57 protein-coding genes (2 of these 57 running past the window's edge) are annotated in these 55,615 nt (G+C 60.6%); 22 read left to right on the top strand and 35 right to left on the bottom strand.

All coding sequences use genetic code 11. The features are described from left to right. Positions 1-1,163: the 5' portion of a ribonucleotide-diphosphate reductase subunit beta gene (locus HU759_RS14200; protein ID WP_005788524.1), read on the bottom strand. 88 nt of this gene lie to the left of the window's left edge; 1,163 of the gene's 1,251 nt are visible here — the first part of the coding sequence; its start codon is at positions 1,161-1,163; its stop codon lies beyond the left edge, outside the window. 248 nt (positions 1,164-1,411) lie between these two features. On the opposite strand from HU759_RS14200, the gene HU759_RS14205 reads away from it, so the two are divergent. Then, a complete protein-coding gene (locus tag HU759_RS14205; protein WP_017138438.1) occupies positions 1,412-1,879 on the top strand; it encodes a GNAT family N-acetyltransferase in 468 nt (155 codons plus the stop codon). Positions 1,880-1,886: 7 nt separating this feature from the next. Here HU759_RS14205 and HU759_RS14210 read toward each other — a convergent pair whose 3' ends face one another. Continuing rightward, on the bottom strand, positions 1,887-2,990 hold the full coding sequence (locus tag HU759_RS14210) for a DSD1 family PLP-dependent enzyme (protein WP_186616980.1): 1,104 nt from the start codon (positions 2,988-2,990) through the stop codon (positions 1,887-1,889). Between the two features lie 70 nt (positions 2,991-3,060). On the opposite strand from HU759_RS14210, the gene HU759_RS14215 reads away from it, so the two are divergent. Further along, positions 3,061-3,687 carry a PAS domain-containing protein gene (locus HU759_RS14215; protein ID WP_017135455.1) on the top strand — a complete coding sequence of 209 codons (627 nt, stop codon included), beginning with the start codon at positions 3,061-3,063 and terminating at the stop codon, positions 3,685-3,687. Here the strand turns inward: HU759_RS14215 and HU759_RS14220 are convergent. Both HU759_RS14220 and HU759_RS14225 read right to left on the bottom strand, forming a co-directional pair. Beyond that, entirely contained in the window at positions 3,675-4,055 is a 381-nt protein-coding gene (locus tag HU759_RS14220; RefSeq protein WP_017135456.1) for a RidA family protein, read from the bottom strand. The two genes, HU759_RS14215 and HU759_RS14220, sit on opposite strands and share 13 nt — an antisense overlap. Next, a complete protein-coding gene (locus HU759_RS14225) occupies positions 4,052-5,017 on the bottom strand; it encodes a threo-3-hydroxy-L-aspartate ammonia-lyase (protein WP_017135457.1) in 966 nt (321 codons plus the stop codon). Before HU759_RS14225 ends, HU759_RS14220 begins: the two co-directional genes overlap by 4 nt. Before the next feature lie 173 nt (positions 5,018-5,190). Here HU759_RS14225 and HU759_RS14230 point away from each other — a divergent pair, with 173 nt between their 5' ends. Next, positions 5,191-5,709 (top strand): sigma-70 family RNA polymerase sigma factor, encoded by a 519-nt coding sequence (locus tag HU759_RS14230; RefSeq protein ID WP_017135458.1) that lies wholly within the window; start codon positions 5,191-5,193, stop codon positions 5,707-5,709. Then, positions 5,706-6,626, top strand: coding sequence for a FecR domain-containing protein (locus tag HU759_RS14235; RefSeq protein WP_099549891.1), 921 nt, complete (start codon positions 5,706-5,708; stop codon positions 6,624-6,626). The genes HU759_RS14230 and HU759_RS14235 overlap by 4 nt, the downstream gene beginning before the upstream one ends. A gap of 106 nt (positions 6,627-6,732) precedes the next feature. Here HU759_RS14235 and HU759_RS14240 read toward each other — a convergent pair whose 3' ends face one another. Genes HU759_RS14240 through HU759_RS14250 form a run of 3 tightly spaced genes read right to left on the bottom strand, consistent with a single transcriptional unit; the run spans position 6,733 to position 9,249 of the window. Next, a complete protein-coding gene (locus tag HU759_RS14240) occupies positions 6,733-7,449 on the bottom strand; it encodes an ABC transporter ATP-binding protein (RefSeq protein WP_169985873.1) in 717 nt (238 codons plus the stop codon). Further along, positions 7,446-8,273, bottom strand: a complete 828-nt coding sequence (locus tag HU759_RS14245; protein ID WP_017135461.1) for an ABC transporter permease — start codon at positions 8,271-8,273, stop codon at positions 7,446-7,448. Before HU759_RS14245 ends, HU759_RS14240 begins: the two co-directional genes overlap by 4 nt. A gap of 10 nt (positions 8,274-8,283) precedes the next feature. Continuing rightward, positions 8,284-9,249, bottom strand: a complete 966-nt coding sequence (locus HU759_RS14250) for an aliphatic sulfonate ABC transporter substrate-binding protein (protein ID WP_186616978.1) — start codon at positions 9,247-9,249, stop codon at positions 8,284-8,286. A gap of 318 nt (positions 9,250-9,567) precedes the next feature. Between HU759_RS14250 and HU759_RS14255 the strand changes: the two genes are divergently transcribed. Beyond that, positions 9,568-9,783, top strand: a complete 216-nt coding sequence (locus HU759_RS14255) for a TOBE domain-containing protein (protein WP_003173733.1) — start codon at positions 9,568-9,570, stop codon at positions 9,781-9,783. A gap of 474 nt (positions 9,784-10,257) precedes the next feature. On the opposite strand, the gene HU759_RS14260 is transcribed toward HU759_RS14255, so the two are convergent. The 5 genes from HU759_RS14260 to HU759_RS14280 all read right to left on the bottom strand — a co-directional run bounded on the left by HU759_RS14260 (position 10,258) and on the right by HU759_RS14280 (position 16,407). Further along, positions 10,258-13,608, bottom strand: a complete 3,351-nt coding sequence (locus HU759_RS14260; RefSeq protein ID WP_186616976.1) for a hypothetical protein — start codon at positions 13,606-13,608, stop codon at positions 10,258-10,260. A gap of 94 nt (positions 13,609-13,702) precedes the next feature. Continuing rightward, positions 13,703-14,848 (bottom strand): PatB family C-S lyase, encoded by a 1,146-nt coding sequence (locus tag HU759_RS14265; protein ID WP_169985881.1) that lies wholly within the window; start codon positions 14,846-14,848, stop codon positions 13,703-13,705. Positions 14,849-14,907: 59 nt separating this feature from the next. Then, positions 14,908-15,501: an NAD(P)H-dependent oxidoreductase gene (locus HU759_RS14270; RefSeq protein WP_017135465.1), complete on the bottom strand. Its 594-nt coding sequence runs from the start codon at positions 15,499-15,501 to the stop codon at positions 14,908-14,910. Next, positions 15,498-15,941, bottom strand: a complete 444-nt coding sequence (locus tag HU759_RS14275) for a GNAT family N-acetyltransferase (protein ID WP_017135466.1) — start codon at positions 15,939-15,941, stop codon at positions 15,498-15,500. The genes HU759_RS14270 and HU759_RS14275 overlap by 4 nt, the downstream gene beginning before the upstream one ends. Further along, complete coding sequence (locus HU759_RS14280; protein ID WP_017135467.1) at positions 15,931-16,407, bottom strand: carboxymuconolactone decarboxylase family protein; 477 nt, start codon at positions 16,405-16,407, stop codon at positions 15,931-15,933. Before HU759_RS14280 ends, HU759_RS14275 begins: the two co-directional genes overlap by 11 nt. 133 nt (positions 16,408-16,540) lie before the next feature. Between HU759_RS14280 and HU759_RS14285 the strand changes: the two genes are divergently transcribed. Further along, complete coding sequence (locus HU759_RS14285; protein ID WP_026013563.1) at positions 16,541-17,917, top strand: PLP-dependent aminotransferase family protein; 1,377 nt, start codon at positions 16,541-16,543, stop codon at positions 17,915-17,917. 163 nt (positions 17,918-18,080) lie between these two features. Here HU759_RS14285 and HU759_RS14290 read toward each other — a convergent pair whose 3' ends face one another. The 6 genes from HU759_RS14290 to HU759_RS14315 all read right to left on the bottom strand — a co-directional run bounded on the left by HU759_RS14290 (position 18,081) and on the right by HU759_RS14315 (position 24,284). Continuing rightward, complete coding sequence (locus HU759_RS14290; RefSeq protein WP_099549883.1) at positions 18,081-19,169, bottom strand: nucleoside hydrolase; 1,089 nt, start codon at positions 19,167-19,169, stop codon at positions 18,081-18,083. 28 nt (positions 19,170-19,197) lie between these two features. Beyond that, the gene (locus tag HU759_RS14295; protein WP_017135470.1) at positions 19,198-20,508 is read right to left on the bottom strand and encodes an MFS transporter; all 1,311 of its coding nucleotides are present in this window, start codon (positions 20,506-20,508) and stop codon (positions 19,198-19,200) included. Between the two features lie 278 nt (positions 20,509-20,786). Further along, a complete protein-coding gene (locus tag HU759_RS14300) occupies positions 20,787-21,419 on the bottom strand; it encodes an N-carbamoylsarcosine amidohydrolase (RefSeq protein WP_138454287.1) in 633 nt (210 codons plus the stop codon). Positions 21,420-21,590: 171 nt separating this feature from the next. Continuing rightward, complete coding sequence (locus tag HU759_RS14305; protein WP_017135472.1) at positions 21,591-22,343, bottom strand: Asp/Glu racemase; 753 nt, start codon at positions 22,341-22,343, stop codon at positions 21,591-21,593. 10 nt (positions 22,344-22,353) lie between these two features. Beyond that, the gene (locus HU759_RS14310) at positions 22,354-23,154 is read right to left on the bottom strand and encodes an alpha/beta hydrolase (protein WP_186616974.1); all 801 of its coding nucleotides are present in this window, start codon (positions 23,152-23,154) and stop codon (positions 22,354-22,356) included. Then, positions 23,151-24,284 carry an FAD-dependent monooxygenase gene (locus tag HU759_RS14315; protein WP_017135474.1) on the bottom strand — a complete coding sequence of 378 codons (1,134 nt, stop codon included), beginning with the start codon at positions 24,282-24,284 and terminating at the stop codon, positions 23,151-23,153. The genes HU759_RS14310 and HU759_RS14315 overlap by 4 nt, the downstream gene beginning before the upstream one ends. 307 nt (positions 24,285-24,591) lie before the next feature. Here HU759_RS14315 and HU759_RS14320 point away from each other — a divergent pair, with 307 nt between their 5' ends. The 5 genes from HU759_RS14320 to HU759_RS14340 all read left to right on the top strand — a co-directional run bounded on the left by HU759_RS14320 (position 24,592) and on the right by HU759_RS14340 (position 31,089). Then, positions 24,592-25,644, top strand: a complete 1,053-nt coding sequence (locus HU759_RS14320) for a 2,5-dihydroxypyridine 5,6-dioxygenase (RefSeq protein WP_186616972.1) — start codon at positions 24,592-24,594, stop codon at positions 25,642-25,644. 189 nt (positions 25,645-25,833) lie between these two features. Then, positions 25,834-26,268 carry a MarR family winged helix-turn-helix transcriptional regulator gene (locus tag HU759_RS14325; RefSeq protein ID WP_026013564.1) on the top strand — a complete coding sequence of 145 codons (435 nt, stop codon included), beginning with the start codon at positions 25,834-25,836 and terminating at the stop codon, positions 26,266-26,268. A 143-nt stretch (positions 26,269-26,411) separates the two neighbouring features. After that, positions 26,412-26,903, top strand: coding sequence for a (2Fe-2S)-binding protein (locus HU759_RS14330; RefSeq protein WP_186616970.1), 492 nt, complete (start codon positions 26,412-26,414; stop codon positions 26,901-26,903). Continuing rightward, entirely contained in the window at positions 26,900-30,421 is a 3,522-nt protein-coding gene (locus tag HU759_RS14335) for a molybdopterin cofactor-binding domain-containing protein (RefSeq protein ID WP_186616968.1), read from the top strand. Before HU759_RS14330 ends, HU759_RS14335 begins: the two co-directional genes overlap by 4 nt. Before the next feature lie 314 nt (positions 30,422-30,735). Continuing rightward, positions 30,736-31,089: a hypothetical protein gene (locus HU759_RS14340; RefSeq protein WP_017135479.1), complete on the top strand. Its 354-nt coding sequence runs from the start codon at positions 30,736-30,738 to the stop codon at positions 31,087-31,089. A 145-nt stretch (positions 31,090-31,234) separates the two neighbouring features. On the opposite strand, the gene HU759_RS14345 is transcribed toward HU759_RS14340, so the two are convergent. The 11 genes from HU759_RS14345 to HU759_RS14395 all read right to left on the bottom strand — a co-directional run bounded on the left by HU759_RS14345 (position 31,235) and on the right by HU759_RS14395 (position 41,176). Further along, positions 31,235-31,939, bottom strand: a complete 705-nt coding sequence (locus HU759_RS14345) for a YoaK family protein (protein ID WP_186616966.1) — start codon at positions 31,937-31,939, stop codon at positions 31,235-31,237. Positions 31,940-32,008: 69 nt separating this feature from the next. Further along, the gene (locus HU759_RS14350; protein ID WP_017135481.1) at positions 32,009-33,643 is read right to left on the bottom strand and encodes an ABC-F family ATP-binding cassette domain-containing protein; all 1,635 of its coding nucleotides are present in this window, start codon (positions 33,641-33,643) and stop codon (positions 32,009-32,011) included. A 133-nt stretch (positions 33,644-33,776) separates the two neighbouring features. Beyond that, positions 33,777-34,817, bottom strand: a complete 1,041-nt coding sequence (locus tag HU759_RS14355; RefSeq protein WP_099549872.1) for a DNA topoisomerase IB — start codon at positions 34,815-34,817, stop codon at positions 33,777-33,779. 74 nt (positions 34,818-34,891) lie between these two features. Then, the gene (gene modC / locus HU759_RS14360) at positions 34,892-35,971 is read right to left on the bottom strand and encodes a molybdenum ABC transporter ATP-binding protein (protein ID WP_169985895.1); all 1,080 of its coding nucleotides are present in this window, start codon (positions 35,969-35,971) and stop codon (positions 34,892-34,894) included. Positions 35,972-35,976: 5 nt separating this feature from the next. Beyond that, a complete protein-coding gene (gene modB, locus HU759_RS14365; RefSeq protein WP_186616988.1) occupies positions 35,977-36,663 on the bottom strand; it encodes a molybdate ABC transporter permease subunit in 687 nt (228 codons plus the stop codon). After that, entirely contained in the window at positions 36,660-37,433 is a 774-nt protein-coding gene (gene modA / locus HU759_RS14370) for a molybdate ABC transporter substrate-binding protein (protein ID WP_186616965.1), read from the bottom strand. The genes modB and modA overlap by 4 nt, the downstream gene beginning before the upstream one ends. A 113-nt stretch (positions 37,434-37,546) precedes the next feature. After that, positions 37,547-38,611 (bottom strand): nitronate monooxygenase, encoded by a 1,065-nt coding sequence (locus HU759_RS14375; RefSeq protein ID WP_017135486.1) that lies wholly within the window; start codon positions 38,609-38,611, stop codon positions 37,547-37,549. 280 nt (positions 38,612-38,891) lie between these two features. Beyond that, positions 38,892-39,944, bottom strand: coding sequence for a bifunctional DNA-binding transcriptional regulator/O6-methylguanine-DNA methyltransferase Ada (gene ada, locus HU759_RS14380; protein ID WP_186616964.1), 1,053 nt, complete (start codon positions 39,942-39,944; stop codon positions 38,892-38,894). A gap of 75 nt (positions 39,945-40,019) precedes the next feature. Next, the gene (gene alkB, locus HU759_RS14385) at positions 40,020-40,685 is read right to left on the bottom strand and encodes a DNA oxidative demethylase AlkB (RefSeq protein ID WP_169985899.1); all 666 of its coding nucleotides are present in this window, start codon (positions 40,683-40,685) and stop codon (positions 40,020-40,022) included. Positions 40,686-40,688: 3 nt separating this feature from the next. Further along, entirely contained in the window at positions 40,689-40,847 is a 159-nt protein-coding gene (locus HU759_RS14390) for a hypothetical protein (RefSeq protein ID WP_017135489.1), read from the bottom strand. A gap of 26 nt (positions 40,848-40,873) precedes the next feature. Next, the gene (locus HU759_RS14395; RefSeq protein ID WP_003173824.1) at positions 40,874-41,176 is read right to left on the bottom strand and encodes a DUF1883 domain-containing protein; all 303 of its coding nucleotides are present in this window, start codon (positions 41,174-41,176) and stop codon (positions 40,874-40,876) included. A 213-nt stretch (positions 41,177-41,389) separates the two neighbouring features. Here HU759_RS14395 and HU759_RS14400 point away from each other — a divergent pair, with 213 nt between their 5' ends. Continuing rightward, entirely contained in the window at positions 41,390-41,740 is a 351-nt protein-coding gene (locus HU759_RS14400; RefSeq protein ID WP_065929976.1) for a hypothetical protein, read from the top strand. Between the two features lie 210 nt (positions 41,741-41,950). Beyond that, positions 41,951-42,181, top strand: a complete 231-nt coding sequence (locus HU759_RS14405; protein ID WP_017135491.1) for a hypothetical protein — start codon at positions 41,951-41,953, stop codon at positions 42,179-42,181. 9 nt (positions 42,182-42,190) lie between these two features. On the opposite strand, the gene HU759_RS14410 is transcribed toward HU759_RS14405, so the two are convergent. Continuing rightward, on the bottom strand, positions 42,191-42,475 hold the full coding sequence (locus HU759_RS14410) for a hypothetical protein (RefSeq protein ID WP_017135492.1): 285 nt from the start codon (positions 42,473-42,475) through the stop codon (positions 42,191-42,193). Between the two features lie 144 nt (positions 42,476-42,619). Further along, positions 42,620-42,808 (bottom strand): hypothetical protein, encoded by a 189-nt coding sequence (locus HU759_RS14415; RefSeq protein WP_017135493.1) that lies wholly within the window; start codon positions 42,806-42,808, stop codon positions 42,620-42,622. Positions 42,809-43,116: 308 nt separating this feature from the next. On the opposite strand from HU759_RS14415, the gene galU reads away from it, so the two are divergent. Both galU and gorA read left to right on the top strand, forming a co-directional pair. Then, on the top strand, positions 43,117-43,956 hold the full coding sequence (galU, locus tag HU759_RS14420; protein ID WP_003212579.1) for a UTP--glucose-1-phosphate uridylyltransferase GalU: 840 nt from the start codon (positions 43,117-43,119) through the stop codon (positions 43,954-43,956). Positions 43,957-44,053: 97 nt separating this feature from the next. Continuing rightward, on the top strand, positions 44,054-45,412 hold the full coding sequence (gorA, locus tag HU759_RS14425) for a glutathione-disulfide reductase (protein WP_186616963.1): 1,359 nt from the start codon (positions 44,054-44,056) through the stop codon (positions 45,410-45,412). Here gorA and HU759_RS14430 read toward each other — a convergent pair whose 3' ends face one another. Further along, on the bottom strand, positions 45,413-46,420 hold the full coding sequence (locus HU759_RS14430) for a DNA-binding protein (protein ID WP_099549864.1): 1,008 nt from the start codon (positions 46,418-46,420) through the stop codon (positions 45,413-45,415). A gap of 170 nt (positions 46,421-46,590) precedes the next feature. On the opposite strand from HU759_RS14430, the gene HU759_RS14435 reads away from it, so the two are divergent. The 3 genes from HU759_RS14435 to ahpF all read left to right on the top strand — a co-directional run bounded on the left by HU759_RS14435 (position 46,591) and on the right by ahpF (position 49,913). Continuing rightward, positions 46,591-47,523 (top strand): site-specific integrase, encoded by a 933-nt coding sequence (locus HU759_RS14435; protein ID WP_186616962.1) that lies wholly within the window; start codon positions 46,591-46,593, stop codon positions 47,521-47,523. A 133-nt stretch (positions 47,524-47,656) separates the two neighbouring features. Continuing rightward, a complete protein-coding gene (gene ahpC / locus HU759_RS14440; protein ID WP_010210361.1) occupies positions 47,657-48,220 on the top strand; it encodes an alkyl hydroperoxide reductase subunit C in 564 nt (187 codons plus the stop codon). A gap of 127 nt (positions 48,221-48,347) precedes the next feature. Continuing rightward, positions 48,348-49,913, top strand: a complete 1,566-nt coding sequence (ahpF, locus tag HU759_RS14445; RefSeq protein ID WP_186616961.1) for an alkyl hydroperoxide reductase subunit F — start codon at positions 48,348-48,350, stop codon at positions 49,911-49,913. Positions 49,914-50,018: 105 nt separating this feature from the next. On the opposite strand, the gene gloA is transcribed toward ahpF, so the two are convergent. Further along, on the bottom strand, positions 50,019-50,540 hold the full coding sequence (gene gloA, locus HU759_RS14450) for a lactoylglutathione lyase (protein WP_017135498.1): 522 nt from the start codon (positions 50,538-50,540) through the stop codon (positions 50,019-50,021). Between the two features lie 194 nt (positions 50,541-50,734). Here gloA and HU759_RS14455 point away from each other — a divergent pair, with 194 nt between their 5' ends. Next, positions 50,735-51,271: a DUF4946 domain-containing protein gene (locus HU759_RS14455; RefSeq protein WP_017135499.1), complete on the top strand. Its 537-nt coding sequence runs from the start codon at positions 50,735-50,737 to the stop codon at positions 51,269-51,271. A 104-nt stretch (positions 51,272-51,375) separates the two neighbouring features. Here HU759_RS14455 and HU759_RS14460 read toward each other — a convergent pair whose 3' ends face one another. Beyond that, positions 51,376-51,738 carry a histone-like nucleoid-structuring protein, MvaT/MvaU family gene (locus HU759_RS14460; RefSeq protein ID WP_017135500.1) on the bottom strand — a complete coding sequence of 121 codons (363 nt, stop codon included), beginning with the start codon at positions 51,736-51,738 and terminating at the stop codon, positions 51,376-51,378. Between the two features lie 199 nt (positions 51,739-51,937). Further along, positions 51,938-53,479, bottom strand: coding sequence for an EAL domain-containing protein (locus HU759_RS14465; RefSeq protein ID WP_186616960.1), 1,542 nt, complete (start codon positions 53,477-53,479; stop codon positions 51,938-51,940). A gap of 297 nt (positions 53,480-53,776) precedes the next feature. Between HU759_RS14465 and HU759_RS14470 the strand changes: the two genes are divergently transcribed. The 3 genes in view from HU759_RS14470 to HU759_RS14480 are tightly spaced (at most 59 nt apart) and all read left to right on the top strand, a layout consistent with a single transcriptional unit that may run on beyond the window. Then, positions 53,777-54,337 carry a fimbrial protein gene (locus tag HU759_RS14470; protein WP_017135502.1) on the top strand — a complete coding sequence of 187 codons (561 nt, stop codon included), beginning with the start codon at positions 53,777-53,779 and terminating at the stop codon, positions 54,335-54,337. A 59-nt stretch (positions 54,338-54,396) separates the two neighbouring features. Next, on the top strand, positions 54,397-55,176 hold the full coding sequence (locus HU759_RS14475; protein ID WP_138452453.1) for a fimbria/pilus periplasmic chaperone: 780 nt from the start codon (positions 54,397-54,399) through the stop codon (positions 55,174-55,176). Positions 55,177-55,178: 2 nt separating this feature from the next. Further along, positions 55,179-55,615, top strand: partial view of a fimbria/pilus outer membrane usher protein gene (locus HU759_RS14480; protein WP_186616959.1) — the 5' end (the start) only. Its footprint extends 2,170 nt past the window's final position; the window shows 437 of its 2,607 coding nt (coding positions 1-437); its start codon is at positions 55,179-55,181; its stop codon lies off the right edge, out of view.

A 55,615-nucleotide genomic window follows, 5' to 3' on the forward strand; every position in this document is an offset into this window, starting at 1 on the left:
CTCATCCACGGGAACGGGTTAGTCGTCCCTGGGTACTCTTCTTTCAGGCCGATCTGCGACAGGCGACGGTTAGCGATGAACTTAAGGTAATCCTCCATCATCGCCGCATTCATGCCCAACACCCCACGCGGCATGGTATCCCGCGCATATTCAATCTCCAGTTGCGTCCCCTGCAGAATCATCTGGGTCGCTTCTTCTTTCATCTCGGCATCCCACAAATGCGGGTTTTCGATTTTGATCTGGTTGATCACATCGATACCGAAGTTCAGGTGCATCGACTCGTCACGCAGGATGTACTGGAACTGTTCTGCCACGCCGGTCATTTTGTTGCGGCGGCCCATGGACAGGATCTGGGTGAAGCCGCAGTAGAAGAAGATGCCTTCCAGGACGCAGTAGTAGGCGACCAGGTTGCGCAGCAGTTCTTTGTCGGTTTCGACGGTGCCGGTTTCGAACTTCGGATCGGAGATCGAACGGGTGTATTTGAGGCCCCAGGCGGCTTTTTTAGCCACCGATGGGATCTCGTGGTACATGTTGAAGATCTCGCCTTCATCCATGGCCAGGGATTCGATGCAGTACTGGTAGGCGTGGGTGTGGATCGCTTCTTCGAAGGCCTGGCGCAGGATGTACTGGCGGCACTCCGGGTTGGTGATCAGGCGGTACACGGCCAGTACCAGGTTGTTCGCGACCAACGAATCAGCAGTGGAGAAGAAGCCGAGGTTGCGCATGACGATGCGGCGTTCGTCGTCGGTGAGGCCTTCGGGGTTTTTCCACAGGGCGATGTCGGCGGTCATGTTGACCTCTTGCGGCATCCAGTGGTTGGCGCAGCCGTCGAGGTACTTTTGCCAGGCCCAGTCGTACTTGAAGGGCACGAGTTGGTTGAGGTCGGCGCGGCAGTTGATCATGCGCTTTTCGTCAACGGCGACGCGGGCGGCGGAGCCTTCCAGCTCGGCGAGGCCTTCGGCGACGTCGAGTTTGTCCAGGGCGGCCTTGGCGCGGATGATCGCGGCCGAGTCGTTGGCGGTCACGTTGCGCGCTTCCAGAGCAGCAGCGGCGCCGGCACCGTCAAGGCGGTCCATGTTGGCTTCGCTGGCGTGGCCGGCGTTGGCGCCTTTGATCACCGCTGCACCGGTGTCTTCGTTGTCGACTTCATCCCAACTCAACATTGAAATTCTCCTTCCTGGTACTCGAAAAATAGGTTTTTGCAGGCTTCAAGGCATTGAAATACTGCGCAGAGTGTGGTCGGTAAATACCGATACTGCACACTATGTAGTGGTGATTTGTGTTTGTGGGCACACTATATGGTGTGTAACAAAACAGGTCAACGCACAAGATGTGCGGTCTTGGGTCGCGGCACATCGCCGGTTGAGCTATAAAACCTGGGTTCATTGGCTGCCGGTGGAATTTCAAGGGAATGAAAAACGTACTGATCCGATCCGCCCTGCTGGACGACGCGCAAAGCATCTTCGAGGTGCATAAGCATTCCGTCGAAAACCTCTGCACGGGCGACTACGGCCCCGAGCAGATCGCCATGTGGCTCAACGGCCGCTCACCCGCGACCTACCGCGAGGCCATTGCTGCCGGCAACCTGTGGCTGGCACACACCGACAGGCTGCAGGGTTTTATCGAAATCGACGGCCATGAAATCAGCAAACTGTTTGTGCGCGGCGATGCCGCCGGGCAGGGCATTGGTGCGCGCCTGCTCAATGAGGCCTTGCAGCGCATCAAGAACGCCGGCCATGCCAAGGCCTGCCTGGAAGCGACCCTCAACGCCGAAAACTTCTATGCCGCCTTCGGGTTTCGCAAGGTCGGCGAGGGCACCTTCAGTCGGGGCAACAGCCCGGTGTCCATCGAGATTATCAAGATGGAGCTCGCGCTGTAGCGGGGGGCTACCAACCACGCAGCCGCTCCCAGACCTGCACGTCACCGTTGTGCAACACTGCGTTGTAACTGCCGAACTGCGCCCCCGTGGCGCAGGCATGATTGGGCAGAATACGCAGGCGCGTACCGAGCGGAAATTGCGTCACCACATCCACGCCGCCCGCTTCGAACCGCGCCACGCCATGTTCTTGGTTGGCACTGCTCAACAGCAAGCCGTCGATCAACTCCCCGTGCTCATTGCACACCTGGCCATAACCAAAGTCGCGTTTTTGCGCTTGCGTGCCGCGATCCCGGCTCATGGCCATCCAGCCGGCATCGGTGATGATCCAGCCTTTTTCCGCTTGATGGCCGATCACTGTGGTCAGCACGCTCAAGGCCAGTTCCTCGGTGCGGCATACGCCGATGTTGTGCATCACCAGGTCAAAAAACGCATACACACCCGCGCGCAGTTCGGTCACGCCTTCAAGGCTCACGGCTGACAATGCGGTAGGCGTGGAGCCGACACTGACCTGATCGCAGGCCATCCCGGCGGCACGGATACGTTGCGCCGCTTCAACGCAGCGTGCGCGTTCCTGTTCGGCGATGGCCTGCAACGCTTCAGGCGTATCCAGGCCGTAGCTTTCCCCTGCGTGGGTCAATACGCCGACGAGGCTGTCTCCGAGCAATCGGGCGATGTCGAGCAATAACGCGTCCTGCGGCTTGACCCCGGAACGGTGGCCGTCGCAATCAATCTCGATCATCACGGCAAAGGTTTCACCCTGCGCGGCGCCGAAATCGACGATGGCCCGGGCGCCGGCGAGGCTGTCGGTGATCAGCGTCAGCGCGCAACCCCGGCGGCGCAGCGCCAGGGCCTGGGGCAGTTTGTGCGGGGCCATGGCGACGGCGTAGAGGATGTCCTGGATGCCCAGCTCAAAGAAATATTCGGCTTCCTTGAGCGTCGATACGGTGATGCCACGGGCACCGGCCGCTATCTGCGCGGCCACCACTTCGGCGCACTTGTGGGTTTTGACATGGGGGCGCAAATGCACACCCAGGCTGTCGGCACGCTGTTGCATGCGCTGGATGTTGCGCTGCATTTTCACGCTGTCTAGCAATGCTGCTGGGGTGTCCATGGTTAACGCTCCACAAGGGCGGACAGCGGCCAAATTGACGGCCTGTCCAGGACTGGATATGTTGTCTTGCATGAAAAAGACCTCTCCCGAAGAAACCACCCTGATCAGCCAGCTCGAACAGATTGCCGAAGGCTTGAGCAAAACCTTCAGCCCGTTCTGTGAGGTCGTGCTGCACGATTTGCGCGACCCGCAGCAGGCGATCCTGGCGATCCATAACAACCTCTCCGGGCGCTCGCCGGGCGACCCGACCACCGAGTTGGGCCTGGCGCGGATTGCCGACCCCGACTACCCGCAGATCATTGCCAACTACCGCAACCAATTCAGCGATGGGCGCCAGGTCAAAAGCACCTCGATCGGCATCAAGGACACCAGTGGCAAGTACGTCGCGGCCTTGTGCATGAACGTCGATCTCTCATTGTTTCGTGGCCTGCAGGGCATGCTTGAGCAATTTGGCTCGGTCACTGGCGACACCCTTATTGAATCCCTGGAGCCGTCCGGCGCCGATGTGATTCGCACCCGCATCGACCAGTTCGCCGCACGCCTGGCCACCACCCCGCGCGCGCTCAAGGCGGCGGATCGACGGCTGTTGCTGCAAGAGCTCAAGGACTCGGGCTGCATGGACATTCGCCGGGCCATGGAGACCGTGGCCGCGCACCTGGGCGTGTCACGGGCGGCGGTCTACACCTACGCCAAGTAGCGCGCCACAGCTTCAATCTCCACCAGATAACCGTGGTGCAACTCGGGCACCGGCACCACCGCGCGGGCAGGGCGGTGCTCGCCCAGCGCGGCGGCGTAAATGCGGTCGAATTGCGGCCAATGCTGAACCCCGGCCACATACACCGTGACCTTCACCAGATCCTGGGGCGAGCCGCCGGCGGCTTTCAAGATGGCCAGCAGGTTAGCCAGCGCCAACTGGGCCTGTTCGGCAAACGATGCTTCAAGGTTGTGGCGCCCCTGCGGGCTCACCGGTAATTGCCCGGAGATATACAGCGTGTCGCCGTGGCTGACGGCCTGGGAGTAATGCCCGGCGGGCGCCGAGGCGGCCTCGGTGTGGATGATGTTCATGACGCCTCGCTGAGCAACGCGGCGTAGCGCGCGATGTCGACATTGCCACCAGTGACGATAATGCCCACGCGCTGGCCCTTGAACCGCTCGCCCAGCTGGCGCAACGCCGCCAGGCCCAGGCAGCCGGTGGGTTCGACCACCATTTTCATGCGTTGCATAAAGAACTTCATCGAGGCCACCAATTGCGCGTCGGAGACGGTGAGGATGTCGGTGACCTTGTCGCGGATGATCGGGAAGGTGTAGTTGCCCAGGTGTTGGGTTTGCGCACCGTCGGCGATGGTCGCCGGGGTGTCGATGTGCACGATGCTGCCGGTCTGGAATGAACGCTGGCCGTCATTGCCTGCTTCGGGTTCAACGCCAAACAGCTGGCAATCGGGTGCCAGCGCACGGGTCGACAACGCGGTGCCCGAGAGCATGCCGCCACCGCCCAGGCCGACGAACAGGGCGTCCAGAGGGCCGGTGAATTCCAGCAGTTCCTTGGCGGCCGTGCCTTGGCCGGCAAGGATATGTGGATGGTCATACGGTGGGATCAATGTCATGCCGTGTTCAACTGCCAGGGTGCGGCCTATCTGCTCACGGTCTTCGGTGAAGCGGTCATACAGCACCACGCTGGCGCCATATTCCCGGGTCGCGGCCACTTTGGCGGCCGGCGCGTCGGTGGGCATCACGATGGTCGCCGGCATGCCGAGCAATTGGGCGGCCAACGCAATGCCCTGGGCATGGTTGCCGGAGGAGAACGCCACCACCCCGGCCTTGCGCTGGTGTGCGTCAAACTGCGACAGGGCATTAAACGCACCGCGAAACTTGAACGAGCCAGCGCGTTGCAGGTTTTCACACTTGATGAATACCTGGGCACCGGTTTCAGCGTCGAGGGTGCGTGAGGTAAACACCGGCGTTTGATGGGCAAAGCCTTGCAGGCGTTGGGCGGCGGCGACGACATCTGAATAGTCAGGCAATTGCATGGGCGGACCTCGTGGGCGGATATGGATAAAATATCCATATCAAGACAAATAGTAAAGGATGGCTTGGCACCCAGTGCATAAACGCAATGTTGAAAAGAGCGTGGTGATCAGCAGCGATATTAAATAGAATGAATCTCATTTGAGACTCACTCGCGCTGCGCAGGTTGCTTTTCATGACTGATGCTGTTGCCCCGACCCATACTGGCGAAATGACCCTGTCGCGTTTGTACCGCGACCATCGCAGCTGGCTCGAAAGCTGGTTGCGGCGGCGCCTGGGCAATGCCTGGGATGCGGCGGACCTGAGCCAGGACACCTTTGTGCGGGTGCTGGCCAGTGCCCAGCCGATTGCGCAGATGCAGGAGCCACGGGCGTATCTGGTGACGGTCGGCAAGCGTTTGCTGGCCAACTTTCATCAGCGCCGCAGCCTTGAGCAAGCCTATCTGAAGGCGCTGGCGAATTTGCCCGAAACCTGCGTGCCGTCGCCCGAGCAACGCTGGCTGGTGCTGGAGACCTTGCACGCTCTGGATGAGTTGCTCGACGGTTTGCCGCGGGGGGTGCGGCGCGCGTTTCTGTGGAGCCAGTTGGAAGGCCTGGGTTATCGCGAAATTGCCGAGCGGCTCGACGTCTCTGAGCGCACGGTCAAGCGCTACATGGCCCAGGCCTATGAACATTGCCTGTTGGTGGCCCTATGAGTCACGAGGTTGCGCGTGCTGCGGCGCAGTGGTTGGCGTTGTTGGAGTCCGGAGCGGCCACCGAGCGTGACCACGCCAATTTGCAGGCTTGGCGCGACAGCCACCCTCAGCACGAACAGACCTGGCAGAAAGCCCAATCGCTGCGCCAGCGCTTGCGTGACTTGCCCCAGGCCGTGGCGATGGCCAGCCTCGACCGCCCGCAACCGGGGCGACGTGCATTGCTCAAGCGGGCCTTGGGCGTAGCGGCGCTGGTGCCGACCGCCTGGCTGATCAGCCGTCAGTTGCCCATCGAGGCATGGCGGGCTGATTTGCACACCGCCACCGGCGAGCGCAAACGCCTGCCGTTGGCCGATGGCAGCAGCCTGCAACTCAACACGGCGACGGCGGTGGATGTTGACCTGGCACAGCGGCGCATCACGCTGGTGGACGGCGAGTTGGCGCTGACGGTGCCAGGCGCGGCAGCGATCAGTGTGCACACGCGCTACGGCCAGGTAGAGGTGAGCCAGGCTGAAGTGTGCGTACGGCAATTGGCGTCCGGCTGCCGCGTGTCGGTGTTCAAGGGCGCGGTGCAGGTGCGTGATCTGGCCGGGCAATTGACGACGTTGGACAGCGGTCAGCAAGCCTCGTTAAAGCCTCGCGGGCTAAGTGCCAGGGCGGCGTTTGATGTGCAGCAACTGGGCTGGCGTGACGGTGTATTGACCGCACAGAACCAACCCTTTGGGGATTTCCTGCGTGAGCTGGAACGTTACCGCCCTGGCGTGTTGCGCTGGGACCCGAGCCTGGAAACGCTGCGGGTCACCGGCAGCTTTCGCCTGGATGACACCGACCGCATCCTCACACTGCTGGCCCAGACCCTGGGGTTTGAGGTGCGAGCGCGCACGCGGTATTGGGTGACACTCAGCCGAACCCTGGCTTGACGCTTCACGCTGGCCATCAGGCTCCTAGTGGCAGAGGCTTGCCACAACAGGTGGGCTTGGCATAACAGTCCTGCTTGCCACAGGAAGTTAATCCATTTCCAGGGACCTAAATCACATGCGCGCGCTGCAATTCGGTCAAAGACTGTGCCTTGAGTTGCGCCAGCGCCGGGTCACGCCGGTCCCTTGGGTGTGGCAGGTCGACTGCCAGTTCCCGGCGAATACTGCTCGGCCGGTTGTCCATTACCAGCACCCGGTCACTCAAGTACAGCGCCTCGTCGACATCGTGGGTCACCAGCAGCAAGGCAATCCCATGGTGCTCGGCCAGTTGCAGCAGCAAGTCCTGCAGTTTCATGCGGGTAAAGGCATCCACTGCGCTGAACGGCTCATCAAGCAATAACACCTGCGGGCGTGAATACAGCCCGCGTGCAATGGCCACGCGTTGCGCCATGCCGCCGGACAAGGCTTTGGGCAGCGCCTGGGCGAAGCCGGTGAGGCCGACTTCTGCGATCAACTGGGTAACCCAGGCCTTGTCATAGTGGTTGTCATCGCGCAAACCGATGTTCTGTTCCACCGTCAGCCAGGGCATCAGCCGTGGTTCCTGGAACACAAAGGCAACTTCGCCTTCGGGGCTGCGCAGTTCGCCCTGGAAGTCGGTCTCCAGGCCGGCGACGATGCGCAACAACGTGCTTTTGCCACAACCGCTGGGCCCGAGCAGGCTGACGGTTTCGCGCGGTTGCAGCGCCAACTGCACGTTGTTCAGCACCGTAATGCCGGCAAAGCTTTTGCGCGCCACGCGAAGCTCCAATAACGCTTGCATACTCATTGCTCCGCGCCTTCGCCTGTGAAGGTGTCGCGCCAGGCCAGGCAGCGTTTCTCCAAGGCTGCGAGCAGGCCATCGCTGAGCTTGCCCAGCAGTGCCAACACGGTAATGGCGGCCAGCACGATGTCTGGCCGTGAGGTTTCCCGACCATCGCTGAGCAAGTAACCGAGACCCTTGGTGGCCGCGATCAGTTCGGCCGCCACCAGGAACATCCACGCCAGGCTCAAGCCGCTGCGCAGCCCCGTGAACAGGCCGGGCAGGGCGGCGGGCAGCAGAATCCGGCGCACCAGGCGTGCTCGGCTGAAACCGTACATTTGCCCGACTTCCACCAGCTTGCGATCAATATCGCGAATCGCCGCGACACCGTTGAGGTACACCGGAAAGAACGCGCCAATCGCGATCAGCACGACCTTGGAGGTTTCATCGATACCCAGCCACAGCAGCAACAGCGGCACCCAGGCCAGGCTCGGAATCGAGCGCAGCCCGGCGAAGGTCGGCTCCAGATACGCTTCGGCTTCACGGCTCAACCCCACCCAGGCGGCAAACACCAGCGCCAGGCTGGCACCGATGGCAAACCCCGCCAGTACCCGCAGCAGGCTGGCGCTGATGTGTTTCCACAACGCGCCTTCGGCCAGGTCGGTGAGGGTCACTGCGATGTCGCTGGGGGCCGGCATCTGGTAGGACGGCAGCCAGCCGATGCGTACCACGCCCTCCAGTACCAGCAGGATCAGTACCGGCAGCACCAGGCCCTTGAGCCGTTTTGGCCAGGCGCTTCGGTTGATCACCACGGGTGCCGGTAGCGGCAGTGCTTGGCTTTTATCGGTCATCACGCCTCCCTTAAGGCTTGGGCAGGGTTTGGCCAAACGAAGTGTCGATCAACTGATCGATCACGGGGTCGACATCCACGCCACGACGGACTAATTCCTCGGACACCAGGATCGGCGCGGCGGCCTTGGATGACGCCACGTCCCTGGCGCTCAGCAGCGGGTTGCTCAAGTCGGTGCGCGACAATTGCAGCTTGGCCACTTCCAGCGGCAAGCCGGCTTCGTCTGCGAGCAATTTGACGAATTCATCCGGGTGCTTCACGGCCCAATCACGCGCCTTCTCATAGGCCCCGAGGACCTTGGTGATGGTTTGTGGGTGCTGTTTGGCGTATTGCTCGGTGACGCTGATTACGCCGTAGCTGTTGAAGTCTTTATTGCGATACAGCAAGCGCGAACCGGCCTGGATTTCACTCGCGGCCATGTGTGGATCAAGGCCGGCCCAGGCGTCTACGTCGCCTTTCTCCAAGGCAGTGCGGCCGTCGGGATGTTGCAAATGCACCAGCTCCACATCATCCTTTTTCAGCCCGGCCAGTTGCAGGCTGCGCAGGGTGAACAGGTACGGGTCGGTGCCTTTGGTGGCGGCGATTTTTTTGCCTTTGAGGTCTGTGACGGTGTTGAGCGGCGAGTCTTTGCGCACCACCAGTGCGGTCCATTCAGCACGACTGTAGACGTACACCGATTTGATCGGGCTGCCATTGGCGCGGCTCAACACCGCCGACAAGCTGGCAGACGAGGCAAAGTCGACGCCGCCACTGTTGAGGTATTCCAGCGAGCGGTTGCTGCCCTGGCTCAGCACCCAGCCGACCTTGGTGTGGGGAAGCGCCTGTTCGAGCCAGCCAAAATGCTTGAGCACCAGGCTCACGGGCGAATAGTAGGCGTAATCGAGGTTGACCTGGGCGGGGTCGGTTTCGGCGGCAAAGGCCTGGGGTTGCAGGCACAGGGCGAGGGCGCAGGCACTCAATAAAGCAAAGGGTTTCATGGAACAGCTCCAGACAAGGCGTTGAGAGAAGGCTTTTCTTATATTCAGAAAATTGAAACGGCATGTTCCATCATGCTTTAAAGGAATATGCAGTCTCTGTGCCACCTTGTGCGCAGCGTCTTTACGCGGGTTTCTATGGGGGCGGCTGTGGCGGGAGAGGGCAAAGTGTTGAATGGCTGTTGGCAGGCGAACACCTCATATATATCTGTATCGTATAAATAAAGACTTATATATTCCTTTTAATGTTGGTGCCGATAACGCATTTTGAGGGCCTGCGCATTCGTGCGGATTGACCCAACAGCCAAAAGGAAAGCCGACATGACCATTAAAGCGATCAACGTGCGCAACCAGTTCAAGGGCGTGATCAAGGAAATTTTGCTGGGGGAAGTGGTGTCCGAAATTGATGTGCAAACCGCGTCCGGCATCGTCACATCAGTGATCACCACCCGCTCGGTGCGTGACCTGGAATTGAAAGTGGGCAGTGAAGTGATTGCCTTTGTGAAGTCGACTGAAGTGTCGATTGCCAAGCTGTAAATGTGTTCGCAAGTGTGAGAGCTGGGATGCCTGTGATGGGGGGCTTTTGGCGGGGTACATATCCGTTGTTGCGGTAACGGCTGCCTATGGTTCAGCTCTTACAGCGGGTCACTTTTGCAAGGACCGGAATGCCGGCCCAGTCAAAAGTAACCAAAAAGTCCTCGCCCCAACACTCGGTGCCTCGCTATGGCTCGGCATGCCCGCAATCCGCCAGTGATTTGGGGGGGCGATTTCAGATCAAGATCAAAAGCACAGATCAAAAGACCGCTGACTTCGTCATCGAAAAGGATGTAAGGGCCACTGCAACAGCAAAGCCATACTCGGACTAATGTGGGAGCTGGCTTGTCGAATCGTCGCACCGCTGCGATGCCATCAACTCTGTGTACCTGACACACCGAGGTGTCTGCATCGCAGGCAAGCCAGCTCCCACATTAACCAGCTCCCACATTGATGTGTGGGAGCCTGCTCAATGCATCAGTTGATGCGCGGCCCACCACCGCCCGGCGGGTGCGGCTGCGGTTTGTCCGGTGGCGCATCGCTGGGCAGGTTCTTTGGCGGTGTGTTTGGGTCTTCGTAGTGCTTGTGCAAATCCCCATCCAGCCGATTGCTCGAGGAGCCACCTTTGCTCGGCGTCTCCTCAAAGTGCTGCCATTCCGATTGCTGGAAGCGAAAGATGCTGTCATCGGTCGGCGTGTCGCGGCCGTGATAGTGGTGGATTTCGTAGTGGGCGTACTCGACCTTTTCCGCCCAGTCGTTTTGCAATAAACCGTCGTTGGCCAAGCCGCGATACCAATCGTTTTCCGCGTTGGTGGCCTTCTGCTTTTTGTTGTGGTCGACAAAGTAGCCGATGATCCCGCCCACCACCGCCAGCACCACGCCGACCAGAAACAGCGGCCCGGTCAATGCCGCTGCGGTGCCTGCGCCAAACAGTGCCGCCGCCCCGAGGACCCCGGCCGAGGCACCGAACGCGCCCCCGGCTACTTGCAGGCCACCGGCGGCCTGAGCCAGCGGGTCTTTGCTGTCGACGCCGCTCTTGATCGCCAAGGCGCCGAGCACGATATCGGCAAACCCTCCGACGATGTCCGTGGCCGGGCCGAGCACCTTGATCACGGAACCGGCGATTTTCGCAGACTTGGACGCGCCCAACTTGGCCGCACCGGCGGCAGCCAGGCCGTCATCCAGGTGCGTGGCCAGGCCATCGGTGGCTTGCTTGACCGCCGTATCGCCTTCGCCAAACAACTTGCCGATGCCGTCGTACTGACTGTCAGGCACCGCATCCAGCGCCGCGGAGATTTCCTTGCTGACCTTGGCGTCGATCTCGCCGCCGGGGCCAAAATCCAGCATTTTGCCGGTCACGCCTTCCTTGCCCCAGATTTCCGGCAAGGTTTTGTCCAGGCCCAGGAAGTCCACCAGGCCGCCCTTGCCCAGGGTCTCGCCGATCTTGTCACCCAGGCGCACGAAGTGGCTGGAGCCACCGGCAAAACTCAGGAAGTCCTTGGCGATGCTCATGCGCTGCGCCGGGGTTTCGCCGAGTTTGCCGCCTTTGCCCACCAGTTGGTAAATCGCCGAAAACAGCGTCACACCCGCGCCAAGGGAGCCCAGGATGCCTTTGCTGTTAAGGGTGTTGAACACCTCACCGAGCATGCCGCGATCCGCTACCGCAATATAGGGTTTGCTCAGGGCCTTTTTGACGTCGGCTTCGCTGATGGTGCCGCTGTTCTTGTAGACCTCGCCGAGTTCTTCCAGGGCCTTGGTGACACCGGCCGATTTCTCCTTGCCTTGCAGCCCCTCGTTGAGGAACTTCTCCAGGGTTTCCTGGGTGCGGCGCGGCAGGTCGAGCAGGTTGCCCTTGAGCACGCCCTTGAGCAGGCCGAACAAGTCTTTGGTCGCCAGCTCCTTGTTGTCGTCGGAGATTTTGCTCGGGTCCGAGAGGATCGCATTAAGGTCGGTGGTCAAGCCGTCGGCCTGGATATTTTGCGCGGCCTTGCTGGCGGCTTCGGGGTCGAACAGCGACAGCGAGGTGAGGGTGTCACTCAAGTCCTTTTGTGCGTCGCTGGCCTTGCCCTGGTTTTGCAGGTCTTTGAGGTACAGCACGTAGTCGGGGTTGGCGGTGAGATCGAGCAGCTTCTGCTTGACCTCATCCTTGTTGGGCAACTTGTTGAGCGCGTCGTCCATTTTCGACTTGTAGTCAGCCTGGATGGTCGGGTCGTTGAACAGCTCGCCGATCTGCTTTTGCACGGCCTTGCCGTCGATGATGTCGTGCATGTCGGCCGCGCTCAGCTCGGTTTGCTTGTCATCCGACTCGCGCCAAGTAGTGTTGAACGGGCGTTTGGCTTCTTCATAGCCGGTGATGCCATGGCCGTTCTGGTAGGCAGCCTGGGCTTCGAGGGCGCGCACCAGCTTGGCCCGTGGGTCATCCTTGGGGATCGAGCCGTCCTTGACGCCGGCGCGGTAGGTGTCGATCAGTTGGGTGGTGGCCAACTCACTGACGCTCATGGTCGGCGACTTGTCGTCCTTGGGGTCCGAATGCACGCCGGTGTCCATGTTCAACACATCCAGGTCACCGGCCTTGGGCAGGTTGTGCTTGGCGCGGGTGTCGTCGATGGAGCTGGCGCTGAAGGCTTCCCATTTGGCCAGCACGTCATCATAGAGCTGTGGGCTCAGTTCCTTGGAGACGATGACCTTGCCTTCGCTGGTTTCATAGCGGATCAGGCCGTCGCCCAGCTCATCGGGAGAGCCGAAAGTGATGTCGGTGTTTTTCAGGAAGTCATTCGGCCCGGCCAGTTTGTACCCGGCGTCTTCACTGGTGTGGATCTTGGCCCAGGTATCGTTCGCCGTGGCCACGCTTTTGAACAGCTCGGGGCTGACGTCGGCAGACACCACCACCTTGGTGCCATCCTGCAGTTCGTAGGTGAGGACGCTGTCTTTCTGGTCGTTGTTCCAGCTGAAGTTCTTGTAGTCGTTGAGCCCGGGCACGGGCGTGTTGGCGTCGGCCAGGGCTGCACCGTTGTTCAGTTCGCCTTCAATCACGGCTTTTTTGCCGGGGTCGGAGTACACCGTGTTAAGGCCTGCCAGGTAGTCGAACAACTTGGGGTTGTCTTCACGGGCGACGACGACTTTTTCGCCGTTGCTTTCGTAGCGGATCAGCCCGGGACCCACTTCGTCCACCGGGCCTACCGCAGTGCCGCCGTAGGGTGGCCATACTTCGTTGTCGGTGGCGCGACGGTAACCGGCATCTTCACTGCTGGAGAGGCCGGAGAAACTTTCATAAGCTTCCTTGGCCTTTTGGAAAGCCTCGGGGTTGTCACGCTGGCTGATCACGAACTTGCTGCCGTCCTGGGTCTCGTAGCGGATCACGCCAGGGCCGGTTTCATCGGGCGGGCCGAGGGCTTTGTAATCGGCCAATGCACCCGGCGCAGTGCCTTCGGCGCCCAGGCTCTGATAACCGGCGTTCTGGCTGGCGACCACGCCAGAGAGCGACTTGAAGTCCTGGCTGACCTGCTTGAACAGCTCCGGGCTGTCGTGCTCGCTGACGATGATCTTCTTGCCGTCCTGGGTTTCATAACGAATCAGCCCAGGACCCACTTCATCGGGCGGGCCGATGGCCTTGTAGTCGGCCAGGGCAGCAGGCGGCGTGGCGTCTTTGGCCGCGAGTTCATAACCGTCTTTTTTGCTCGCATCGAGCCCCGATGGCGACTTGTCATGGGGTTCGACTTTTTTATGGGCGCTGTTCTTGAGCAGCACAGCAAATGCTTCGCCCGATGTTGATAGAGTGCGCGGAAGGCTTTTGGGCTCGGACGAGCGATCAAGCGGCTGGGTCGACATGCCATGGAACTCCTGCTGTTGCCGGTGGGACGGGTCGGCAAAAACAGTAACAGCAGGGGTTCGGCACTCGTTGCGAAACGTTGTGAAATGCGTTTTAGCGGTGACGCAGTGCACGTTCCATGCGCTGCAAACCCTCTTCGAGCATCGATCGTGGGCAACCGAAGTTCAGGCGCACGAATTGCTGGCTGTCATCGCCGAATTCGATGCCTGCGCTCAGGCCGACCCTGGCCTGCTCCAGGAAGAACTGCTGCGGGTCGGCAAGGCCCAGGGCGCTGCAATCCAGCCAGGCCAGGTAGGTGCCTTGTGGCGCGTGCATCACCACGCCGGGCAAACGGGTTTGTACGGCGTGCAGCAGGTAGTCGCGGTTGGCTTGCAGGTACTGCACCAGCGCATCCAGCCATTCGCTGCACTGGCTGTAGGCGGCGCGGGTGGCTTCCAGGCCCAACGGGCTGACGCTGTCGACCATGCCGCAGCGGGCATTGTTGAAGCGCTCGCGCACCTCGGCATTTTGCACCACGGCAAAGCAAGTCTTCAGGCCGGCGACGTTATAGGCCTTGCTCGCCGACATCAGGGTGATGGTGCGTTGGGCGATCTCGGGGCTGAGGCTGGCGGTGGGAATATGGCGACGGCCGTCAAAGCACAGCTCGGCGTGGATTTCGTCACTGATGATCAGTGCACCGTTCTCCACGCAGGCGTTGGCCACGGCCAACAGTTCTTCACGCGCAAAGACCTTGCCCACTGGGTTGTGCGGGTTGCTCAGCAGCAGCGCACCGGCACCCTTCAGCGCCTGGCGCATGGCGGGCATGGGCGTCATGTACTCGCCGTTGATCAACTCGAACGGCACTTCGATACGCGGCAGGTTCCAGTGGCCCGGTGCCAGGCGAATCGGCCGGTAGTTGGGGGTTTGCAGCACCACGGGCTGGCCCGGCTGTACGAACGCATGCAGGGCCATATTGAAACCAGGCTCGACACCGGGCAGGAACAGCAACTCTTCAGGCTGTACGCGCCAGGCGTACTTGGCCCACAGGTCCGCGATGATGGCTTCGCGCACATCCGCGCCAGCCACGCTGTAGCCGAGCACCTGCTGGTCGAGGCGTGCGTGCAGGGCTTGCAGGACGGCGGGTGGCGCGGCGATATCCATGTCGGCGATCCACATCGGCAGAACGTCTTGCGGGTAACGGTTCCACTTGGTGCTGCCGGTGCCTTGGCGGGGGTGGATCGTGTCGAAATCAAAGCTCATGGGTGGCTCGTATCAGGGAGGCAGGTGCAGGAATGGCGCTGATTCTAGCGCCATTAATTTTATAGGCCAGTGCTGATTGCCGCCGATAGCTGCAGGTGTGCCTGTTCCACGGCCCGAGCGACCGCTTCTTCACCGCGCACCATGGCGCCCAGGTAGACGAAATCCACCGAGTGGATGCCCACCGTAGACAGGATGGTGGTCATGTAAGGCGTGAGAAAGTCCGGTTCATGCCCCTTGCGCGCATTGCCGCTGCTGACCAGCACGAAGGTGCGGCGGTCCTTGAGCAGGCCGACTTTTTCGAACTGCGCATTGATGGTAAAGCTGCGATGGATGCGCACCACATGGTCGATCCAGACCTTGAGCGCCGCCGGTACGGTGAAGTTGTGCACCGGCGTGCAGACGATTAACAGGTCGCAGGCTTCCAGTTCGACGATCAGCTGTTCCGACAACGCCGTGGCGCTGCCACTCAAGCCGCCAGGCGTAGTGAGTGCATTCGCGTATTCACGGGTCAGCGGCGCCAGTGCCTGGCTGCCGTAGTCGCGTTCGATGACCTCTGCGCCAGGCACCAGGTCGTTGAGCAGGGCGCGGGCCAGCTTGAAGGTCTGCGCGGCCTTGCCGTGGGGGCTGAAGCTAAGGAGCAGGGCGCGGGTCATTGGCTCAGGTCCTGGGAAAAGTGCATGCCTCGCGGCAGCAGGCCTTGGCGAAAATAGAAGCGCTGGGCCAGGGCCATATGCAGGCCGGTGTCCAGCACCAGGTAACGATAACCGCGTGCGCGGGTTTCTTCGCGGACGCGGTCGAGCAACTGCTCGCCCAGGCGTCGGCGCTGCAAAGTGGCGTCTACCACCAGGTCATCGACGTAGATGAACTTGCCGTACAGGGTGTTTTCCGTCAGGCGGTAGCCGGCCAGGCCAATGACCTTGCCGTGTTCGCGTGCGGCCAGCAGATGATAGCCGTTCTGGCGCTGGCGTTGAACCTGCGCGGCGAAACTGGCGGCGTCGGTCAGGTGCGGGCGCAGTTGCTGCATCACGGCAAAGCTTGCGAGGCAGTCGGTCTCGGTTTCCATCAGGGCGAACTCAATGGGTTCATTGGTCATCAAGGTTCTCCAGATGGGCCTTGATCGCCTCCGGTACTTTACGAAAACTGATGGCCACGCGGTTCAAGGCGTTCATCAAGGAAATGGCCAGGGTCAGGTCGGCGACTGCCTTCTCGTTGAACACCGCTGCCACGGCGGCGTAGTCGGCATCCGGCACGTGGGTTTGCGCCACCTGGGTGACCACTTCGGCCCAGGCCAGGGCGGCTTGTTCACGCACAGTGAACAACGGCAAGGCTTCACGCCAGGCGGCCAGCAGCATGATCTTTTCCAGGCTTGCGCCTTGCTTGAGCAGGCCGCGGGAATGGGAGTCCAGGCAATAGGCGCAGCCGTTGAGCTGCGAAACCCGCAGGTACACCAGTTCAATCAGTTCTTTCTCCAGGCCACAGCCATGCACATAGCTGTGCACGGTGCCCAGGGCCTTGTAACCAGCGGGGGCGGCGTTGCCGTAATCGAGACGGTGTTTCATGGGTGATCCTTGGGTTGCGTTAAGAGATGCGCCATTTTCGGTGGTGGCCGGGTTGCTCGACAGGGGCATGATTGGACAAGTGGGTTGGGACATGATCAGACTCCACCTTGTCGTCCTGCCGAGCCCCCTTGTGATGTCGTCATTGCCCAAATATCAGGAAATCTACCGCCGCTTCCGGCTGGCCATCGACCAGGGCCAACTCGGCCCCGGTGATCGGGTGCCGTCGGTGCGCAGCCTGGCGCTGGAACTCAAGATCGCCCGCGGGACCGTGGAGGCGGCTTACCAGTTGCTGGTCAGTGAGGGGTTTTTTGAGGCGCGTGGGCAGGCGGGCACCGTGATTGCGCGGACATTGCCGCAGGTGGCGATGAAGCCCCAGCCCGTCGCACCACCGCCGACATCGGCGCCGCCAGCCTTGCAAATGGGCCAGCCGGCGCTGGATGCCTTCCCGCGCAAGCTATGGGCACGGCTGGTCACCCAGCAAGTGCGCCGCACCGACGCCGACAGCCTGGCCATGGGCGATGTGCGCGGCGCCCAGGCGTTACGCGTGGCGATTGCCAGCTATCTCGCGTTGTACCGAGGCGTGGAGTGTACGCCCCAGCAGGTATTTATCTGTTCGGGGTATGCCGGCTCCCTGACGCTGTTGTGCGATGCACTGCAAATGGCCGGGCAACGTTGCTGGTACGAAGACCCGGGCTATGTGCATGCGCGGCAGTTATTGAGGCATCAAGGGGTTGAGCTGGTGCCGGTACCGGTCGACCGTGAAGGGCTGGATGTTGAGCAGGGCATCCAGCGTGATCGGCAAGCACGGCTGGCGATTGTGACGCCGGCCCACCAGAGCCCGCTGGGTGTGGCGTTGAGCCTGACGCGCCGCCAGGCCTTGCTGGCCTGGGCGCAGAAGCAGGGCAGTTGGGTGCTGGAGGATGATTACGACAGTGAGTTTCGCTACCAGGGCCAGCCATTGGCGGCGCTCAAGAGCCAGGATGTGCACGACCGAGTGATCCATGCCGGGAGCTTCAGCAAAATGCTGTTTCCGGGCTTGCGCCTGGGCTATCTGGTGGTGCCGGCAGCCTTGGTGGAGGTGTTTGGGCGCAGCGCCGAGGCCTTGCAGCAGCGCGGTGCGCAGTTGTTGCAACTGACCGCGGCGGATTTTCTCGAGCAGGGCCATTTCACCCGGCACTTGAAAAAGATGCGTCAGTTGTATGCGCTGCGAAGGGGTTTTTTGGTCGCCGCGTTACAGGCCCATTGCGCGGATTTTTTACGCGTGGATGAACAGGCCGGGGGGATTAACCTGTTGGCGCGGTTGCGGGTGCCTGTTCCGGATCAGGTAGTTGCCATGGCAGCCAATGAGGCGGGGTTGGCGGTTAACGCATTGTCAGCGTGGACCCTTGAGCCGGGAGGTGGGCAGGGGTTGTTGATGGGCTTTACCAATGTGGCGACGGCCGCACAGGCCAATGAACTGGCATTGAGGCTGCTGCAGATACTGCGGGCATGTCACAAACCAAATAGGTGAGCGGGCTTTCTGTGGCGAGCAAGCTTGCTTGCGTTGGGGTGCGAAGCGCCCCCAAAAAGCTGGCTCCAGCTTCGCTGTCGAGCGGGACGGTTCGTCGATTCGACAAGCTCCCTCGCCACGGCAAGCCCGCCCACACATTTAGATCGTGTTCAGCTTTAAAACGTCAGGGTTTTACGGGGGTTGGCAAGGTTACAAGGTTGACGTAGCCATCCCAGAACTTCTGCTGATCGACACCAAACACCACCTTGGCTTTTTGCGTGCCCACCGGCGCGCCTTTTTTGTAGCCCAGCGCCCGGCCGTAGTCGGCGCCAAACGTGGCGTCCACATCCACCCACAGGTCGCGAGACTCAGTGACAATCTCCGGGCTCACCAGAAACAGCGCCGGCAAGCTGTCCCAGGTAAAGCTGTGGTAGCTCGGGTCTTTGTCGAACAGCGGCCCGAACTCGTGCTTGTAGAGATCGGCAATCGCACCTTTGTGGGCTATCACGCGCTGGTACACCGACTTGTCGAAGGTGACTTTCTCACACACATCGTTGGGGAAAATCACGTGTTCGATGGGTGAGCGCAACACAATCTTCGCGGCCTCCGGGTCGAACCACCAGTTGAATTCCGCCGCCGGCGTGGTGTTGCCCGGAATCTCCAGGGCACCGCCCATGTACACGATGCGCTTGATCAGCGGCACGATGTCCGGCGCCGAGCGAATCGCCAGGGCGATGTTGGTCAGCGGGCCGACGGCCAGAATGGTCACCTGGTGCGGGTTGGCCCGCACGCTTTGCACAATGAACTGCGCGGCGGTTTCACTGCGCAACTGGGTGTGGGTGGCCAGGCCATCCGGTGGCGCGACCAGCTGCGCGGGTGAAGTCGGGCGCGGGTTTTTGAACGCGCCCGGCCAGCCCGAACCAAACAGGGCTTTTTCTGCCTCGTAGGTGGCGTAGTCATGCAGCAACGGGTAGGCGGCGCCGGAGTAGACGCCGACCTGTTTTTCTACACCCATACGCTCTACGGCCTTGAGGGCATCGACCTGTTCCTGGTCGACCCAGGCATTGCCGCTGACCAGGGTCATGCCCAGCAGGTCGATGCGTTTTTGCGCGTGCAACTGCGCGAGCATGATAAAGGCCTGGCCGTCATCGTTGAGCACGTTGAAGTCGGTGTCGAAGATGACTTTTTCAGGCGCGGTTTGCGCTGCCTGTGCCGTGCCGGCACACAGGCCGACGGCGACAAGCAACGCGCAGCTTTTAAGAAAACCTTGCATGGTGATTCATCCGCAAAAATTGTTGTTATTAACGGTTCACCAGTTTCGCCGGCAAGGCGATGACCAGGAAGCTGCTGAGGATCAGGCAGCCGGCGAAAAACCACAAGGCACCCGCACTGCTGCCGGTGACGTCGATGGCAACTCCCATCAACGAGTTGCTCACTAAGCCTGCGATATTCGCCACCGAACAGGCCAGGGCAAAGCCGGTCGCCGCTGCGGTGCCTTTGAGGAAGGTTGCCGGCAAGCTGAAAAACACCGGCACGGCGCCGATGATCGCGGCTGAGGCAATGGCGAACAGCAACACGGTGGCGACCACGCTGTGGGTAAAGAACGTGCTGGTGGCCATGGCCGCCGCACCGATGAAGAACGGCACGATGATGTGCCAGCGGCGTTCGCGGTGTTTGTCGGAGCTGGCGCCGATCAGCAGCATGCCCAGCAGCGCCGCAACGCTGGGCAATGCAGTCAGCACGCCGATATGGAAGGTGTCGGTCACCCCGGCATTGCGGATGAAGGTCGGCATCCAGAACCCCATGGCATAGGCGCTGAGCAGGATCGAGAAGTCGATACCGCCGAGCATCCACACTTTGAGGTTGAAGAAGCCGTCACGGAAGCTGTGCTTGCTGCCGGTGGCGCCGGCTTCGTCCTTGCGCAGTTCGCTTTCCAGCAGGGCCTTTTCTTCGTCCGATAGCCATTTGGCCTGTTGGAAGGTGTTGGGCAGCGCCCAGAAAGTCAGCACGCCGAGCAAGACGCTGGGCACCGCTTCGATCAGGAACAGCCACTGCCAGCCACGCAGGCCGCCCATGTTGTCGAAGTGGCCCATGATCCAGCCTGACAGCGGGCCGCCGATGACGCTCGACAGCGGCAGGCCGATCATGAACAGCGCGATGATGCGCCCGCGTCGGTGCGTCGGGAACCAAGTGGTCAGGTAATACAAAACCCCCGGCAAAAACCCGGCTTCGGCGGCGCCGAGCAGAAAGCGCAGGATGTAGAACTGGGTGGTGGAGGTGACCAGCATGGTGCAGGCCGAGAGCAGGCCCCAGGTGATCATGATGCGCGCGATCCAGATCTTCGCGCCCACTCGTTCGAGTACCAGGTTACTGGGGACTTCGAAGATGATGTAGCCAACGAAAAACAAGCCGGCACCGAGGCCGAACGCGGTTTCGCTGAAGTGTAACTGGTCGAGCATCTGCAACTTGGCGAAGCCGATGTTGATGCGGTCCAGGTAGGCGGCCAGGTAGCAGAAACACAGGAACGGAATCAGCTTCCAGGTGATCTTGTGGTAGAGCGTGGTAACGGGGTCGGCGACCGTGGTCGCGGGCGCTGCATTCGCAATGGGCATTGGGGTGTCTCCTGGCGGTGACTTATGGTTTTTATACAGCCGCTTTTTTCCAGCACTTCGGAGTGCTGTAAAAGCGACATCCAAAGGCAGTGTCAGAAGACTGAAAGCTGCACCGGCTTTTTAATGTGGGAGCTGGCTTGCCTGCGATAGCGGTGGATCAGCAACAATTATGTTGCCTGACACTCCGTCATCGCAGGCAAGCCAGCTCCCACATTTGGGCGGGGGCGGCTCACAGTTTTGTGCAAGACCGCGCTCTATGGCGCAGTTCTTCGTAACCTTTATTGCTCCCTGAACTTGCTCATCGCCTCCTGCTTGCTCACGACATCGCCATACTTGCTGTCGATGTCGAACAGGTTGGCTGCATGGGGCGCCGGGTGTCGGTCGCCGACGCATTCGCGCACGACAATGGTGCGAAACCCATGCTGCACCGCATCCACCGCCGTGGCGCGGATGCAGCCGCTGGTGGAACAGCCGGCCAGCACCACAGTGTCGATGCCCTGGGCGTGCAGCATCGGGGCCAGGCTGCTGCCGAAGAAGGCGCTGGCGTACTGTTTGGTGATCACCACTTCATCCGCCTGGGGCAATACCTCGAGGCAGAACGCTGCGAGCGGGTTGCCCTCGACCATGTCTTTCATCACCGGGGCTTTCTTAACCCAGATACCACCATCGGCGAAATGGCCGGGATGGTAGCGGATATTAGTGTGCACCACCGTAATTGCGTGCCGGCGAGCGGTGGCCAGCAATTCGACACTTTCAGCTACGGCCACCACTACTTCGGGGGCATACAGCGGCGCGCCTTCGGTGGTGTAACCCTGCATAAAGTCGATCATCAGCAGCGCAGATTTTTTGCCGAAGCCGATGCGATTGCCCCAGACGCCCTGGTAGTTGGCGTCGGCGGATTGGTTGTTCATCTTCTCAACCCCTCATTTTTGTGTGGCGAGCGAGCTTATGTGGCGAGCGAGCTTGCTCGCGCTGGAGTGCGCAGCGCTCCCGCTTTTTTGGGGCCGCTTCGCAGCCCAGCGCGAGCAAGCTCGCTCGCCACAACAAGCTCATTCGCCACATAAGCTCATTCACCACAAGTGTCAGTAAGCGCCGGACAGCAAGGCACCGGCACCGGGCACGATAGGTTCCAGGTCCAAGGCCTTGAGCATCGCGTAGGTGGTGGCGATGGCGGCGGTGAGCACCGGTTTGCCGGTTTGCGCTTCAACCTTGGCCACCACCGGCAGCGACTGCATCTGCACGCAGGCAGAGAGCACGATCACGTCCACCCCTTCCAGGTTCATGCCGGCGACGATGGCCGGCAGGTTGGCCGGGTCGTGGCGCGCCACTTCGAGGTTGTCGGGGATCTCCAGGGCGCGCCAGTCCACCACGTCAAAGCCTTCTTCGCGGATGTAGTTCACCACCAGTTCGGTCAGCGGCTTCATGTACGGCGCGACGATGGCAATGCGCTTGGCGCCCATCACTTTCAAGCCTTCGATCAAGGCGCCAGCGCTGGTGATCACCGGGGCGTTGGCATCGTTATCGGCGGTGGCTTTACGCAAACGTTGTTCGGAATTGCGGTGATAACCCAGGCCCATGGCCATGATCGCCACCAGGCACGCATAGCCCAACACGTCGACCTTGGCGTCGGACAGCTCGATGGCGCAGCGGTCGGACTCGCCGTCCATGGCCGCCAGTTCTTCCTTGCGCACCTGCTTCATGCGCATGCGGCTGGAGTGAAAGGTAAAGCGTTCGGGGCGGATCGCCTGGCGCGCGTTAAGCATCGCCGGGATCTCGGTTTCCATGGTGGTGTTCGAACTCGGCACGATCTGGCCGATACGGTAAGGCTTGAGCATGGTGGTCCCCTTATTGTTGTGTGAGGAAGCCGTCGAGGGCGGCAAAAAAGCCTTCAAGGTCATCCCACGGAATCATGTGCCCGGCGTTCGGTACACGGGCGACCTGGATAGCGGGCTGCAGGTCCTGGATTTCGGCGATGTCTTCATCCAGGATCACGCCGCCGCGCCCGGCCACCATCAACAGGGCAGGGGCCTTGAGCTTGGGCAGGTGCTGGTGGAAGTCGACCGTGTGGAAGTCATTGAAAGCACGCACGATGGCGGGCTCATAACAGGTGTGCAGCCATTCGGCGCGCAGCTGCAGTTGCTCGACGGTCCAGGTGGCGCAGAAGGCGCGCATCGCGTCAGCGTCCATGCCGACCCGCGATTGGCGGATCGAGTCGACGTACCATGGCAACTTGCTCGGGTATTCACGGCGGCCAGGCCCGGACACTGGCGGGTCGATCAGCACCACGCGGTTGACGCCCTGTGGATGCTTGGCTGCACTGTGCACGGCAAATCGCGCGCCCATGGAGTGGCCGACCAGGTGGTAGCTATCCAGCTCAAGCGCATCGGCAAACGCGCCAATGTCCTCGGCGCAGGTGTCTGCGCTGTAGTCCAATTGCGGCCCTGTGGACGACAAGCCGCGCCCGCGCACATCCAGCACGTAAGTGTCGAACCGGGTGCCAAGACGCTCAGCCACAAAACCCCAGGTAATCGCCGGGCTGGTGATGCCCGGGATCAAAATCAGCGCCGGGCCTTTGCCGCCGTAGCGCAGGTAGTGCTGGCGAATACCATTGGCTTGCACATTGGCGCCATACAGGAAGGTACTCACGCGGCCACCCCCGATTTCAGTTCCTGGGCGTACAGGTCATAACCGTAGACCCAGGCCGGGTCTTCCTGGGTGCGCAGCCAGGTGTTGGCGTTGGACACCGCTTGTACGCGGGACGCACGTTCCTTGCGGTTGGCTTCGTAGAGCTGGAAGGCGGTGCGGTAGTCGCTGATACCGGTTTCCTGCAAGCAGCGGGTGAGCATGGCCGCGTCTTCGATGGCCATGCCGGCACCCTGGGCCATATGCGGTTTCATCGGGTGGCAGGCGTCACCCAGCAACACCAGGCGGCCACGGCTCCACAGCGGCAACGGGTTACGGTTGCGCAGCGGCCATTTGGTCACGCTTTCGGTGGACTCGATCAGCGCCTGCACGGTGGGGTGGTAGCCTTTGAAGGCGTCAAACATCTCTTCGCGGCTGCTGTCGACAAACGCGCCCTGGAAGTCCCATTCGGCATGGGGCACGCCGGTCACGTAGTAGTACTCGTCACGCTTGCCGGTGGTGTAGTAGACCATCATGTGGCGGTCCTCGGTCCACCACTTGATGCAGTCTTCGAACTTCAAGTCGTACTTGGCCAACTGGTCGCCACGGATCAGCGCACGGTGCGCGACCCAGCCGCTGTACAGCGGTTTTTCCACGCCGAGCAGCTCTTCACGGATTCTGGAGTTGATGCCGTCGGCGCCGATCACGATATCGGCGTAGGTCACTTCGCCGTCGGCAAAGGTCAGGCGCACTTGGGTATCGGTTTCTTCGAGGTTTTCCAGGCGCTTGTTGAAGTGCAGGGTGCCAGGTTTGAGGGTCGACATCTGCAGTGCATGCAAGTCGCCACGGTGCACGGTGATGTAGGAAGCGCCGTAGCCGGTGAGTGGAATACGCGAGAGGTAGTCACCGCTTTCGCCGCAACGGCTGAACCAGTGCTCGGGGTGCGAGCCCATCAGGTCCAGCTGTTTTTCGATGCCCATGCGGCGGAAGATTTTCATGATGTTAGGCCCCATGTGGATGCCTGCACCCAAGCGGGAAAACTCCGGTGCCTGTTCATAGATATCGACATCGAAACCGGCTTGCTGCAGCAGTGTGGCCGCCGCCGCGCCGCCCAGGCCGGCACCGACGATGGCGATTTTTTGTGTGCTTCCCATGGGGCGTGAACCTCTCTCTTTTTGATTTTTGGCGGCATCTGTCCGCAAGGTTTTTAAAGTGTATACGCTCATTTTTTGAAATGGGAAGCCTACGTTCATAATTTTATTTTTTGGCCGTATTTATCCTGTGTAACGGGTTTTGTCCTTTATATGTAGTGTTTGTGTGGTTTGGTAACGTTTTGGTGCGCTACTTGCAGTTCGTCTTCAATTCGGGTCTTATCGGTATTAATTGGCGTGTACGCTATAAAAATGCACTGGAGTGAAGCGCGGTGCTTGAACTTGGTGCAGCCCCACAGGAGACAGGAAAATGCCGGTAAGCGATTGCGAACTGACCCAGATGTTTGAACACGTGTTGAAACTCTCGAAGGTCGACCCGACCCAGAGCGTCGCCGTGCTCAAGAGCCATTACTCGGACCCGCGCACTGTGCGTGCTGCGATGGACGCGGCGCAGCGCCTGGGGGCCAAGGTGTATGCGGTGGAACTGCCGTCGTTCAACCATCCCAAAGCGATGGGCAACGACATGACCGCCTTCTGCGGCGACACCGCACTCACCGGCAATATCGCTGCCCAGCGCGCGTTGGAGGCCGCCGACCTGATCGTCGACACCATGATGCTGCTGCACTCGCCGGAGCAGGAGCAGATCCTCAAGACCGGCACGCGGATCCTGCTGGCGGTGGAACCGCCGGAAGTGCTGGCGCGCATGCTGCCCACCGAAGCCGACAAGGCGCGTGTGCTGGCGGCCGAGCAGTTGCTGAAGAAGGCGCGCTCGATCCACGTCAAGTCCCGCGCGGGCAGTGATTTCCGTGCAGCGCTGGGCCAATACCCGTCGGTCACCGAGTACGGTTTTGCCGACGAGCCTGGGCGCTGGGACCACTGGCCGAGTGGTTTCCTGTTCTCCTGGCCCAACGAAGAAACCGCCGAAGGTGTGCTGGTGCTGGATATCGGTGACATCCTGCTGCCGTTCAAGACCTACACCCGCGAGAAGATCACCCTGGAGATCGAGAAGGGCTTTATCACCAAGATCCACGGCGGTTTCGAGGCCGAGTACCTGCGCGATTACATGAAGTATTTCAATGACCCGGAGGTGTACGGCATCTCCCATATCGGCTGGGGCTTGCAGCCAAAGGCGCAGTGGACGGCCATGGGCTTGCACGACAAAAACGATGGCATGTGCATGGATGCGCGGGCGTTCTACGGCAACTTCCTGTTCTCCACCGGGCCGAATACCGAAGTGGGCGGCACGCGCAAGACGCCATGCCATATGGATATTCCGCTGCGTAATTGTGATGTGTACCTGGATGATGAGGCGGTGGTGATCGGCGGCGATGTCGTTGCACCGCAAGCGTCCCTGGCACGCTGAGTTTTCAAGTGTGGGAGCTGGCTTGCCTGCGATAACGGTCTGGCAGGCACATCACGGCTGGCTGATCCGGCGCTATCGCAGGCAAGCCAGCTCCCACAGTTTGAGCGTGCACCTTTAGTTTGAGGCTTGAGTCCGTTCACTATCCCCGCCATCATGCCGACCATCGCTAATCACTCACCGAGCCACGCCGTGCCTGATTCCTACGTTTTCTCTGAACAAGTTGGCCACCTGCTGCGCAAGGCCTACCAGCGCCACCTGGCGATTTTTCAGCAGAATGTCGGCGACTCGCAGCTCACCGCCGTGCAGTTCGTCACCCTGTGTGCGCTGCGCGATCACGGTGCAAGTTCCCTCACCGAACTGGTCAAGGCCACGGCCGTCGACCAGGCGACCATTCGCGGTATCGTCGAGCGGCTCAAGGCCAAGGCGCTGATTACCCTGGAACCAGACCCCCAGGACAAGCGCAAGGTGGTGGTTGACCTGTCGCCAGCCGGCGCCGAACTGGTCGCGCAAACCGCGCCGCGCGCCGCGCAGATCAGCGAGCTGACCATGAGCAACCTCAACCCCGCCGAGCGCGTGGCGGTGCTGTTTCTGCTGCGCAAGATGATCGACGACCCGCAGGAATAAACCGGCGCTGGCATCGTTTTTGCTCTGAGTTCATGTAGTAGTCACTTCACGTGCCAAGTGTGTCGCGAGGCCCCAACTCCGCGGCGCTTTTTTTTGGCTGTTTCGTGTAGTAATTGCTTCATCAACTGATACAGGCGAAGCGAATGATCAGCCCACCCATCACCGTTGCCCTCAAGGTCAACGGCCACATCCGCGAAGTCAGTGCGATGGCGGATACGCCGCTGCTGCTGGTGTTGCGCAATGACTTGCAGCTTAACGGCCCCAAGTACGGCTGCGGCCTGGGCGAGTGCGGTGCGTGCACCGTGATCATCGATGGTGTGGCGGCGCGCTCGTGCGTGTTTCCGCTGGCGGGTGCAACCGGGCGCGAGATTGTCACCCTTGAAGGGCTCGGCACACGCCAGGCGCCGCACCCCGTGCAGCAAGCCTTTATCGAGGAGCAGGCGGCACAATGCGGTTATTGCCTCAACGGCATGATCATGACGGCCAAGGCGTTGCTCGACCGCAACCCCAACCCCAGCGAAGCCCAGGTGCGCAATGAGTTGTCGGGCAACCTGTGCCGCTGCGGCACCCATATCGAAATCCTGCGCGCCGTAATGCGTGCAGCGCACCTCTTGAGCGTGGAAGGCCGACCATGACTGATATTTCCCGTGACCAATGGCTGGCCAAGTCGGGCGTCTTATTGATTGTCGATGATGTACTGCCGCCTTCAGGCCCGGTGGCCAAGGGCGGCACACCGACCGTGAAACCCAAGGAGCTGGGGTTGTTCATCGCGGTAAACGATGACGGCCTGGTGTATGCCTTTAACGGCCATGTGGACCTGGGCACCGGCATTCGCACGTCGCTGGCGCAGATTGTGGCCGAAGAGCTGGACCTGAGCATGGAGCAGGTCAAGATGGTTCTGGGCGATACCGAGCGTGCGCCCAACCAGGGTGCAACGATCGCCAGCGCGACCTTGCAGATTTCGGCGATCCCGCTGCGTAACGCGGCCGCCGAAGCCCGGCGCTTTTTGCTCGCGCGCGCAGCGGGACGCTGGGGCGTGAGCACGGGCAGCCTCAAGGTTGAAGCCGGGGTTGTCCACGCTGCCGACGGGCGCACCACGACCTACGCAGAGTTGGTCAGCGGCCAGCATGACCAGTTGCGCATCAGCGGTGACGCGCCGTTAAAACCTGTTGCGGATTACCGTCTGGTCGGCAAGGGCGCCGCGCGCGTGGATATTCCCGGCAAGGCGACCGGCGAGTTGACCTATGTGCACGACATGCGCGTGCCGGACATGCTCCATGGTCGCGTGGTACGCCCGCCGTATGCGGGGTTCGACTGCGGTGAGTTTGTCGGCAACAGTTTGTTGAGTGTGGATGAAGCATCCATCGCGCATATCCCCGGCATTGTCGCGGTGGTGGTGATTCGCGATTTTGTCGGTGTAGTGGCGATGCGCGAAGAACAGGCGATCAAGGCCGCCCACGAACTTCAGGTGCACTGGAAACCGTGGAACAACGCCTTGCCGGACATGAGCGATGTCGAGCAGGCCATTCGCGACAACCCACGGGTACGCCGCACGGTGCTCGATCAGGGCAACGTCGACGAAGCCTTGGCGGGCGCCAGCCAGCGCATGCCGCGCAGCTATTTGTGGCCGTACCAGATGCATGGTTCGATCGGGCCTTCGTGCGGCGTGGCGGACTATCAAGCAACCGGCAGCCGCGTGTGGTCGGGCAGCCAGAACCCGCACCTGCTGCGCGCAGACCTTGCGTGGTTGCTGGAATGCGACGAAGCGCTGATCGACGTGATCCGCATGGAAGCCGCCGGCTGTTACGGGCGCAACTGTGCGGACGATGTGTGCGCCGATGCCTTGCTGCTGTCGCGCGCGGTGGGCAAGCCGGTGCGCGTGCAACTGACCCGCGAACAGGAACACCTGTGGGAACCCAAGGGCACCGCGCAGTTGATGGATGTTGACGGCGGGCTCAATGCCGACGGCAGCATTGCCGCCTATGACTTTGAAACCAGCTACCCGTCCAACGGCGCGCCGACCCTGGCGCTGTTGCTGACTGGCCGCGTGGAGCCGGTGGCGGCGATGTTCGAGATGGGCGACCGCACCTCGATCCCGCCCTATGCCATCGACGATATGCGCGTGACCATCAACGACATGGCACCCATCGTGCGCGCCTCGTGGATGCGCGGCGTATCGGCGTTGCCCAACACCTTTGCGCATGAATCCTACATCGACGAACTCGCGTTTGCCGCAGGCGTCGACCCGGTGGAATACCGCCTGCGTTACCTCAAGGACGAGCGCGCCATCGAGCTGGTCAAATCCACCGCCGAACGTGCCAACTGGTCACCGCGCACGGCGCCGATGCAAACCGCCAACCAAGACCACCTGTTGCGCGGTCGCGGCTTTGCCTATGCGCGCTATATCCACAGCAAGTTTCCCGGTTTCGGCGCGGCGTGGGCGGCGTGGGTGGCGGACGTGGCGATCGACAAGCACACCGGTGATGTGTCGGTGACGCGGGTGGTGATCGGCCATGACTCGGGGATGATGATCAACCCGGCGGGCGTGCAGCATCAGATCCACGGCAATGTGATCCAGTCCACCAGCCGTGTGCTCAAGGAGCGGGTGACCTTTGAGGAGTCGACGGTGGCGAGCAAGGAGTGGGGCGGCTACCCGATCCTGACCTTCCCCGAAGTGCCCAGGATCGACGTGCTGATGATGCCGCGCCAGGACCAGCCGCCCATGGGCGCCGGCGAGTCGGCTTCGGTGCCGAGTGCGGCGGCGATTGCCAATGCGATCTATGACGCCACCGGCATTCGTTTTCGCGAGCTGCCGATAACGCCCGAACGGGTATTGGCGGCGCTGAATGCAGGCAGCCTTGGCGAACCTGCCAAGTCGCCGGAAAAACGCAGGAAGTGGTGGTTCGGTGCGCTGTTTGCCACCTTGGGCGCAGTGCTGGCCACCGCTTGGCCGTTTCACCCTGAAATCGCACCGATTGCGCCGCCCGGCGCGGGCACCTGGTCCAAGGCCACCCTGGAACGCGGGCGCTTGCTGGCGGCTGTCGGCGATTGCGCGGTTTGCCATACCGCGCCCGGTGGTGCGACCAATGCCGGCGGCCTGGCGATGCAAACGCCGTTCGGCACGCTGTACAGCAGCAATATCACCCCAGACGTGAAAACCGGCATCGGCGCCTGGTCCTACCCGGCATTCGAGCGGGCGATGCGTGACGGCATTGGCCGCGATGGACGCAACCTGTACCCGGCGTTTCCCTACACGGCGTTTCGCAATATCAATGATGCCGACCTGCAGGCGTTGTATGCCTACCTGATGTCCCAGGCGCCGGTCAGCCAGGCGCCGACGCCGAATGCCATGCGCTTTCCGTTCAATATCCGACCATTGATGGCCGGCTGGAATGCACTGAACCTGCGGCGGGGTGAAATCACCCCGCAGCCTGAGCGCAGCGAGCAATGGAATCGCGGCAATTACTTGGTCAATGGCCTCGGGCACTGCGCCGCGTGCCACTCGCCGCGCAACCTGATGGGTGCGCAGAAGGGCGGCAAATCCTTTCTGGCCGGGGGCATGGTCGATGGCTGGGAGGCGCCCGCATTGACGGGCTTGTCCAAGGCACCGACGCCGTGGACCGAGGACCAGTTGTTCAACTACCTGAGCACTGGCTATTCCGATGCCCATGGCGTGGCGGCTGGCCCGATGGGGCCGGTGGTGAGTGAGTTGTCAAAGCTGCCCAAGGCCGATATTCGTGCGATGGCGGTGTACCTGGCGTCACTTAATGGCGAGGCCAATGCCGAGGCGCAAACGGTGGCGACGGCGCCGCTGCCCAACCCCAATGGCCGACGTGTATTCGAAGGCTCATGCAAAGCCTGTCATGCCGATGGCCTGGGGCCGAAGCTGTTCGGGGTGAGCCCGTCATTGGCGAGCAATACCAATGTGTTCAGCGACCAGCCGGATAATTTGATCAAGGTGATTTTGCAAGGCATCAGCAGCCCGGCGACCCGGGACTTGGGGTATATGCCGGGCTTCAAGGACAGCCTGTCGAATGGCCAGGTGGCGGATCTGGTCGACTACCTGCGCGGGCAATTTGCGCCGAATGCGCCGGCGTGGAAAGGCCTGGAACAAAAGGTAGCGCACTTGCGCGCTAACCCCGGCACGCACTGACAGAACGCGGTTAAAACTGTGGGAGCTGGCTCTGCTGTTGCTGTTGCTCTGGCCCTTGCATCCTTTTCGCCGGCGAAGTCAGCGGTCTCTTGATCTGCGTTTTTGATCTTGATCTGAAATCGTCCCCCCAAATCACTAAAAATAACCAGGCAAAAAAAAGCCCGCGGGAGAGCGGGCAGAAGGGATACTTCTTAAAAATGAGCCTGCCGACTATAGGTGCCAGGCGCCCCTTTTACAGTGAAACAAAATTCATGCACGCATCAGACAATCACCGGAGAGTGGTAGAGTCGCATTTTTTTCAAGGAAGCGATGGCATGCGAAAGCTGGTAATTGGCGCATTGACAGTGGCCGCACTGTCTGGCTGTGCGGGCTCGAAGATGAAGGACGCGCGCAGCGGCCAGCCCTACAAGACCCTTGCGTCGGACAAGGCCACATTGGTGGTTGCCCAATGCATCCAGTTCGGCTGGCAGGACGAGGCCGTGTTCGGCGTGGATGCCGGTGGTTTCAAAGAGCCGCTCGAAACAGGCGGTTTTACCGTCTACACCACGGGCGGTGACTACTTTGCCGATGTGCGCGTAGCCGGTGGCGGCTCCAGCGTCAAATACTATGCCGCCCAGGACACGATGCCGGCCAAGCGGCGGTTGGCCGCACTGGCCACCTGTCTGTAGGCTGTCTCCTTAGCATTTTTCGGAAATGCCCGGCGGGACAGCCGCCGGACATTGGCTTATTATTCCTCCCGCTCGCTCGACGCGATGGCTCTTTACCAGTACACGGACGTCGAGGCCTGATCGTCGAGCGGGCCTCGTTTCCTTCCTATCGCGGCATGTAGCCCAAGTGCCAGCGCCGGGGAATCTTCAGTGACACCAGCCCCAGCACGGCGGCCAATGCGCCACTCACCAGCAGCGCCTTGAGCCCGAGCTGGTGCTCCAGCACCGCGCCGATCACGGCGCCCACGAACATGCCGACCCACGGCACCAGTTGCACCCGCCAACCGTTACGCCGCTCCCCCATTATCCAGCGCCCCAACCCGCGACCAAAACGTGAGAGCGCGCCGGTCACATAGGTCAGGCCCACCGGCAAACCGTTGACCTCTTCCACCGCCGCATTGAGCATGCCCATGGCCAGGATCGCCGCCAGCAGCGCCGGCAACGTATCGTCGAAGGGCCACAGCGCCGCGCCGCACAACAAGGCGGCGATGCACAGCAGCAAAGGCAGCGCATGCCGGCGGCTGAAGCGGCTGACCACCACCCCCAAGGCGTTGCCCAGCACAAATACCGCCACCAGCAACAGCAGGCGCCCGGTCAGGCCCAGGTCACCGGCGCTGATTGCCACCGCCAGGCGCGTGGTGTTGCCGCTCATGAATGAAACAAAATCCCCGCTGGCCATAAAGCCAATCGCATCGGTCATGCCCGCCAGCACCGACAGGCTGGCCACCAGCATCAATCCGACCCGCCCGCGCCAGCGTTGGCGATGGGCAAGCGCTGCATTGGCATAAGGCCTTTGGGACGAAGGCAACATAGGATCGGGCTCCGCGGTGAGATTATTCGGCCACTACCGTAGGACGCTTTGGCGGTGCATGCAATGACCTCAGGCACTTTCCAGTCGCCAGCCGGTGTGCTGCCAGATCAAGTGGTGGGTCGGCCGGATCGCGTTAATGAACGCCTCGTCATGGGACACCGCAACAATGGCCCCGCTAAACCCGCGCAGCGCCTGTTCAAAGGCCAGTACCGATTCCAGGTCCAGATGGTTGGTGGGCTCGTCCAGCAATAGCAGTTGCGCCGGGGCATCGCGCCACAAGGCGATCGCCATGGCGGCTTTCAAGCGTTCGCCACCGCTCAGTTGGCCGGTGGGCTGGGTGACGCGCAGGGCGTCCAGTTGCAACAAGGCCAGGCGCGTGCGCAGCTCGGCTTCGGCCAGGGGCGTGTCGAGCAGGTTGAGTTGTTCGACGATGGAGCGCTCATCCATCAGCAGCGCCAGGTGCTGATCGATATACGCGGCGGGTATCGACACCGTGCAGGCGCCGCTGACCGCTTGCCATTGGCCGGCCAGCAGCTTGAGCAGCGTGGACTTGCCGCAACCGTTTGGCCCACGCACGGCCACGCGTACCGGGCCGTTCAAGTTGAGCGTCAGGTAAGTGGCTGGCTGGTGTGGGTCGAGCCACGGCAGTTGGGCATTTTCCAGGGTGAGTACGTGGCGGCCGTTGGGCAAGGCCGAGCCGGGCAGGGCGAGCAACGTGGGGGTTTCATCGACGACACGCGCATAGGCTTGGCGCACCTGCCCATCCAGCTCATTTTTATAGGCGTGGTGAGCGCTGCGCACCGTGCTGACGATTTCCGTGGCGGCGCCTTTCCAGCGGGCTTTGGTAAAGCGATCAACGTTGGCGGTTTCGGCATGCTTGCGTGAGCGTGCGGCATTGCGTTGCAGGCTGTCGTGATCCTTTTGCAGGCGCTTGCGCTCGCGGCTGCGTTGCAGGCGAGCATGCTCAAGTGCCATGGCGGCAGCGTGTTGTTCGGTATCGCGCTGCTGGCGATAGGCAGCGTAATTGCCGCCATACACACGCATGCCAAGGGGCGACAGTTCGACGATACGCGCCAGGGTATTGAGCAGCTGTCGATCATGGCTGACCACCACCAAGCCGCCGCGCCAGTTGCTCAAAACCCGCAGCAGCCACTCGCGCCCATGGCTGTCGAGGTGGTTGGTGGGCTCATCCAGTACCAGCAGATCCGGCGCGGCCAATAGCGCACCGATTACGACAACCCTGGCCAGTTGGCCGCCACTCAGTTGAGTGGCTGGGGCTTCAAAACCGAGTACGTGTAAACCCGCGTCATCAAGTGCGGCACGCAAGCGTTCGGCAAGGTCCCAGCGATCGTCAATCAGCTCAAGGTCACCGGCCCAGGCCTCGCCTCGGGCCATGCGCTCAAGCGCGGCCAATGCCTGGGCAGTACCGGTGATCTGCGCAAGGCTTGCTCCCGGTTGCAGCGTCAGGCTCTGTGCGACGTAGGCTACGCGGGCCTTGCCATCGAGCGTACCGCAAGAGGGCGCAAGTACGCCGGCCAGCAAGCGCGCCAGGATACTTTTGCCGCGACCATTACGGCCGACAATCCCGGTGGGTGTGTAATCAATGGACAGGGTGAGGTCGTCCAGCAAGGTTTCGCCATTGGCGAACTGGAACGACACGTGTTGCAGGGAAACCAATACGGGCAGGCGTTTGACGTCAGTCATCAGCACCTCCAAAAAAATGTCGAACAGGCCAACAAGCGCGCCAGGCGGCTCGTTGCAAATACATTTTGGAAGGCTTAGTTGTTCACGTCGGCGCTCATCCCGTGAGTCAGAAGGGACCCGCAGGCTAACTCAGCTAGGCGTGCTTGGGCAAGTCGGCGGCCAATTGCTCCAGGAACATCGCCAGCGCGACTTCTTCGGCTTTAAGGCCTTTGCGCATCCGTGGCTTGGGCAGCTTGGACAGCTCGCCCAGGCTGAAATGCTCCAACACCGCCGGGTGGATATAGCACTTGCGGCACACTGCTGGCGTGTTGCCCAACTGCTTGGCAACATCCTTGACCATCGCCACCACATGCCGCTTGGCATCGGATTCGGGCTGCCATTCCAATTCGCGCAACACCGCCAGGGCCATCGCCGTGCCGGCCCAGGTGCGGTAGTCCTTGGCGGTAAAATCGGCGCCGGTGAGGCTGTGCAAATAGGCATTCACGTCGTGGGAACTGACGGTGTGGCGCTCGCCGTCTTCGTCCAGGTACTGAAACAGATTCTGGCCCGGGAGTTCAAGGCAACGCTTGACCACCGTGGCCAGGCGCCGGTCCTTGACGCTGACCTGGTGCTCGACGCCACTCTTGCCGCGAAACTGGAACTGGATTTCGCTGCCCTTGATGTCCACATGGCGGTTGCGCAGGGTGGTCAGCCCGTAGGATTTGTTGTCGCGGGCATATTGGGTGTTGCCGACGCGGATCAATGTGGCGTCCAGCAGCATCACCACGGTGGCCAGGACTTTTTCACGGGTGAACCCAGGCGCGGCGATTTGCGCTTCCAATTGTTTGCGTAATTTGGGCAAGGCCTTGCCGAACTCTTGCAGGCGCGAGTATTTGTCGGTGTCGCGCACTTCGCGCCAGCGGCTGTGATAGCGGTACTGCTTGCGGCCCCGCGCATCACGGCCGGTGGCTTGCAGGTGGCCACGCGGGTCGGCGCAGATCCACACGTCGGTGTAGGCCGGTGGCACGGCCAACGCATTCAGGCGCTTGATTTCATCGGCATCGGTGATGCGCTGGCCTTTGGGGTCGACATACTGAAACGTGCCGCGCAGTTTTTTACGGCGGATGCCGGGTTGGGTGTCGTCAACATAATGCAGGTCGCGGGGCAGGTCGGCAGGCAGCGCAGAGTCGGGCATGGTGCAAGTTCCTTGGCAACAGATCAGGCCGGTATACCTGATTGACCGCAGGGTTTTGCGCGGGTGCCAAATACTTACGCCAGTACGGCCACCGCCTTGATTTGCGCCCACAACACCTGGCCCGGATGCAGGTGCAGTTGGTCGCGGGAAAATCGGGTAATCCTCGCCAGCAGTGGCGTACCGCCGGCATCCAGGCGCACCAGCACGTGGGCGCTGTTGTCCGCCGCTATTTCCTGGGTGACCGTCACCGGCAAGCGGTTGAGGATGCTGCTGGCTTCTTCGGCGTGCAGGCTGAGGCTGACGTCGCGTGCTTGCACCTTGACCCGCAACGGTTTGCCCAACGCCAGCGGTGCGTGAGCCACGCGCATTTGCAACGGGCTGTCGGGCAATTGCAGGGTGAGCAGTTGATAGTGTTCATCGTAGGCAATCACGCTGCCATTGATGACCACGCCGGCGTCATCGCCGAGCGCCATCGGCAAGTCCAGGCGAGCCAGGGTTTCGCCGATGGGGCCGCTGGCCAGCGCCTTGCCGTCGCTTAATAGCACGATGTGATCGGCCAGGCGCGCCACTTCATCCTGGGCATGGCTGACGTACAGCACCGGAATATCCAACTCATCGTGCAGGCGTTCGAGGTAGGGCAGGATCTCGCTTTTGCGCTTGCTGTCCAGGGCCGCGAGCGGCTCATCCATCAACAACAACTGCGGGCTGGTGAGCAATGCGCGGGCGATGCCGACGCGCTGGCGTTCGCCGCCGGACAAGTGCTGCGGGTGGCGTTCAAGCAAGTGGCCGATGCCCAGCAGTTCGGCGGCCTGGGCCATGTCCACACGGCGAAGCGGGCGGGCAATACGCTTGAGGCCGAACTCCAGGTTGGCACGCACCGACAGGTGGGGAAACAGACTCGCTTCCTGGAATACATACCCCAGTGCGCGCTTATGCGGCGGCACAAACACGCCGTTACGGCTGTCTTGCCAGACCTCTTCGTTGACCTGGATAAACCCGTCTTCAGCGCGCTCAAGCCCGGCGATACAGCGCAGGCAAGTGGTCTTGCCTGAGCCGGAATGCCCGTAGAGCGCGGTCACGCCACGGCCGGGCAGGTGCAGGTCCACGTCCAGGGCGAAGCCTGGGTACTTCACGTTCAGGCGTACATCAATCATGGCGGTCAGCTCCAGCCCATCTTGGTTTTACGGCTGGAATAGAGCGCCAGCAATACGAGAAAAGCGAACACCACCATGGAGCCGGCCAGCCAGTGCGCCTGGGCATATTCCATGGCTTCGACGTGATCGTAGATCTGCACTGAGACCACGCGGGTTTTGTTGGGGATATTGCCGCCGATCATCAGCACCACGCCGAACTCACCGACGGTGTGGGCAAAGCCAAGAATCGAGGCGGTGATAAAGCCGGGGCGGGCCAGGGGCAGGATCACCGTGAAAAACGTGTCCCATGGGTTGGCACGCAGCGTCGCCGCCACTTCCAATGGGCGCGTGCCGATAGCGGAGAAGGCATTTTGCAACGGCTGCACCACAAACGGCATGGAATAGATCACCGAGCCGATCACCAGCCCGGCGAAGCTGAAGGTCAGGGTGCCCAGGCCCAGCCATTGGGTCAACTGGCCGAAATAACCGTTGGGCCCCATGGTCAGCAGCAGGTAAAAGCCGATGACCGTCGGTGGCAACACCAACGGCAACGCGACGATCGCGCCTATGGGGCCGCGCCACCAGGAGTGGGTGCGCGACAGCCACAGGGCGATCGGAGTGCCGATGATCAGCAGGATCACAGTCGTCAGTGACGCCAGTTTGATGGTCAACCAGATGGCGGAAAAATCGGCACTCGACAGCGGCATAGTCAGTTAGCCAGCTCGTAACCGTAGGACTTGATCACGGCAGCGGCTTTTGGCCCCTTGAGGTATTCAACCAAGGCTTTGGCGGCAGCGCTGTCCTTGCCCTTGTTGAGGATGACCGCGTCTTGTTTGATCGGGTCGTGCATGGCCGCCGGGACGATCCACGCCGAACCGCTGGTGACCTTGCCGTCCTTGTAGATCTGCGACAGCGCCACAAAGCCCAGCTCGGCGTTGCCGGTGGACACGAACTGATACGCCTGGGTGATGTTCTGGCCTTCGACCAGCTTGTCCTTGACCTGCTCGGTCAAGCCTTCTTTAGCCAGCACTTGAGTGGCCGCCAGGCCATAAGGTGCCGCTTTCGGGTTGGCGATGGACAGGTGTTTGAAGTCGTTTTTCTTCAGCACCTCGCCTTTGGCATCCACGTAACCTTCTTTGGCCGACCACAGCGCCAGGGTGCCGACCGCGTAAGTGAAGCGTGAACCTTTGACCGTGTCGCCTTCGGTTTCGAGCTTTTGCGGGGTGGTGTCATCGGCGCTGAGGAACACTTCGAACGGCGCACCGTTCTTGATCTGGGTATAGAACTGGCCGGTAGCGCCGTAGGCGGCTACCAATTTGTGGCCGGTGTCTTTTTCGAAATCGGCAGCAATCGCCTGGATCGGCGCGGTGAAGTTGGCGGCGACAGCCACCTGGACTTCATCGGCGTGGGCTGGGCCAAAAGTAAAAGCGGCAATCAGGGTGGCCAGGGCAGTAGGGGCCAGGCGTGAGGCGCGGATCGTCATGAAGCAGCTCCTTGGGGGTTGTACGGCTTGTTATAGGTAGAAGGCTTTACCGCTATGTATGGGAATATATAGCGGTTGGCCATTGCCGGTACAGTGCAAAGTTGCCCCAAGTGTCAGTGGCGCTTGAGCTTGGCCAGCACCTGTTCGGCCAACTGGCGGGTCAAGTCACACGTAGAAATATCTCTACCCAGACGCAGCGCCTGGCCTGCCCACAGGTTGCTGAAGCCGGCTTCATCCTTGGCCTTGAGCGGCATCAAGGCGCCGCCGGCAGTGGGGAATGCGGGGGCAGACGGGTTGATCGCACCGAGTTCGCGCATCACCCGGTTGACGATGCCGCGCGCCGGGCGGCCGGTGAACAGGTTGGTCAGCGCGGTTTCGCTGGCCTGGGCATGGCGCAAGGCATAGTGGTGGGACACGCTGACATTGGCTTCGGGAGTAAACAGGTACGCAGTGCCGATTTGCACGGCCGAGGCACCCAGGGCCAATGCCGCGACGATGCCGCGTGCATCGCCAACGCCGCCTGCGGCGATCACCGGCACCTTCACCGCGTCGACAATTTGCGGCACCAGCGCCATCAAGCCGATTTGGGTGTCGAGGTCGTCACTGAGGAAAATCCCTCGGTGCCCACCGGCTTCAATGCCCATCGCGATGATTGCATCGCAGCCATGCTGTTCGAGCCAAATGGCTTCTTCAACGGTGGTGGCCGAGGACAGCACCTTGGCGCCGGTGGCTTTTACCCGGTCGAGCAAGGCTTTTTCCGGTAGCCCAAAGTGAAAACTCACCACCTCGGGGCGAAACTCTTCGACGACTTTGCAGGCGGCCTCGTCGAACGGCGCACGGTTGGACACCGGTGTTGGTGCATCAAAATCAGCGCCCAGCTCGCGGTAGTAGGGCTCCAGCAACGTTTTCCAACGGTGGTCACGCGCGTTATCAGCTGCTGGCGGTTGATGGCAGAAGAAATTGACGTTGATCGGGCTCGCGCTGGCCTGGCGAATGGTGTTCAAGGCGTCGCGCAGTTGCTCGATGCTCAGCGCTGCGGCGGGCATCGAGCCCAAGGCGCCGGCTTGATTGGCGGCGATGACCATCGCTGTGGTGGTGGCGCCGGCCATCGGGGCCTGGATGATAGGCACGTCGATGCCCAGCAGGTCGAGAATTCGGGTGTCTGGCCAGGTGCTCATGGGATGCGTCTCCAGCGTGAATAAGACTTTGCGCTGTTTTAACAGGGCCATTGGCACCCGGCCAGTCTGTTTTATTCACTGGACGAGGGGGTAATTTCGTGCGCTGCCATGCGTCGATGGCGTGCCCCAACACCGCATGGATGCGCCCGGCGTTCGCGTTGTCGCCTGCGTGGCCTTGAAAAAACGCCTGGAACGCCGGGTACAGCGTGAGGCTGTCTTTGTGACTGACATTCGAAATGTATCAGGCTGACGATGTGGCGCTGGTGTGTATCGGTGTTCGCTAGCGTTTCACCGACTGTTCGCGCTCCAGCAGTTGCCGCTTGCGCTCTACGCCCCAGCGGTAGCCCGACAACGCGCCGTCACTGCGCACCACGCGGTGGCAGGGAATCGCCACCGCCAGGCTGTTGGCGCCACAGGCCTGGGCCACCGCGCGAAACGATTTGGGTGCGCCGATCTGCACAGCAATCTGCGCGTAGCTGGCGGTGCTGCCCACCGGGATGTCGCGCAGTGCCTGCCACACCCGTTCCTGAAAGGCAGTGCCGCGCAAGTCCAGGGGTAAATTCAACCCCAGGGCAGGGGCTTCGATAAAACCCACGACCTGGGCGATCAACTGTTCGAACTCATGATCTGCGCCGACCAGTTCGGCTTTGGGGAACTGGTCTTGCAGGTCGCGCAGTAAGGTGTCCGGGTCATCGCCCAATAAAATCGCACACACGCCGCGTTGGCTTTGCGCCACCAGAATCGCCCCAAGTGAACATTGGCCCACGGCAAACAAAATCGTGCTGTTGGTGCCGCCGGCTTTGTAGTCGCTGGGCTTCATGCCGAGCAGTTGGTTGGCTGATTCATAAAAGCGGCTGTTGGAATTAAAGCCCGCGTCATACAACGCATCGGTCACTGAATGCTCGCCCTTGAGGCCGTGGCGAACTTTGCGCGAACGCAGGGCGCTGGCATATCCCTTGGGCGTCAGGCCGGTCACCGCTTTGAATATGCGATGAAAATGGAATGAACTCAGCCCGGCGCCACTGGCGAGTGCTTCCAGGCTGGGCGCGGTTTCGGCCTGCTCGATCTGCCGGCACGCCTCGGCCACCCGTTGGGCGTGGAGGGCCGCCAATTGAGTCTGGTCGCCGGCCGCGCGTTTGCTTGGGCGATAACCCGCCGCTTCAGCCTGGGCAGGGGTGTCGAAGAATTCGATGTTCTCCGGGCGTGGCAATCGCGAGGCGCTGCTGGGGCGGCAATACACGCCGGTGGTTTTAACGCCATAGACAAACAGGGCGTCAGCCTTGGCATCACGGGCGACGATGGCGGCCCAGCGGGGGTCTTGTTCGGTGGTCATGGCCTGCACTCTTGACGGATCACGGCCAGATTAACCGCGTTGCAGATGGCCGGCACTCTGAAGCTTGCGGTCAAATTAGCCAGCGGTGCGAAAGGTCAGGTTGATGCGCTGCGGGCCCATGACCGGATGCACGCCCTCTTTAATCGGCATCACCCCATGAAAACGCAAGCGATCAACGCCGCCCCAGACCACCACGTCGCCGTGGAACAGTGAAACTTTTTGAGTTTTGCTGCTGCGCTCATGGCCGCCAAACAGGAAGATCGCCGGCAGGCCCAGAGAGACTGAAACCACAGGGGCGCTATAGGCGCGTTCGTTTTTATCCTGATGCAGGGACATCTTGGCGCCCGGCACATAGCGGTTGATCAGGCAGGCATCCGGGGCAAATGCGCTGAAGCCAGCTTCGGCTGCGGCAAGCGTGGCCAGTTCACGCAAAGTCTCGGGCATAGCCGGCCAGGGCTGCTGATTGCGGGGGTCAATCGGGCTGTAGCGGTAGCCGGTGCTGTCGGTGGTCCAACCCAATGTGCCGCAACTGCTGAGTGCGGCCGACATGGTGAAGCCGCCGGGTGTGACCATTTGTCGAAACGGCGATTGGGCCAACACCCGTCGCAGTTCAGGCAGCAGGCGTTCAATCCATGGCAGGGCGAAGCCCCTGAGTACGTAGGACTCTTCGCCAATCTGCTCGCGCCCCGCCGGTTGCTGCAAGGCATCCTCAGCGAACAGATCAGCCGTCGGGCCTGGCATGGGTTACAGGGCCTTGCTCACGGTGATGTCGGTGATTTCATCGGTGGCATCGTGGATTTTTGCCAGGGCTTCTTTGGCTTCTTCAACGCTTCCCGATTGCAGCAGGGCGAATTCAAAGCGACGTTCGCCATTGAGCTTGTACTTCATAACGTATTTAGTCACAGCGGTTTTCCTGTCGAGGGTTCGGCTCAGCTCAGTTTGGTGCTGGTGCGGCGAACAATGCGAATCTTGTGGGACAACGCAGGTTTGCGGGTCACGCTGATGGCGCGGCGCGTGACCACATCCAGGGTAATGTTCCAGAACCCGGTGCTGGGTGCGGTGATTTTTGCCGGGAATTTGTCGAACGCGCCGCCGTGGTAAGTGTGGCGGCCACCGTTCTTGAAACTGCGGAAATTGGCATCGCTCATCAGGCGAATGTTGCAGGTCTGCGAGCATTCGATGACAACGATGTCGCCCTCGTTGAGGTGCTCGCGCTGGTGGATGAATTTCATGGGGGTGTCTCCAGAAGGGCTTTTTCTGAAAAATCAGAATGATACGTAGGTTAAGATAGAGTTTATCAGCCCTGACGCGATTATTATCGGGTCGTCGTCGACGACTTCGACAATTTAAAACAGTTATTTCCCAAGTTTTCAGAGATAAATCCCACATGGGCGGGAGAAATTTCCTCTCTTCGCGGTCGTAGGGTCTTTATCGGAGGTTTAAGTATGAAGTGGAGTGTGTTGGTTCTGGCCTTGGCGTTAGGTGGATGTGCTTCGGTTGCAGATATCAAGCAGACCCCGCCAACCCTGGTGGTTATTTCAGGCAAAAAACCGCCTGAATATGCTGCCTGTGTGGTCCGAAAACTGGAGGCGACGCGTCGGCCGCCGCAGATTGAGCCGCATAAGGACGGTGTACAGGTGATTGTTCCGCAGAAATTCTCGGCCGACCCTTCGGCGATCTTCGAGATCGAAGAGCGCTCCAGCGGCAGCAGTATCAAGCTCTATGAAAGTATGTCAAATGTGCCGATTCGCCCAGGCGACATCAAGAAAGCCGGGGAGGATTGCATCTCCGGCTGAGCCTTTGGTTTATCCGCGTACTGAACCCGATAAAAAAGCCTGACCCTGCCGTTGCAGCGTCAGGCTTTTTTTTGCGTTTATTCGGGTGTTGTCGCCTGTAGAGGGAGTGCTGATCGGGCAGGGCATCCGTTAAACTGTCGGCCATTCAATGCAAAGATGCCGCCCAAACTTTGAGTTTGCGCGGCATTAGTCCTTCCTGGAAAGCCCGCCATGAAACGAGAACACGTCAAAGCCCGACATGCAGAAGGCCAAATATCGGCCACCCATGTTATCCAGAACCCCGCCGACCTGGGCGAGTGGATCGTATTTTTCAAGAAGAGCGGCGGCCGCAGTTACTTTCTGGTCGACGATCAGGATGAGGTTGAGTCATTCCCGCGCCTGGATGACCTGATCGAGACCTTGCGTGGCCTGGGGCTCAAGTTCGCCGAGGTTCATCTGTAGTACGCAGTATTACTTGCACACCACGACGACGCTGCGGCTCTTGAAGTTGCCTACGTCTTTGCCCAGGGTCTTGTCGCTCTCCTTGAGTGCCGGCGTACCTTCGGTGCCGACGATGCGGTAACCGGTGCCCGCACACGAAGCGTCAGCTTTTTCGTAGCAACTGGCCCATGAATTGGCCTCGCCCGAGCAGTCGATGGTCAGGCCTTGCTCGCCGTTTTTCAGGTAGGTGTCGGACGTGGTGGTGCAGCCGGTCATCAGCGCCAGGGCCGCAGTCAGTGCCAGAATCTTGTTCATGTGTTGGGTCGTCGTCGAGGGTGTAGGAGGGGCGCAGACACTGTCGTGGGGCGTTCGTAGCAAGATTATAGCGAACGGCCATCAAGGTACAGACAAACACAAAAAAGCCCCGTTGACCGGGGCTTTGTGCGCAAGCAATGACGCTTACTTTTTGTCCTTGGGGCGCTTGCTCGATGCGTGGCCGGCTTCGTCCACAAACACTTCAGCCACCGCAACGGCCATGCTTTCGCTCGCGAATACCCCGGCGACGCTGTCGCCGTGGAAGTTGATCAGGTGCCAGCCGTCCGCACGCTTGGTGATCAGGTAGCCGTTTACGCCTTTTGGTTCTGACATCTATCAATCTCGTAGTCTGGTTCAAGCCAGTAATGATAGCGCCAATTGGCCCCGAGGCGCGCAAGTTGTTGCAGGTCAGTGCCCTGCCGCGAAAAGCGTGCTAAAACCATTGAGGCGCTCGTAAGCAAAGGGGCGATGGCTGGTTATGTCGCGCCCTGAGTGAATGCTCTTCGTAGGATCAGCGGAACTTACGCGCATATTTTTTCTCTATGTTGACATCGCAACGCCAGCAGGACCCATTGTAAGGTGACTGCGGCCTGATTAGACTGCGCCGAATTCCGTACGCACAGCCCTTTGTAAGGACTTATATGATCAAGAAATGCTTGTTCCCAGCAGCCGGTTACGGCACTCGCTTCTTGCCAGCGACCAAAGCCATGCCCAAAGAGATGCTGCCGGTGGTGAACAAGCCACTGATTCAGTACGGCGTCGAAGAGGCACTGGATGCCGGCTTGAACGAAATTTCCATTGTTACCGGCCGCGGTAAGCGCGCGCTGGAAGACCACTTCGATATCAGCTACGAGCTGGAAAACCAGATCAAGGGCACCGACAAGGAAAAATACCTGGTCGGCATCCGTAAACTGCTCGACGAGTGCTCGTTCTCCTACACTCGTCAAACCCAGATGAAAGGCCTTGGCCACGCCATCCTCACTGGCCGCCCGCTGATCGGTGACGAACCGTTCGCCGTGGTGCTGGCTGATGACCTGTGCGTCAACCTGGAAGGCGACGGCGTACTGACCCAGATGGTCAAGCTGTACCAGAAATACCGCTGCACCATCGTTGCGGTTCAAGAGGTCGACCCTCAGGAAACCAACAAGTACGGCGTGATTGCCGGCGACGACATTGGTGATGGCCTGATTCGCGTGCGTGACATGGTTGAAAAACCAGCGCCGGAAGATGCGCCGTCGAACCTGGCGATTATCGGTCGTTACATCCTGACGCCGGACATCTTCAAGCTGATCGAAGAAACCGAGCCAGGCAAAGGCGGCGAGATTCAAATCACTGACGCCCTGCTCAAGCAAGCCAAAGATGGCTGCGTGATCGCCTACAAATTCAAAGGCCGTCGCTTCGACTGTGGTGGCGCTGAAGGCTACATTGAGGCCACCAACTTCTGCTACGAGCACTTCTACAAGACCGGTAAGGCTTACTGATTCACGGTAGCCCGCCCAAAAAGCCACCTTCGGGTGGCTTTTTCGTTTTTCAGCCCCATGTAAGTCGGTATGCTGGTGCCCTGCCGAGGAGAGTGAAATGGCCTACGATTTTGATCTGTATGTAATTGGCGCCGGTTCCGGCGGTGTTCGCGCGGCGCGCTTTGCCGCAGGCTTTGGCGCTAAAGTGGCGGTAGCTGAAAGCCGTTACCTGGGCGGTACCTGCGTGAACGTTGGCTGCGTGCCGAAAAAACTGCTGGTGTACGGCGCGCATTTCGCCGAAGACTTTGAGCAGGCCAGCGGTTTCGGCTGGTCGTTGGGTGAAGCGAACTTTGACTGGGCGACCCTGATCGCCAACAAAGACCGCGAAATCAACCGCCTCAATGGCATCTACCGCAACCTGCTGGTTAACAGTGGCGTGACCCTGCACGAAGGGCACGCGCGTTTGGTTGATCCGCACCAGGTGGAGATCAATGGCGAGCGCTTTACGGCCAGGCACATCCTGATCGCGACGGGCGGCTGGCCGCAGATCCCGGAAATCCCGGGCCGTGAGCACGCCATAGGCTCCAACGAGGCGTTCTTCCTCAAAGAGCTGCCCAAGCGCGTGCTGGTAGTGGGCGGCGGCTACATTGCCGTCGAGTTTGCGGGCATCTTCCGTGGCTTGGGCGCGCGCACAACCTTGCTGTATCGCGGCGACCTGTTTCTGCGCGGGTTTGACGGCGCAGTGCGCACGCACCTGAAGGAAGAGCTGACCAAGCGCGGCCTCGACCTGCAATTCAATGCCGATATCGAGCGCATCGACAAACAGGCTGACGGCAGCCTCAAGGCCACCCTAAAAGACGGCCGCGTGCTCGAAGCCGATTGCGTGTTCTACGCCACCGGCCGCCGCCCGATGCTCGACAACCTGGGGCTGGAAAATACCGGCGTCAAATTGGATGAGCGTGGCTTTGTCGAAGTCGACGACCTGTACCAGACCGCCGAAGCCTCGATCCTGGCGATTGGCGATGTGATCGGGCGCGTGCAATTGACGCCCGTCGCGCTGGCCGAAGGCATGGCGGTTGCGCGTCGGCTGTTCAAGCCCGAGCAATACCGTCCGGTCGATTACGCGATGATCCCGACCGCGGTGTTCAGTCTGCCGAATATCGGCACCGTGGGCCTGAGTGAGGAAGAGGCAAAGAAGAACGGCCATAACGTGCAAATCTTCGAAAGCCGCTTCCGGCCGATGAAGCTGACGTTGACCGATTGCCAGGAAAAAACCCTGATGAAGCTGGTGGTCGACGCCGACACCGACAAGGTCCTGGGCTGCCACATGGTCGGGCCGGATGCGGGTGAGATCGTCCAGGGCCTGGCGATCGCGCTCAAGGCCGGCGCGACCAAGCAGCATTTCGATGAAACCATCGGCGTGCACCCTACGGCGGCGGAAGAGTTCGTCACCATGCGCACGCCTGTAGCGGGCTGATCAGGCGTCGGCGGTTGCCTCTGGCGGCGTTGCAACGACGGCCGCCAGGCGCAATGCCTCGATACTGGCCTGGGCCTTGATCAGGTCCAGTTCCAGGGTTTTGCTCACCTGCTGTTGCTCACTCAGCGCTGCCTGGCGCGCTTGACTTTCCTCTACCGCAACCCGCAAGCGCTCCTGAAGCAGGGTGCGTTCGCTTTCCATGCGGCCCAGCTGTTCGCTGAGTGTTTGCTGCTGCGCCTGTTCCTTGCGTGATTGCTCCTGCAGGGCGGTCAGTTCCTTGCTGGTCACGCGGTGCTCGATCAGTAGCCGCTCATTATCGCGATGCAGCTGGGTGATCTCATCCTGGCGCACCATCGCGCTTTGTTGCGCCTGGCGCAGCTCGGCCTGCACCTGCTGCAGCTGGCCTTCATGGCGCCGTTGCTCTTGCTCGCGTTGCTCCTTCACCGCATTGCGGTAGTGCTCAAGCGCGTCGCGGGCGTGCAAGTGTTTGTCTTCCAGCGAGCGAATCTGCTCGTCCTTGTCATTCATGCGCAACTCGTAATCGCTGCACGCCTGGCTGAGCCCCGCATTGCGAGTTTGTTCGGTTTGCAGGCTGGTGCTGGCGGTCTGCAAGGCGGCGCTTTCTTCGGCCAGTGCGGCGGCCTGGATATCCAATTGCTGCTTGAGCTGGCCGTGGGCTTCTTCAAGCGTTTGCACCTGGGCGAGCAGGGCGGCTTTTTGCTGCTCGAACTGCGCCAGTGCCGCGTCAATCGGCTCCTGGGCCTTGTCTTTAAGGCGTTGAGCCAGCCGTGCTACCAACTCGCCCAGTTCATCGTCGATGGGCGCCTGGGTGATGGTCAGCCGGGTTTCGCTGTCATCGAGTTCCTTCAAATAGCGATGAATCGTGGTTTTCGAGCCGGTATTGCCCATCTCGATGCGCACCGCGTCGATGCTCGGGTTTTCGCCACGGGCCAGGATCGCCAGGCGTGCCGTTTGAACCACTGCTTTGTTTATGCCGCCGCGCGCCATGAAGTCTCCGTCGATTTAGTACTGTGGTACATGGTATGTAGATACATACTTTATCACGAATAAAAACCCGTTTAAATTCATCATTTAACAGATGGGATATTGGCGTATTATCCCGTGTCAGAGCCGTTTTAACCGTTAATACACCCGCCAGCAGTACGAATAGGCCTTTCATGAGCGACCTGGACCGTTACCTCAACGCCGCCACCCGCGACAACACGCGGCGCAGCTATCGCGCAGCCATCGAGCATTTCGAAGTGAGTTGGGGCGGGTTCCTGCCAGCCACCAGCGACAGCGTGGCGCGCTACCTGGTGGCCCATGCCGGGGTGCTGGCGGTCAACACCTTGAAGCTGCGGCTCTCGGCGCTTGCGCAGTGGCACACCAGCCAGGGTTTCCCGGACCCGACCAAGGCGCCGGTGGTGCGCAAGGTGCTCAAGGGCATTCGGGCGGTGCACCCGGCACGGGAGAAACAGGCCGAACCTTTGCAGCTCAAGCACCTTGAACAGGTGGTGGCATCACTTGAGGTTGAAGCCAGGCAGGCCATTGAAGCGCGGGATCAGCCGCGCTTGCTGCGGGCCAAGCGCGACACTGCGTTGATCCTGCTGGGCTTCTGGCGCGGCTTTCGCAGCGACGAGTTATGTCGCCTGAGCATCGAACACGTGCAAGCGGTGCCCGGCGCCGGCATCAGCCTGTACCTGCCGCGCAGCAAAAGTGACCGCGACAACCTCGGCAAAACCTACCAGACGCCGGCGCTGCTGCGCTTGTGCCCGGTGCAGGCCTACAGCGACTGGCTAAGTGCCTCGGCCCTGGTGCGGGGGCCGGTGTTTCGGGGGATTGATCGCTGGGGCAACCTGGGCGAGGAGGGGCTGCACCCCAACAGCGTGATCCCGCTGCTGCGCCAGGCTCTGGAGCGTGCGGGCATCCCTGCGGATCAATACACCAGCCACTCGCTGCGCCGCGGTTTCGCCACCTGGGCCCATCGCAGTGGCTGGGACATCAAGTCGCTGATGAGTTACGTCGGCTGGAGCGACATGAAATCCGCCATGCGCTATGTTGAAGCGACACCCTTTTTGGGCATGACCTTGGCGACTCCACCGCTGCTTTGAGATTTCTTCTATTAATACAGATACCTGATAGGGAAAACCAATCGTCAGCATCAGGTTTGCCAATGAGCCACCGACGGAAAGAGTGAGTAGGATTCATCTCATCAACTTTTCAACCACTGACGGAGAGTCACCGATGCCTATCATCAACAGCCAAGTAAAACCGTTCAAAGCGACCGCCTACAAAAACGGCAACTTCGTAGACGTGTCGGACGCTGACCTGAAAGGCAAATGGTCCGTAGTCTTCTTCTACCCAGCCGACTTCACCTTCGTTTGCCCAACCGAACTGGAAGACCTGGCTGACAACTACGCCGAATTCCAAAAACTGGGCGTCGAAATCTACAGCGTGTCCACCGATACCCACTTTGCCCACGCTGCCTGGCACAACACTTCGCCAGCCATCGGCAAAATCCAGTACACCATGATCGGCGACCCAACCCTGACCATCTCGCGCAACTTCGACGTACTGATCGAAGAAGCTGGCCTGGCAGACCGCGGCACCTTCGTGATCAACCCGGAAGGTCAGATCAAGATCGTTGAACTGAACGACGGCGGTGTTGGCCGTGACGCTTCCGAGCTGCTGCGCAAGATCAAGGCCGCTCAGTACGTCGCTGCTCACCCGGGCGAAGTCTGCCCAGCCAAGTGGAAAGAAGGCGAGGCTACTCTGGCTCCGTCCCTGGACCTGGTCGGCAAGATCTAAGTCTGTGAAACATCAAGGGCGGGTTGCCGCACCTTAAGTAAGCTGCACCGCCCTCAAAACGCCCGGGCGAGATTCGCTCGGGCGTTTTTTTGTCTGCAATAAACCGAATTAACAGGAAATCGCCCGCATGTTGGACGCCAATCTTAAAGCTCAGTTGAAGTCATACCTGGAACGGGTCACCCAGCCGATCGAGATCGTCGCCTCCCTCGACGACGGTGCGAAATCCCAGGAAATGCTTGCCCTGTTGCAGGACGTAACCAGCCTCACCACGCTGATTACCCTCAAAACCGATGGCAATGATGCGCGCAAGCCGTCGTTCTCCATCAACCGCCCGGGTGCCGATATCAGCCTGCGTTTTGCCGGCATCCCCATGGGCCATGAATTCACTTCGCTGGTGCTGGCCCTGCTGCAAGTCGGTGGCCACCCGTCGAAGGCCAGTGTCGAAGTGATTGAACAGATTCGTGCCTTGAAAGGCGAGTTCAGCTTCGAGACCTACTTCTCGCTGTCGTGCCAGAACTGCCCTGACGTGGTTCAGGCGCTGAACCTGATGGCCGTGCTTAACCCGAACATCCACCACGTCGCCATCGACGGCGCGCTGTTCCAGGCTGAGGTCGATGAACGCCAGGTCATGGCAGTGCCCAGCGTGTACCTCAATGGTGTGAACTTCGGCCAGGGCCGCATGGGCCTGGAAGAGATCCTCGCCAAGCTCGACACCAGCGGTATCGAAAAGGCCGCCGAGAAAATCAGCGCCAAAGAGGCCTTTGATGTGTTGGTGGTCGGTGGTGGCCCAGCCGGTTCTGCCGCAGCTATCTACGCCGCACGCAAAGGTATTCGCACCGGCGTGGCAGCTGAGCGTTTCGGCGGCCAGGTGCTGGACACTATGTCCATCGAGAACTTCATCTCCGTGCAGGAGACTGAAGGGCCGAAACTGGCCAGCGCCCTGGAGGCGCATGTGCGTCAGTACGACGTGGACATCATGAACCTGCAGCGTGCCAGCCGCCTGATCCCGGCAAAAAATGCCGGTGACTTGCACGAAGTTCGCTTTGAAAGCGGTGCGACCCTCAAGTCCAAAACCGTGATTCTGGCCACCGGTGCCCGCTGGCGCGAGATGGGTGTGCCGGGCGAGCAGGAATACAAGGCCCGCGGCGTGTGCTTCTGCCCGCATTGCGACGGCCCGTTGTTCAAAGGCAAGCGTGTGGCAGTGATCGGCGGTGGTAACTCCGGCGTTGAAGCAGCCATTGACCTGGCCGGTATCGTCAGCCACGTGACCTTGCTCGAGTTCGACAGCAAGTTGCGCGCCGATGCCGTGTTGCAGCGCAAGCTCTACAGCCTGCCGAACGTGGACGTGATCACCAGCGCATTGACCAGTGAAGTCAAAGGCGATGGCCAGAAGGTCACCGGTCTGGCGTACAAGGATCGTGACAGCGGCGAGTTCAAGACCATCGACCTGGAAGGCATCTTTGTTCAGATCGGCTTGTTGCCCAACACCGACTGGCTCAAGGGCACGGTGGAATTGACCCCGCGCGGCGAGATTATCGTCGATGCGCGTGGCGAAACTTCACTGCCGGGCGTGTTTGCTGCCGGTGACGTGACGACCGTGCCGTACAAGCAGATCGTGATTGCGGTAGGCGAGGGCGCGAAGGCTTCGCTGAGTGCTTTTGATCACCTGATCCGTACCTCGGCACCCGCTTAAATCCGGCTGCGAAAATAAAAAACCCCATGAGTGATCATGGGGTTTTCTCGTTCCCACGTTCTACGTGGGAATGCATCCGGTGACGCTCCGCGTCACGCAGAACGCTTACAGCGGCGCCGGCTGAATAATCTCAACCCAGTAAGCATCCGGGTCTTTGATGAACGCCAGGCTTTTCATGCGGCCATCGCTCAGGCGCTTCTGGAAATCACAGCCCAAGGCTTCAAAACGCTCGCAAGCGGCGACAATATCCGGCACCGAAATGCAGATATGGCCAAAGCCACGCGGGTCAGTATTGCCGTTGTGGTAAGCAAAGTCGGCGTCGTTTTCGGTGCCGTGGTTGTGGGTCAGTTCGAGGATGCCAGGGATCGACTTCATCCACTGCGTACGCGCGGCGGCGTCGGCTGGAATCTGGGCCTTGTCCACCAGGGCCAGAAAGTAGAGGCTGAATTCGGCTTCCGGGAAGTCACGCTTTTCAACCAGGGAAAAGCCCAATACGCGGGTGTAGAAGTCCAGCGATTTGGTGATGTCCTTGACCCGCAGCATGGTGTGGTTGAACACGAAGTTCGACGTGGCGGTGTCAGGTTGGGCGGTGACGCCCGGGAAAGTGTTCAGATCGTGCAGGCTCATGGGCCCTCCAGAAAAAATGGGGCAAACGCGACTCGTGACTTGAGTGGTCCCTTGGCTTGCGGCCGGCATCCGTGCCGCACTGCCATGATACGCAAGCGTTGCCGGCCGAGCCAAATGAAAAAGGTTACTCAGCCCTTGCGAGCCAAGGGTGTCAGGCTCAAACTTCGACGCTTGAACCTTGGGTGTTTTTCTTGATGATTGAATTTCGTAAGCCGTTGTTGAGCGCTGTATGTGTGTTGCTGGGCAGCCCCTTTGTGTTGGCGGCCGACCCGGAAATTCATTGGCCCAGCGGCTGGCAAGTCGAGGAAGTAGTGCCCGACGACGAAGCGCCGGTAAAACCTCAGGCGGTGTCCCGCCAACGCGCAATCAAGAATGATGAAAACGGCAACACCTTGATGGTCATGGAGTTGACCGGTACACCGATTGAGGCGGGCCATAAAGTTAATCTTCAAGGCGTACTGCTGGAAATGCGCAAATCCATCCAGAAGGATTTTGCCGGCAGCGGTTATCAAAGCGTGTGCACCAAAATGCACACCAGCACATTGAGCCGTCTTGAAGCGCTGGAAACTACTTGCGTGATTACCGAGAACGGTCGGCACATATTGTCACAAACATTGGTCGGCGCAGTTGATAGCGATAAAGCCTATGTCTTTTCCTTCGCCGGTCAGGCCGAGGCCTATGAAGCCAGTAAGGCTGAAGTCAGTTCAGTGCGTGATAGCCTTAAACTTTGAACGGGTTATCTCACTCGTTTTTGAACAAAGTGAACACTTGATTAAGTTCGTTTTCGAAGCAAAAAAAAACCCCGCATCAGCGGGGTTTTTGCAGCGTCTTTTGATCAGCCGCGCAACCAGGAATCTACTGTGGCAGCGCCATACTGTTCTTTCCAGGCTTTCAGGCCGCGGTGGTTGCCGCCTTTGGTTTCGATCAGTTCGCCGGTGTGTGGGTTGTGGTAAACCTTGACCACACGTGCGCGGCGCTGTTTTGGTGCGGCGGCAGCAGCGCTGGCTTTGCCAGGGTTAGGATCAAGGATCGAGATGATGTCGCGCAGGCTTTTGCCGTAGTGCTTCATCAGCCCTTGCAGCTTTTCTTCGAATTCGATTTCTTTTTTCAGGCCGGCGTCGTTCTTCAAGGATTCCAGCTGAGCCAGCTGTTCTTGAAGGGCTTTTTCTGCTGCGCGAAATTCGGCGAGTCTGGACAAAATCTGTACTCCAATAGTGTAGTTGGCTGATATCAACTGCAGATAAAGCGTGTAAGCCAGGAGCTTTAAGGTAACTCAAAGAAAGAGGCCTTTCTGCGAGTTCAGCACAGGCAGGAAAAATTGTAGTAGTTAATGCCGCGCGAGTAAATCACGGCGTTACCTAAATAAGATTATTTCATCCAGCGCACTAGATGGCTATTCAATGGCTGCTCAGCGACTTAATGAATTCCTCACAGGGCAACGGCCGGCCGAACAGGTAGCCCTGCAGGAAATCCACACCTTGGGCCGCCAGGTATTCGCATTGCTCTGCTGTTTCCACGCCCTCGGCGACAATACCCAGGTCCAGCTTGCCGCTGAGTTCTATGATGCTGTCCAGAATATGCCGTGAGAGTGCATCGGCGCCAATCATGGCGACAAAACTTTGATCGATTTTCAAGTAGTCGACGTTGAAGTTGCGTAAGTAACCCAGGCTGGAGTGGCCGGTTCCGAAGTCATCAATCGCGATCATCACCCCCAGTTGATGCAGGGCGTCGAACAGGCGGGCGGTGGTGTCGGTAGGCTGAATCAGTTCACGTTCGGTCAACTCCAGTACCAGCGTCACCTGGCCGGGGGCGAACGCAGCGAGAAACTCCCGGCAGTCCTGCACCAGGTCGAGGTCCTGGCAGTGACTGGCGGTGATGTTCACGCCGATATGGAAGCCCGGGGTGAAGCGCCCGGCATGCGGGGCCAGTTGTGCAGCAGTCTGGCGTAGCAACGAGCGGGTCATCGGCACGATCAGGCCCGAATGTTCGGCCAACGGTATAAACAGGTCAGGGCGAACCAGGCCTTCCTTCGGGTGCCGCCAGCGCATCAATACTTCACAGCCGGCCCATTCGCGGGTGTCGCCACGCACCACTGGCTGGAAATACGGAATGAATTCATTGGCCCCCAATGCCCGCTGCAACTCATGGGTCGGCGCGGACGAGCGCTTTTGCAGCCAGTGCGCCAACACGCCCGCCAACACACCAAAGAACACCAGCAGACTGAACAGCGCCGGGTAGCGCGCCTCCATGTACCGCCACACCTCACCGACAGGCATGCCGGCATCGACGCTGTACGGGTAACGCTCAGAGTTCAGGTGCTGATGGGCCACTGCAAACTGCGGTATTGCAGTGGTGTGCACCTTGCCGTCAGCGTCCAGCCAGTTGGCTCCCACTTGCAGGATCAGGTGTGCGTAGCGGCTGATCAGGCGCAAGGCGTTGGTCAGGTGATAGCCGTCAACCGAGGCAAACGCGGCTTTATCGCCATCGACCAGGCGGTAAACCAACAACGCGGTATCGGGCGTTACCGGGTTGCCGTTCATCAACCACAGCGTGCCCGCTACGTAATCGTCCGGGTTGACCGGTGACTGGTAGCTGCCGCCGAACAACGAGCTGCAATAGATGTTTTTTTGCCAGGACAAGGTCGTTGCCCGCACAAAGGGGCGCCGCGTGACCTGTTCGCGCAGTGCCAGTTGCGCGCCGTTGTCGCACGGTTGGCCGGCCAGCGGCAGCAATGCCTGGGCGGCGAGGGCGGTGTTGTCGAGCATTAAATCGAATTGGCGCACAGCCTCCAGCGCGGTTTGGGCGGTGCTTTGCTCAAGGGTGCGTTCGGCTTGCCAATGAAGAATCACAACCCCCAATAAAACGGGAACCAGGCCGCAGACACTGCTGATGAGCGCGCGTGCAGTTCGGCTTCGGGGGCCTTTGGCAGTGAGGGGCATAGAGGCAGCCAATAACAGAATAAAAAGACGGGTGTGTGCCGATGATAGTTGGCATTGCGCAGTGCCGCTCACTTGTTTGGCGCGAATTGACCTAGCCGTTCGGTCAGTTGTTGCGATTGTCTCAACTTGGCAAGATAAACATCGTTGCAAAAAGTAAGAGACTTCGGAGCACCGACCCTTCCAGCCTCTCTCTCAGCCGTTTCAGCCCACTTCTGGCGGGACGGTCGACCCTCGTCTTTCAATTGTTGAAATTCGTTTCGTAACCCGTTAACGCTACTTGATAAGGAATTACCTGCAATGAACAACATCCGATTGGCCGCTGCTTTCCTGGCTGCTACCGGCGTCGTCGCGCTGCCTGCTTTTGCCGCAGACGGTACCATCAGCCTGACCGGTGAAATCACCGGCACCACCTGCAGTATCAGTGGCGGGGCAGGCTCCGCGCCTGGCGCCAGCCCGAACTTCGCCGTTGTGCTCAACAAGGTCCAGGCCAGCGCGCTCAAGGCAAAAGGCCAGACGGCCGGCACCACCCCATTTGTTGTGCGTGTGGGTGCGTGCCCCAAGGATACGACGGTGGCGGTGTTGTTCGAGAGCAGCAGCCCGGCGATCAACCCGGCTACCGGCAACTTGAAGAATCAAGCGCCGGCCAAACCAGTGCCTGCCAGCCTGGTTGAGGTGCAGATTGTCGACGGCACTACCCAAAAGCCTATGGACCTGCGCCTGGCACTCAATTCGAGCAGTGCAAAAGTCCCCGACAACGGTGAGGTGTCGCTGCCGTTCGCCGCGCAGTACTTCGCCACCGGCGCCGCAACCCCAGGCCCGGTAAGTACGCAGGTGCTGTATTCCGTCACGTTTCCCTGAACAAGGCCCGGAGCCTGGCGGTTCGCCAGGCACTGGACAGCGCCTTGGAGGACCGCCCCATGCTTGCCCGACTCATGTTCGCAATTGCCTTGCTGCTCGCCATTTCGATGGTTAGCGGATGGCCATCCGTTGCCCATGCCGGTGTAGTGATCGATGGCACGCGGCACATTTACCCGCAACAGCGTCGCGAAATCACCTTGCGCCTGACCAACGACGATGAACGGGCTCCGCGCCTGGTCCAGGTATGGCTGGATCAGGGTGACCCGGCGTCAGACCCTTCTAACAGCGAGGTGCCTTTCAGCCTTTCGCCGCCGGTGTTTCGCCTGAACCCGCAGAAAAGCCAGGCCGTGCGCCTGGTCTACACCCAAGAGCCACTGCCGGCTGATCGGGAATCGTTGTTTTGGCTGAATGCGCTGGAGATCCCGCCCAAGGTCAACACCGAGGCCGATGCAGAGGTTGGCCCGGCGAATCACCTGCAATTCGCCTTTCGTATCCGTACCAAAGTGTTTTTTCGCCCCGCCGATCTGCCTGGCAGCCCGAACGAAGCGCCCACGCAATTACGCTGGTCCTTGCGCCGCAGTACCCAGGGGACGCTGCTGGACGTGCACAACCCATCGGCCTATCACGTGACATTCAACGAGGTGGCGTTGGCCATGGGCCCGCAGCAAGACGCGCCGCTGCTGCCGGCGGAAGAGGGCATGGTGCCGCCAGGCGGCAACCTGACCCTGAGGGTGCACAAGGCCGTGCGGCCCATCCCTGCGGATGCCCGGGTGCATTTCAAATACATCAATGACTACGGCACGTTTTCCGCGCCGCAGCGTGCTCCTCTGAAGTTCTGACTATGCCTGCCTTGTTGCCATTCACGTTTTGCCAAGGCACTGCCTGGCTGTTTTCCCACCCTCGGCTGGTGCTGTTGTTCGGCCTGCTGAGCACGCTCGTGTTATCGGCCGAGGCTGCCCCGTTGTTGTTTGACCTGGAGGCCTTCACCAGCGGTGTGTCCAGCCCGGCGGATCTCTCACGCTTCAATACCAGCAATGTGTTGACGCCAGGGGTTTATCGCGTTGACGTGATACTCAACGGCCAATCGCTGGGCCGTCGCCCGATCACCTTCGTAAACCTGGACAAACAGGACGCTGCGCAACCCTGTGTGAGCGCGCAACAACTGGCCGAACTCGGAGTAGTACTGCGCAAGTTCGAGGCAGGCGCCGAGGGGGATTGTCGCGATTTCGCCGCATGGATGCCCATGGCCAGCAGCCATGTCGATGTCGAGTCCCTGAC

Origin of the sequence: Pseudomonas sp. OE 28.3 (genome assembly GCF_014268205.2) — a bacterium.
In the GTDB taxonomy this organism is placed as follows: Bacteria; Pseudomonadota; Gammaproteobacteria; order Pseudomonadales; family Pseudomonadaceae; genus Aquipseudomonas; species Aquipseudomonas edaphica.

Bases quoted from the DNA above. Each gene is read 5' to 3' on its own strand.
- HU759_RS14205 (WP_017138438.1), top strand. From the start codon at position 1,412: ATGAAAAACGTACTGATCCGATCCGCCCTGCTGGACGACGCGCAAAGC.
- HU759_RS14210 (WP_186616980.1), bottom strand. From the start codon at position 2,990: ATGGACACCCCAGCAGCATTGCTAGACAGCGTGAAAATGCAGCGCAAC.
- HU759_RS14215 (WP_017135455.1), top strand. From the start codon at position 3,061: ATGAAAAAGACCTCTCCCGAAGAAACCACCCTGATCAGCCAGCTCGAA.
- HU759_RS14220 (WP_017135456.1), bottom strand. From the start codon at position 4,055: ATGAACATCATCCACACCGAGGCCGCCTCGGCGCCCGCCGGGCATTAC.
- HU759_RS14225 (WP_017135457.1), bottom strand. From the start codon at position 5,017: ATGCAATTGCCTGACTATTCAGATGTCGTCGCCGCCGCCCAACGCCTG.
- HU759_RS14230 (WP_017135458.1), top strand. From the start codon at position 5,191: ATGACTGATGCTGTTGCCCCGACCCATACTGGCGAAATGACCCTGTCG.
- HU759_RS14235 (WP_099549891.1), top strand. From the start codon at position 5,706: ATGAGTCACGAGGTTGCGCGTGCTGCGGCGCAGTGGTTGGCGTTGTTG.
- HU759_RS14240 (WP_169985873.1), bottom strand. From the start codon at position 7,449: ATGAGTATGCAAGCGTTATTGGAGCTTCGCGTGGCGCGCAAAAGCTTT.
- HU759_RS14245 (WP_017135461.1), bottom strand. From the start codon at position 8,273: ATGACCGATAAAAGCCAAGCACTGCCGCTACCGGCACCCGTGGTGATC.
- HU759_RS14250 (WP_186616978.1), bottom strand. From the start codon at position 9,249: ATGAAACCCTTTGCTTTATTGAGTGCCTGCGCCCTCGCCCTGTGCCTG.
- HU759_RS14255 (WP_003173733.1), top strand. From the start codon at position 9,568: ATGACCATTAAAGCGATCAACGTGCGCAACCAGTTCAAGGGCGTGATC.
- HU759_RS14260 (WP_186616976.1), bottom strand. From the start codon at position 13,608: ATGTCGACCCAGCCGCTTGATCGCTCGTCCGAGCCCAAAAGCCTTCCG.
- HU759_RS14265 (WP_169985881.1), bottom strand. From the start codon at position 14,848: ATGAGCTTTGATTTCGACACGATCCACCCCCGCCAAGGCACCGGCAGC.
- HU759_RS14270 (WP_017135465.1), bottom strand. From the start codon at position 15,501: ATGACCCGCGCCCTGCTCCTTAGCTTCAGCCCCCACGGCAAGGCCGCG.
- HU759_RS14275 (WP_017135466.1), bottom strand. From the start codon at position 15,941: ATGACCAATGAACCCATTGAGTTCGCCCTGATGGAAACCGAGACCGAC.
- HU759_RS14280 (WP_017135467.1), bottom strand. From the start codon at position 16,407: ATGAAACACCGTCTCGATTACGGCAACGCCGCCCCCGCTGGTTACAAG.
- HU759_RS14285 (WP_026013563.1), top strand. From the start codon at position 16,541: ATGTCGTCATTGCCCAAATATCAGGAAATCTACCGCCGCTTCCGGCTG.
- HU759_RS14290 (WP_099549883.1), bottom strand. From the start codon at position 19,169: ATGCAAGGTTTTCTTAAAAGCTGCGCGTTGCTTGTCGCCGTCGGCCTG.
- HU759_RS14295 (WP_017135470.1), bottom strand. From the start codon at position 20,508: ATGCCCATTGCGAATGCAGCGCCCGCGACCACGGTCGCCGACCCCGTT.
- HU759_RS14300 (WP_138454287.1), bottom strand. From the start codon at position 21,419: ATGAACAACCAATCCGCCGACGCCAACTACCAGGGCGTCTGGGGCAAT.
- HU759_RS14305 (WP_017135472.1), bottom strand. From the start codon at position 22,343: ATGCTCAAGCCTTACCGTATCGGCCAGATCGTGCCGAGTTCGAACACC.
- HU759_RS14315 (WP_017135474.1), bottom strand. From the start codon at position 24,284: ATGGGAAGCACACAAAAAATCGCCATCGTCGGTGCCGGCCTGGGCGGC.
- HU759_RS14320 (WP_186616972.1), top strand. From the start codon at position 24,592: ATGCCGGTAAGCGATTGCGAACTGACCCAGATGTTTGAACACGTGTTG.
- HU759_RS14330 (WP_186616970.1), top strand. From the start codon at position 26,412: ATGATCAGCCCACCCATCACCGTTGCCCTCAAGGTCAACGGCCACATC.
- HU759_RS14335 (WP_186616968.1), top strand. From the start codon at position 26,900: ATGACTGATATTTCCCGTGACCAATGGCTGGCCAAGTCGGGCGTCTTA.
- HU759_RS14340 (WP_017135479.1), top strand. From the start codon at position 30,736: ATGCGAAAGCTGGTAATTGGCGCATTGACAGTGGCCGCACTGTCTGGC.
- HU759_RS14345 (WP_186616966.1), bottom strand. From the start codon at position 31,939: ATGTTGCCTTCGTCCCAAAGGCCTTATGCCAATGCAGCGCTTGCCCAT.
- HU759_RS14350 (WP_017135481.1), bottom strand. From the start codon at position 33,643: ATGACTGACGTCAAACGCCTGCCCGTATTGGTTTCCCTGCAACACGTG.
- HU759_RS14355 (WP_099549872.1), bottom strand. From the start codon at position 34,817: ATGCCCGACTCTGCGCTGCCTGCCGACCTGCCCCGCGACCTGCATTAT.
- modC (WP_169985895.1), bottom strand. From the start codon at position 35,971: ATGATTGATGTACGCCTGAACGTGAAGTACCCAGGCTTCGCCCTGGAC.
- modA (WP_186616965.1), bottom strand. From the start codon at position 37,433: ATGACGATCCGCGCCTCACGCCTGGCCCCTACTGCCCTGGCCACCCTG.
- HU759_RS14375 (WP_017135486.1), bottom strand. From the start codon at position 38,611: ATGAGCACCTGGCCAGACACCCGAATTCTCGACCTGCTGGGCATCGAC.
- ada (WP_186616964.1), bottom strand. From the start codon at position 39,944: ATGACCACCGAACAAGACCCCCGCTGGGCCGCCATCGTCGCCCGTGAT.
- alkB (WP_169985899.1), bottom strand. From the start codon at position 40,685: ATGCCAGGCCCGACGGCTGATCTGTTCGCTGAGGATGCCTTGCAGCAA.
- HU759_RS14395 (WP_003173824.1), bottom strand. From the start codon at position 41,176: ATGAAATTCATCCACCAGCGCGAGCACCTCAACGAGGGCGACATCGTT.
- HU759_RS14400 (WP_065929976.1), top strand. From the start codon at position 41,390: ATGAAGTGGAGTGTGTTGGTTCTGGCCTTGGCGTTAGGTGGATGTGCT.
- HU759_RS14405 (WP_017135491.1), top strand. From the start codon at position 41,951: ATGAAACGAGAACACGTCAAAGCCCGACATGCAGAAGGCCAAATATCG.
- HU759_RS14410 (WP_017135492.1), bottom strand. From the start codon at position 42,475: ATGAACAAGATTCTGGCACTGACTGCGGCCCTGGCGCTGATGACCGGC.
- HU759_RS14415 (WP_017135493.1), bottom strand. From the start codon at position 42,808: ATGTCAGAACCAAAAGGCGTAAACGGCTACCTGATCACCAAGCGTGCG.
- galU (WP_003212579.1), top strand. From the start codon at position 43,117: ATGATCAAGAAATGCTTGTTCCCAGCAGCCGGTTACGGCACTCGCTTC.
- gorA (WP_186616963.1), top strand. From the start codon at position 44,054: ATGGCCTACGATTTTGATCTGTATGTAATTGGCGCCGGTTCCGGCGGT.
- HU759_RS14430 (WP_099549864.1), bottom strand. From the start codon at position 46,420: ATGGCGCGCGGCGGCATAAACAAAGCAGTGGTTCAAACGGCACGCCTG.
- HU759_RS14435 (WP_186616962.1), top strand. From the start codon at position 46,591: ATGAGCGACCTGGACCGTTACCTCAACGCCGCCACCCGCGACAACACG.
- ahpC (WP_010210361.1), top strand. From the start codon at position 47,657: ATGCCTATCATCAACAGCCAAGTAAAACCGTTCAAAGCGACCGCCTAC.
- ahpF (WP_186616961.1), top strand. From the start codon at position 48,348: ATGTTGGACGCCAATCTTAAAGCTCAGTTGAAGTCATACCTGGAACGG.
- gloA (WP_017135498.1), bottom strand. From the start codon at position 50,540: ATGAGCCTGCACGATCTGAACACTTTCCCGGGCGTCACCGCCCAACCT.
- HU759_RS14455 (WP_017135499.1), top strand. From the start codon at position 50,735: ATGATTGAATTTCGTAAGCCGTTGTTGAGCGCTGTATGTGTGTTGCTG.
- HU759_RS14465 (WP_186616960.1), bottom strand. From the start codon at position 53,479: ATGCCCCTCACTGCCAAAGGCCCCCGAAGCCGAACTGCACGCGCGCTC.
- HU759_RS14470 (WP_017135502.1), top strand. From the start codon at position 53,777: ATGAACAACATCCGATTGGCCGCTGCTTTCCTGGCTGCTACCGGCGTC.
- HU759_RS14475 (WP_138452453.1), top strand. From the start codon at position 54,397: ATGCTTGCCCGACTCATGTTCGCAATTGCCTTGCTGCTCGCCATTTCG.